This is a genomic window from Marinifilum sp. D737 (genome assembly GCF_026672275.1).
GTDB lineage: Bacteria > Bacteroidota > Bacteroidia > Bacteroidales > Marinifilaceae > Marinifilum.
Window position 1 is genome coordinate 1 of sequence record NZ_JANQCD010000013.1, and the last position, 57,671, is coordinate 57,671.

The window sequence follows — 57,671 nt, forward strand, 5'->3', positions numbered from 1 at the left end:
CGGTGTTTAATACTTCAAAATTTTTCATTGCTATTTTTATTTGGTCGTTAATAACTAGGAAAATACTTTTTGGAAAATTTGGATTACTATGGGTCAAGGTTGATTATACAAGAATGTCTTCGTTGATCATTTTGTCTTGATATCCACCTTTAATGTTTTTTAAATCTTCAGTGTTTAATACTTCGAAATTTTTCATTGCTACAGTTTCTTTTTTAAGTTTTTTAGGAAACAATTACACCCCTTTATTCCGGTTTTTAGAAAAAGGTAACCCTGAGTTTGAAAGTTTTTTTAAAAAAAAGTGAAAAAAACTGTATATATTTAAATCCTTTTAAGAAAGATTGCGTACATAATGCATTGTTTCTAAGAAGATTAAGAAAAACCACTTGAGCGTGAAAAAAAATCTAAAAAAAATTCTGCTTTTCTCTCTTTTACTTGTTTTGCTGGCAGGCGAAAACAAGAATTTAGCATTTACATCAATATTTTCTGAAGATCAGAAAACTGAAAATTTATCTCCAGATTCTATTCTTGTTAAGCAGGTGAATAGAGCTATGGAGTTTTATAGATCTCGCGATTTCAATTATGCGGTACAATCCTTTGAAAATGCGATACAAACAATTGAAAATACTGTAGTTACTGATCAGAATATGATTTACCGCACCTATGTAAATTTTGGTGTGATTAAAAAAAGATTGGGGAAAATAACAGATGCACTTAAATATTTTAAACTTGCCGAGGATTTTACACTTAAAAATTATGGGATAGAATCAGCAAAATTGGTTCCTATTTATGTAAATACAGGTAATATTTATAATGAACTATTGGATTTATTTAAGGCTCAGACTTATTATGAGAAAGCATTGTCATTGATAGATAATAGTGATTCAAGATATCTTTCACAAATCAACAATAATCTTGGAAATATCCATTATAAGAGGAATGAATATGAAATAGCATTGGAATTTTTAAAAAAGTCTTTGTTAATAAAGCAAAAAAATGACGATAAAAATATTTCACCAACTCTTAATGGTATTGCTAATTGTTATAGAAGTTTAAAAGAATATGATTTTGCGGATTCTTATTATCAGCAGAGTATAGATAAATTAAAATCAAATGGAGATTCAGATCATTATTATTTAGGTGATTTATATTTGAATTATGGAATCTTCCAAAATGAAATAAAGAATCATCAGAATGTACTCAAATATTTAGAATTGGCTTATGGTATTTACCTAAGTAATTTTGGTCCTAAACATCCCGATGTGGCCAATTGCCTGATGAATATGGGTGAATTTTATGGGGAGCAAAAGCAAAATATTACTTCTCTAAACTATTACCAAAAAGCGATTATTTCTGAATTGGATAACTTTTCGGATAGTACAATTTATACTAATCCCGATTTAAATGAAATTGAACCGCAAATATCAATACTAAGTATTTTAAAAGGTAAGGCAAAGGGATTTTCAAATTTATACAGGGAAAATGGGAAAGTTAGTGAGCTTGATTTTAGCTTGGATACCTATGATTTATGTCTAAATATTATTGATAAGATAAGAATTGGTTACCAGGATGAACAAAGTAAGTTTGCTTTATCGCAGAACGAAAAAGATACCTATACCTTAGCCATTGAAATTGCAGTAAAATTATATGAACTTACCAAAGATATTAGCTATAAAGAAAAAGCTTTTAAATATGCAGAGCGATCGAAAGCAGCAAGTTTGATGTCTTCTTTGAATGATGTGAATGCCAAAAATGTAGGAGGAATCCCTGTTGAATTGCAGGAAGAGGAACAACAATTGAGAAAAGATATTGCAAGCTTTCGAGAAAAAATATATGAGGAACGTAAAAAGTTAAATTCTGATCGAAAAAAGATTTCGGAATGGCAAGGAAAATTGTTCGAATTGAATGAAAGTTATAATCAAATGGTACTTCGTTTCGAAGAAGATTATCCGAAGTACTATGATCTGAAATATAAGAATAATACTATTGAAATATCAGAGCTTCAGTCCAGACTATCTTCGGATGAAATACTAATTGAATATTCTATTTCAGACTCTTCACTTTTTACTTTTATTGTCACTTCTGATTCATTTGAAATAAAAAAACAAAAAATCAATTCAGATAGTTTAAGTTACCATATCGAGGAGGTTAGGAATGCTTTAAAAACGAATGATTTTGCAGAAAATAGTTCTGATTTTTATCAACGTTATACAAAGTCAGCTTTTAATTTATATCAAACTTTTATTGGTCCACATAGTAAAGTAATTCAAAATAAGAAACTTGTTATTATACCAGATGGCAAGATGGCTTATGTACCTTTTGGGGTTTTGATTAAGCAAGAAGCTAATCCTGATCGTATGAATTATAGGGATTTAGATTATCTAATTAAATCTAATACCATAACATATCAGAATTCTGCAACGATTGGTTTTTCTATAGAACCTGCTGGATTTAGTTTTACAACTAGTAAATCAGTATTGGCGTTTGCACCATCATACAATGGAATTGATGATTCAATTTTATACACCGAACGAGCATATAGAGACAAGTTGTATCCTTTGCCATATACCAAAGAAGAGGTTAATAATATTTCGAACGTAATGGAAGGTGATTTGTACTTGGATGATTTTGCAACCGAACAAAATTTTAAAGATCATGCAAGTGATTATGATGTTCTTCACCTGGCCATGCATACAATTATAGATGATGAGAATCCAATGTATTCGAAACTGGTTTTTACTCAAACAAGTGATACGGTTCAGGACGGATTATTGAATACGCATGAAATTTATAACATGAATTTTAATGCCAGAATGGTAGTCTTAAGTGCTTGTAATACAGGTGATGGTAAGCTTTTAAAGGGTGAGGGTGTTATGAGTTTGGCCAGAGGATTCTTTTATGCTGGATGTCCTAGTATTATTATGACCTTATGGACGGTTGAAGACCAAACCGGTTCTAATTTAATGACCAACTTTTATGGCTATCTTTCGCAAGGATTCGAGAAAGATGAAGCTCTTCGCCAGGCTAAGTTAAAATATCTGGAAACTGCCGATCCTCTCAAGTCACATCCTTATTTTTGGTCAGGATATGTTACCATGGGTGATGTTGAACCATTATATGATTTCGATATTATGAATAACTTGGTTTATATTGGATTTGGTGGGGTTGTCTTGTTGTTTTTAATCGTTTTTAGGAGAAGAATTAGAAGAAGAGTAGCATAAGTATTAAAAGATATAGATTGAAAGCCTGAAACATTGTTTTAGGCTTTTTTTGGTGTAACAACTAGGTTTAATCTTGCTAAAAACTATTCGTGATTTGTAATTTCACATCAAAGTGGATGGGTATTAAAATTGGTCTTCATTGATGAAGACACTTCTGTAATACATCAATTTTTGTGTGAGAATACAAGTAGTAATAATTTATAATACACATGGAGGCCATTAGTTTTTAGAGCGTTAAGTTTTTAAAGTCACTGTTTTTTTAATTATTCTATCATTAATTCTTGTATTCGATTTTAGAAAAAAGGAAAGCCGCTCAATCTAATTGAACGGCTTTGTATATGTGTTAATGAATGAGTGTAATCTATTCCAGCTTACTAAGAATTTCCTGTGCTTTTGCTTTATAAAAACTATTTCCTCGAGCAATTGTATTAAACTGCTTAATGGCTTTGTCTCTTTCATTAGTCATTAAGTAGCAAAATCCTAAATACCATTCCGATTGCTCTATAAACAAGTTGTTTTTGTGCTTTATTACTCTGGTAAAATTCTTATTTGCTTTATGATATTCATTAATTTCTAAATTAGAAATACCTGAATAAAAGTTACTCGTAATATTTGTACTATCCTTGTCTAATATTTGCTTAAAAAGGGTTAAAGCCGTGTGATAATCCCTGGCTTCGTAACTCTTTAATGCTGTTACAAGCATATTATCGATATTAGCATCAGCAGAACGAGAATTATTTACTATCGCATATGGCTTGTAGTAATTGCTGTAAACTTTTTCATTCGAATAGGAGCTCTTGTTGTTTACAAGGAACATTAAACTACCTAAACCAATAAATAATGCTAATGAAGCTGCAACAATATTCCATTTGGTTAAATACTTAAATTTGCGCTTCTCTTGTTCTTTAGGAGGTATTTCTATTGCCTCTAGCTTGCTTCTTAGGTCCATAATGTCGTTTTCCATTATAGCCTCGTCAACCTCTTGATGCAAATCCAGCTCCATCTGTAGGTCTGTATCATCAAGAAGGTCCTTCTCAAATTCCTTTAGTTGGTCGTCAGATAAACCACCATCCAGGAAATCCTCAATACGGTCAAAATTCATATCACTCATCATATACTTCTTTAAATTCATTATCACTTTTAATACTCTCTATCAGCGTTTGTTTACACTGATGTTTCCTTTTCTTTGCATACTTCTCACTCTTATAGCCCATTATATCGGCAATTTCTTTTAGTGAGATTTTGTCTAAAGCAAGTTGAAGAACTTTCTTACAATCCGGACCAAGTTTTTGGAAGTGTTTCTGGTATAGTCGATACCTCTCAGTTTGGTCATAAGTGTCAGAGGCTTCGTCTAGCCTATTATCCAGGACTCCTTCCGAATTGATTTCATTACTGTTCTTTTTCTTTTCAAGTTGCTTTAACCACAAAAGTCTGCAAATGGAATAGATGTATGTTTTAAAGTTACAACTAAGAACCAATGGTTCTTTTTTCATTTTACGATAGATTACAATAATAGCTTCTTGGAAAAGATCGCGTGCATCCTCCTCGTTCCCATTATTGTTCTCGATAAAATTGCGAATACTCGGAAAGAACTTTTTGTAGATGTAATTTAATACATCATTATTGCTCATACTTATTCCCTCAAGTATCGCTTCAGTAGTGTAATCCATATTTTCTATCCCTTTATTCCTTTTATGGCAAAAAGGTAACCCTCAAAAAGTGAAAAAAATTAAAAAAAATATCAACCTTACACGTAAGTGATTGAAAGTAAAATAGATAACAGATAAAAAAAATGATTTTTTTTCATTTTTTTTTTTATTTATTATCATAAGCCAAAGCAAGATACTATTTATATTCAAATTTGCTTACTGCAAAAGCTTATTTTTTATGATGAAATAATAAAAATGTGATGTAAGCGTTCAAAAAAATAAAGTGAATGTCTAATTAAACTAGAGGCTAGTAGAACAATTATGCTTTAAATTTTATATCAAAATTAGTATATCACAGTTGTAATTGGGAGATCAATTCTAATAATTTGGATTTTAGAAATGATTAAGTAATCTATCCAACTAAAATATAAATGCACAATTAAAAAAAAGGTATAAAACAAAAAAATCGGTTTTCATTCGAAAACCGATTTTTGTGGGCGATATAAGATTCGAACTTATGACCCCTTGGGTGTAAACCAAGTGCTCTGAACCAACTGAGCTAATCGCCCCTGTTATTGGGAAATTTTGCTTTTTTGTGGGCGATATAGGATTCGAACCTATGACCCCTTGGGTGTAAACCAAGTGCTCTGAACCAACTGAGCTAATCGCCCTTGCCCTTAAAAGCGATGCAAATATAAGGTGGAATATTTTTATCTGCAAGAATAATTTTCAAAAAAATGAAAAAAATATTTCTGAATGACCTTAAAATTCGAGGAAAGCTTTAATTTTATCACTCGTAAAAAATTGATACTATGGATAATAATTTAGAGAGAGACTGGAATAGTTTGTTATATAAAATTTCTGAAGAATTTAATGTTGATGCTGATTTAAATGGAACTTTGCTTTTAATTGGCATACAAGAACGAGGTTTAGGGTTTAAGGAAACTTATTCAAAAGAGGAAAAGTGGGATCACATCGATTTGGCAACATGTACACTACTGATGAAATGGAATTACTATTCTATTGAAGGATATGATGAAGACAATTGGCCTATATTTGTAAAGAACAAAATGGTTCCATCCTTTTCAAAAGACAAAGAAAATCAATTGTTAAAATCATCGATTGTAGAATATTTTAAAGACAATGGATATTTTAACGATTAAATAACAAACCTATACACATTAAAATGAAGAAACTACTTTACCTGGCCTTACTACTTGCAATGGTATCCTGCCAACAAAAATTAGAATTAGGAAAGAAAAACAGAATTGTTGAAATTGAAACTAAGTATGGTAACATCAAAATTAAGCTATATGACGAAACTCCATTACATCGTGATAACTTCGTAAAATTAGCCCATGCCGATTATTTTGATGGTACATTATTCCACAGAGTAATCGATGGTTTTATGATACAAGGTGGAGATCCTGATTCTAAAGCAGCCAAACCTGGTGTTAGGTTAGGTGAAGGTGGTCCGGGATATCAAATAGATGCAGAATTTAATCCTGCTTTATTTCACAAAAGGGGAGTAATTGCTGCAGCAAGAGAAGGTGATGCTGTTAATCCACAAAAGAAGTCATCAGGTTCGCAATTTTATTTGGCTCAAGGTAGAGTATATACTCACGGTGGTTTGGATACCTTGTTAATGAAATTGAATGATAGAGTGAAAAATCAAATTTTTGAAAAGGCTCAAAAAGATAAGGCTACTGAGATTATGAAATATCAATCGGAGGGTGACATGGATAAGGTTTCAGATTTGATTGATAAAATTCAAGTTGAAGTAGACTCTATATTTAGTACGCATCAAGTTAAGTTTTCACAGGCTCAGGTTGATGCTTATACAACAGTAGGCGGAATTCCTCACTTGGATGGGAATTATACTGTTTTTGGTGAAGTAATCGAAGGTATTGAGTTTATTGATAGTATTGCTAAAGTGAAAAGGGATCAATTTGATCGACCATTAGAGGACGTAGCTATGAAAATAAAAATCGTTCAATAAAAGAATAGAACGAATAGGAGGGCTCCGGAAATTATTTCGGAGCTTTTTTTGTGATGAATTTTAATGATATCTATCTTACACCACTGAAACTTATTTTATCATTAAGGTGAAATGCCGATATACATCTGAACATTATTTAAATGATAATCGGTATTAGTTCAGTTTTTTTAAAAGAATAGCAATGAGAAAATTAGCCATACTTCTGATTTTATTTATATTTCAATTTTCTGTTAAGAATACTTTCGCGCAAGGAACCAATTCAATTATTCTAATTGAGACCAATTTGGGTAATATGAAGGTAATACTCTACAAGGAAACCCCTAAGCATCGTCAGAATTTTTTACAATTGGTGGAAAACGATCATTTCGATGGTACACTTTTTTATAGAGTAATTAAAGGTTTTGTGGCTCAGGGGGGATCGCAAGACTCAAGAAATGCACCAGCAGGTAAAGCCATTGGATATGGAGATGCCAATAGAACCATACAATCAGAATTTAATGAAAAGTTTTTTCATAAGAAGGGAGCGCTTGCTTCTCCACGTCAGCCCGATAAGGTGAATATTTTTAAAGAATCGGATGTGTCGCAGTTTTATATTGCACATGGAAGGGTATTTACCAATGAAGAATTAGATGCCATGGAAAAGGAGGTTAATGTTCCTTTAAGGAAAAGGATTGTCAAGAGATATTTGACGCCGAAAAAACGAGAGATTTTGGATTCCTTAAAAAAGGCCAAAAAGGTAACGGAGTTTCGTGCGATCGCAAAAAAAATAAAAGAATCAATAGAGTTTGATTACACTGCATCAGCTGAAAAGTTGGAGTTCACGCCTGAACAAAGAAAAGCATATACTACAGTTGGTGGAGTACCACATTTAGACAATAATTATACAGTTTTTGGTGAGGTAATTAGCGGATTAGAGGTTTTGGATAAAATTGTAAAGCTGCAAACAGATTCCAACGATCGACCTTATACTGATGTAAAGATGAAAGTAAAAATCTTAAAGTATTAACCTGAGTTCGATTTTAAAATATCATACACAGAAAATCAGATTTATTAAAGTAAAGATTGGATGAAGATGATTTTTTCAAAGAATTTGCCTGCTTTTGGTATAAATTTCCTCAAATTATCTTGAAATATCCCGATATTCCTTCGAAAATTTGAGAAAATTTCTACTCAAAACCAGTGTAAACTGTGACAATATTTTAAATCGAACTCAGGTTATTAAATGCTTTTGGTATTTAGCCAATTGCTTTTGGCCAATGAGAAAAAAGTTTTTGTAACTTTGCCGACTGTTGCAATAAATAAAGAAGTTATATCATGCTTGACAAAATAAAAAACCTGCTTGATGAGTTGAATGGATTTTCAGCTACAACACTGGAAGAGGTAGAACAGTTCAGAATTAAACACCTTAGTAAAAAAGGTAGCATTGCTTCGTTGTTTGCCGATTTTAAAACTGTTCCAAACGAGGAGAAAAAAGCTGTTGGACAAGCTCTAAATGAGCTTAAAACAGTAGCTATGGATAAAGTAAATGCTTTAAAGGAAAGTTTTACCGGTGCTGAATTTGGCAAGTCTGGTTTGGATTTGACTTTGTCTGGCGATCCTGTAAAGTTAGGTTCTCGTCACCCACTTTCTTTAGTAAGAAATGAAATTACAGAAATTTTCGCTCGTTTAGGATTTACCATTTCTGAAGGTCCTGAGATTGAAGATGACTGGCACAACTTCTCGGCATTGAACTTCCCAGAGGAGCATCCGGCACGAGATATGCAGGATACTTTCTTTATCGAGAAAAATCCAGATGTAATTCTAAGAACTCATACATCATCGGTACAGGTTCATGATTTGCAAGAAATGGAATTGCCAATTCGTTGTTTAACTCCAGGTAGAGTATTCCGTAACGAAGCAATTTCGGCTCGTGCACACTGTATTTTCCACCAAATTGAGGCTTTGTATGTAGATGAGAAAGTTTCTTTTGCTGATTTGAAGCAAACACTTACTTATTTTGCAAAAGAATTCTTTGGTGAGAAAACTGAAATTAGATTGCGTCCATCCTATTTTCCATTTACTGAGCCATCAGCAGAGGTAGATGTTACTTGTTCGCTTTGTGGCGGAAAAGGATGTAATGTATGTAAAGGAACTGGTTGGCTTGAAATTTTAGGTTGCGGTATGGTTGATCCAAATGTATTGGAATTAAATGGTATCGATAGCAAGAAATATTCAGGTTTTGCATTGGGAATGGGAATTGAGCGTATTACCATGTTAAAATATGGTATTAAAGATCTTCGCTTGTTCTTCGAGAACGATATCCGTTTCCTTGAGCAATTTACTGCAGCAGGATTCTAAGAAAAGCACAATAGATTTAAAATATAAATGCCTTCCATTATGGGAGGCATTTTTTTTATGAAGAGACGCAGGGCCGTGCTTCTGTACATGTTTTATTCCTCGTGGTAAATAATCTCCGATGTAACAGGAATTACTTTTTTGTACAAAGCGCTAACACCACAATATTCTTCTTCTGATAGTTTTACAGCTCGCTCAATTTTGGCATGAGGAAAATCCTTACCAAAGAATTCATAAGTGATATGCATGTTTTTATAATAACTTGGTTGTTCTTCGGTTAATTCGCCCTCAACCGAAACTTTTATATCGCGAACTTCAACGCGCATTTTTTTAAGTATCATTGCAATATCGATACCAGTACAACCAGCAAGTGCTGTTAACATTAACTTTTTAGGACTTACACCTGAGCCATCGCCACCTACTTGTGTGCTGGCATCTGTTATTATTTCGTGTCCATCCATATCGGCTTTATAAGCAAGATGACCTTGCCAATTCATTTCTACTTTGTGTTTCATTGTTTATAAAGTTATAAGCAATAAGCGACAGGTTTCAAGGAATAAAACTGCACTTATTTAACTCGGTGTATTTGATATTTTCGTTTACTAAAATTAGTAAGAATTTAATTCATATAAGTCTTGAATGGACTATTGGAGAAGTAAAACTTAAATTACTATATTTAAACCTGATTCTAAAATTGGTGAAATTAGAATTAAGAAATGATTAAAACATCAGTAAAAACTGCTGTTTTGGTGTGTTTTTAAGATGTTTGAAAAAACTATTTTATAACAAGTTTATTCAGTAAGCGTTGAAATGAAGCAAAATATTAATCTTCCAAACTGCAATCAGTTGGCTGAGAAGTTCAGTGTTAAGTTTCCTGATCTGGGTGTTGACGATCAAAATCTTTTATTTTGGGATGAAGATGTACAATTCTTTAAACGTGGAAGTGTAATCTATAAAGAAGGAGATTTTGCCAAAGGTTGCTTTTTTCTTTTTTCAGGTATTTTAAAAGTATTTAAGACCGGAATTGAAGGAAAAGAACAAATTATACGATTTGCAAAAGAAGGCGATTTAATTGGATTTAGATCGGTATTAAGTCACGAACGATTTTGCACTTCCGCAAAGGTTATCGAAGATGCCGTTGTGTGTTTTATCCCATCAAATGTTCTTACCAAACTGATACAGGAGAACTCAAACTTTGCCTTACAGTTAATGAAAGTTACTTGTGCCGAGTTGGGAGAGGCAAATAGTTATATTACCGATATAGCTCAAAAAACCGTTCGAGAGCGTTTGGCAGAGGTTTTGGTACAATTAGAGGATACCTTTGGATTAAATGAAGAAGGTACCTTAAAAATATCGCTTACGCGCGAGGAATTGGCCAATATGGTTGGTACAGCTACCGAGTCGGTAATTCGATTGTTATCGGAGTTTAAATCGGATAAGCTGATAGAACTAAACGGTAGAAAGATAAAGATATTAAATAGCGAATCGTTGCGAAAAACCGGTGGTTTGATCTAGAAAATATTACATTGATGTATGGATCCCGTTCAATTTGTTGAGCGGGTTTTTTTGTTTATAAAAGTCTGGAAAGGTCAAAGAGTCACACAGTCTAACAGTCTAACAGTCTAACGGTCACACAGTAAAATGGTCTATTGTATAGGTTGGGTAATCTGTTATCCCTTCTTAGGAGTGTATTTAGTATTTCTCCCACATGCTTTTTACTGTTGTGCGAACCAGTAAAATAAAAACTATCGTGCTTATTGCGAATGCTATATAGCCATCGGTTTCGGGAATTCGAAATGATACAAATGTTGTTATTATTAGGCAAAGGATAGTTGAGAATACCAATAAATAATCTTTCATAAAATTAATTCTTCTGAATAGCCAGTTGTACCATTTAAATATCACAATGAGCGTAAGCGAAACTGTGAAATATTAAATTGAAATGCTGATATATAATTACTTAGCCATTTGGAGTTATACGAACAGAGGGTTTATTAAAATAATAAATCGGTATAAAAGTTAGGTGTTACACTTCTTAATAACAATATTTGAAATTAAGATTAACAAAGTTTAACATTTAATTTCGGTGTGATTCAATGAAATAAATTAACTTAATTCTCGTTTTTAAATATTATTATAATAAAACCACGCATTTTATAAATCCCAAATCCTAAAATGAAAACATTACTACTACCCATTTTTGTGTTATGCTGTTTCACCTTGTTATCATGTAATGCTAAAAAAACAAACACTAAAGTTAATACTAAATCATCCCCAGATACCCTAAGTTTATCTGTTACAATGGAGTCTGATGATGTATGCAATTTTAATTTTGTTGATGATTTTTATTTTGACCATCATATTCCTGTAGAGAGTGACTCTATTCTTCCTGGCGTTTGTAAAAAACACTATCCTTTAAAGTATAAGAAACAGATATTTGAATATTCGTGGATGCAGTTAAAACCTTTTAGAAGAGTTCAGCATTATTTTCTAATTGATAATCGAAATAACAATTTAGATTTCACATTTAAGAATGGTGTATTAAGCTGGTCTAAAAACAATAGATTAATTCTTTTGGATAATATTTATGAAAGCTATTTGCCGATAAAAAAGCAATTAAATTTAGGATCTTACTCAAGTAAGGAATCGTTGATTAATCAAATTGATAGTATATACACTTCATATAAGAGCAAGTATGCTGATGAACCATTAAAACAACAGGTAAATCAGCTTCATCATGTTAATTATCTGCAAAAAATAGATCCATATAATCCAATTGTGATTGATTTTATAGTGAATATGAAAGATGAACCTATTGCCTGTAAAATTACTGCAGATATTTTTATTGACTATATAAAGTATCATATCGAAAAAATCAATTATAAAAATTTGGAAAGCAGATACTCTCCGGTTTTTATTGACTTGTTTACCAAAGCCATGTATCATTATTTACGAGATGTTGAAAATAAAGGAGATAGCCAAAATATTAATGGATTAAACTGGTACAAACAAACCACCTACTATCAAAAGCACAAGGAAAAATTTGAACCGGAAATTACACCTATCGATGCTTCAGAATTTAAGAACAAGATCAAAAAAGTAAGTCTATTGGATGAAAATCAGAACATCCGAATGTTAGAAGACATTGTAAAAAATAATCCTGCCGACTTTTATCTGGTTGACTTTTGGGCTACCTGGTGTGGGCCTTGTAAATCTGGTATAAAAAAGATTAAAACACTGCCTGTTCCGAATAATGTTAAGGTTATCAACTTGAGTTTGGATAAGGTTCAAAACATTGAAAAATGGAAGCGATTTGTTAAGGAAAACGGTCAAAAATTAAGCTATCTAATCAACAAAAAAGATCTAAACAATAAAGACTTTATCAAATACATTCGTGTAAAATCCATACCTCGTTATTTAATCATCGATAAACATATGAACTTGGTTGATGAAGAATTTTACCGACCACACGAGTCTAAGTTTTTGACTGATTTGATGAAGATAAGTGCTGGTAATAATCAGATGGTTAACCAATAAATTGTGCTGCAATCTAATGAAACATTTAGTATTGATTTTATTGTGTTTGTTAGGCAATTACAGTTTGCAAAGCCAAGTTTATAACAAAAAAATCATCTATAAATACCAGGTTGAAAATTCCACGGCTAATGGAATACAGAAAAAGCAAATGATGTATTTGATCTGCAATGGTAAAGCTTGGGTTTTTGATTCCCAAAAACAATTTTCAATTGATTGGGTTGATGAAGGAAAGGATATATTCTCACCAAACAATAGTACAGGAGTTATTGATAACGTTAAAAGAATATGGCTACATCCACCCAGACATGACGTCTATTTTGTACATGAATTTACTCCTTTTCCAGAGGCAAGGCTTCCTCTAACAGTCGGTAAACAATGGACAACGGATTTTGGATATGTTTGGTCAAGTAAGGACCTAAATATACCAAATGGAGTTAAAGTGAAGCATCACTATAAGGTAGTATCGCAATTCGAGGAGTATTCTGATATTTTGCAACGCAAAATTAACTGTTTTAAGATTGAGGGATGGTTGAATCATCCTTTAAACCAATCGAAATGGATTGGTGTGTTCAATAAAGAGTTGGGATTTATAAGAATGGAGTTTTTCAATATCAACAAATCAATTACGAAAATGACCTTATCGGATTCTTTTGATTGGGATCAATGCAAGAAGAGGTTTGGCTTGTTTTCCTTGTGATTATAAATATATGATAGTATACTGTATATCTATTTAATTAACATCACAAATTAAATTTATTTGCATTTTTTAACATTTACTAGGGTTACTTTTTTATGATTTTAGGAATTAATAGGTGTACTAAAACCAATTTAACACCAAAGAATGAACATTACGGAAAATAAAGAAGTGAAGAAAAAAGTGATAAAATTAGCTGCTCATAAATCAACCGGTAGACCAAAAGAATTAGATGATATGCTGGGTTTTTGCGAACGGAATTTATACAGGATAATTGAGGCTATTAAAGATGAAGGAATAAATATTAGATATTCCCGTCCACTTAAATCATATATTATAGATTAAATATAAATAGTGAATATGGTTTAATTAAAAACGCTCACTGCCAAAAATGGCAGTGAGCGTTTTTAATTTAGTCAACTTATAATAATAATGCGCATTAAAAAGTCGTTCCGGAACAAATTAATCGATATCCGTTCTCATCCCGGAAACGACTTTGGTAGCTGTGCTACTCTGATCAAAGGCAAAGCTAGCTAAATGAGAAGAGCTGTACAAGTTTGGCTTATGCAGGGAAGGATTTCTGATAAAATTTTATAAAAATGAAAAAATTTGAAAAGTTTAAATTATCCAAAGAGGAAATTTCAGATGTATTAGGAGGAATTAGTTATTGTGATTTTATAGGTGTTGTTAATTACCTAGGTGATGGAAATAGAAATCAAATAGATCAATCTGTGATTTTGATGCAAAAATTTAATAGAGGAGAAATGCAGTTATCTGATTGGGATTATAATGGTAACCCACCTGCATGTTAAATAATATTAGGAGTAGTTTAACTACTCCTAAATTTTCTCTATTAATACAATTATATAATAATTTATGAAAAAAATACTAACTATAACTTTAATAATAATTTTTAAAGTTGGATATTCTCAATTATCAGATAATGAACTCAATAAGATTTCATTAGAAAATATTAAAAATACAATCGATACATTGACTAGTCCTAGTTTTGAAGGGAGAGGTATTACTGCAATTGATAATTTAGTTAAGTATTTTTCAAATTATTATTTGGAGTTAGGACTTCAACCAATTGCAGATAATAATTTCAATCAAGATTTTAATTTTTTTAGTTATTTAAACTATTCTAATAATTCTTACCTGAAAATAGGCAATGAAAAAATGACAATTGGAAAAGACTTTATTCATAGTCTCTCCGATTTTAAATTTCATTATAATTATACTCGGGAGCCTATTCAATCAAAATTATTTTTTGTAGGTAATTCCAACCAGACTAATGATTCTATATTAAATATTCATCAGATAAAAGGTAAAGTATTAGTTGTTTTTGATCAAAGTAGAAGTTTGGTGGAAATAGCCTATAGAAATGGAGCTACTGGTATTATTATTATAGAGCCTACTAAAAAATGGTTTAATAAAACGAAGCAAAACCTTGAGATTCTTGGTACTGCAGGAGGTGTTTTGTCTTATCTGCAAAAAGACCCGTTAAAAAGAACGTTTACAAGAATTCACGTAACTACCGAAACAGGTGCTAAAATTTTAGGCGTAACTAAATCAAAATTAAAGCAATACAGAAAGAAGTACACAGGTATTGAAGATTCAAGTATGTATAAATTAGAAAGTCAAATAGAGCTTAATATACATAGAAAAAAGAAAGTATATGAATCGGCTAATTTAATAGGTTTTATTCCAGGATATGAAAAAAATGGTGAGCATATTATCTTATCAGCTCATTATGATCATTTGGGAAAAAATGAAAGGGGATATTTTCCTGGGGCCAATGATAATGCGTCAGGTATTGCATCTTTATTGGAGATTTCAAGAATATTAAGCGAAAACTATAAAGCAGGAATTGTTCCTAAGAGGAGCATTTTATTTATTGCCTTTGGTATGGAGGAAGCACGATTAATGGGATCGAAATACTATACTGAAAATCCGATTTTACCGCTTTCAAAATTGAAAGCAAATATAAATTTGGATATGATTGGAAGGCAAGATAAATATCACTTGAAGGAAAGTAATTACATATATGCTTTAGGTCCGGATTCCATAAGTTCTGGTCTTAATACTTTAATGGATAGTATTAATAATGTATATCAATTTGTAAAATTGGAGCACCTAGATAATTTTCCTAATGCAAAGAAATTCTTTAGTAAATCTTCTGATCAAGCAAGTTTTTTAAATAAGGGTATACCTGCAATTCTTATAACTAATGGTATGCAGAGTGATTTACATCGTTTTACTGATACAAAAGAAAAAATATATTACCCAGCAGTTAAAAATATTTAAAAATTAGTTTTAAAAACGGTTTGGGAATTAGCTAACTAGTTTAGGAGAATATAAAAATTTACAGATGAATAATCTTAATGATATAATATATATTGCACTTCGATATTATAAAGTAAAAATTACTTTTAATACTCTGGATAATTTATTGAAATCAAACTATAAATTTCCTTCATTAATTGCTCTATCAGAGACATTCGAAGAGATTGGTGTTCAATCTGAAATTTATAAGCTACCATCAAGTGAATTCGAACATTTGGATCAACCATTTATTGCTCAGCTAAGTGAATCAAAATCTGAGTTTGTATTCGTGAATAAAATAGATGATATTTATTTTTATTATCAAGATCAGAATAAAATATCAAAAAAAATAAAAAAGAAAGATGTTGTAAATGAATTTTCAGGACTTATAATTTTAATAGAATCTGTTATTAATGCAAAATTAAAATTTAAAAAAGAGTTTAATCGTGAGAATATATTTAAATATAGTGGAGTAACCTTTTTTGCTTGCATTTTTTTTTACATACTTTTTTTAAACCAAATTAAGTTTGATACATTGAATTATTTGACTTTCTCTATAATAGGTTTAAATATTATTGGATTTATCGTTTCAATCATTTTGGCTTCAGATAGTTATCGAGATGATAAAACTGTTTTTGGGGAGTTTTGTTATGTTAGTAAAAGAGTAAATTGCAAATCTGTAATTACATCTAAATATTCGTCTATAGATGGATTTTTAAGTATAGCGGATTTCTCAATGATTTATTTTTTATCTCATTTAATTTTTCAAATTCTTTACCCATCATATTTAAACGTTCTAGCCTTCTATAGTTTATTAACATTAAGTGTAATTCCAATATCATTATATTATCAGTTATTCAAAATTAAAAGTTTATGCATACTATGCTGTTCAGTATTGATTATTTTGATTGCAGAGTATATTTTGTGTAGAGATTTATTAGTTTTTGAGTTCGATAGGGTTATTTTTTTTGTATGGTTTCTTGTTATTATTTTGCTAGGTATAGTAATCACCTATTTTACCAAAACGATTAATTTATTACTGTTAGAAAATAAGATAATTAAACTTCAAAATATGAAGTTTAAGCGGAATCCAATTGTTTTAAAGAGTTTAATTTCTGGAGCAGATGATTTACATCATATTGAAGATATATTTAGATTTACAATAAAAAGAGGAGATGGAGCAGATAATATACTAGTAATTTTAAGCTTAAGTTGTGATAGTTGTTATGAGGAATTTAAGAATATCATACAAATATCTAAAAGCAAAAAGAATATCAATATTAGTATAGTATTTACTATTAATGAATTGGAACCTTTAGGTGTTTTAAATTCATTATACTACATAAACGAAAATAAAAGTCTTTATAAATTAATTGATGCTATCATTAGATGGTATGAAACTAAAAATTATAAAACCTGGTTGAGAAACCATCCGGTTCCATTAGATTATAATAAAATACATAATTTATGCACAGATAAATTTAATATTATACAGCAATTACAGGTAGAGAGATTGCCAAAAGTATATTATAATAATAAATTATTACCAGTAGATTACAATGTAAGAGACTTAGAATATTTTATCGAATAATGAAATTAAAAAATCTAGATGCTTATATTAAAGCATTCCTTTTTTGTAGAGCATTAAAGTTAATGTTCAAGTTTTTTGTTATCATTTTTACAAAATTATTTAATTTTGGTATGGTTATAATCTAATTCCTACTACCTTGAAAAAACGATTTCCACACTTTCGACAGTTGGATGCCATGGATTGTGGCCCAACCTGTTTGCGCATGATTGCCAAGCATTATGGCAAGAATTACACTTTACAATCATTACGCGATAAATCGCACATTACCCGCGAAGGTGTTTCGATGCTTGGTATTGCCGATGCTGCCGAAAGTATTGGAATGCGTAGTATGGGCGTTCGTATTTCTTTCGATCAGTTGGCGAAGGAGGCTCCACTTCCTGCAGTTTGCCACTGGGGACAAAACCACTTTGTGGTGGTGCACAAGGTAGAGGAGAAGCGCAATAAAACCATTGTTCATGTTGCCGATCCAGGATCAGGTTTGCTAAAATTTACCAAGGAGGAGTTCATTAAACAATGGGCAAGTACTCAAAGCCAGGGAGAGCTGAAAGGTTTGTGCTTGTTGTTGGAACCAACACCTGATTTTTACAGCAAAAATGGGGAAGAAGTTTCTCAGAAGAAAAGCATAGGTTTTCTGCTAAAATACCTAAAACCTTATCGCAAATTCATGATTCAGCTGGTATTGGGGATGCTGTTTGGCTCTTTACTACAGCTGATTTTTCCATTTCTTACCCAATCCATTGTCGATATTGGGATCAACACCCAAAACCTGAGTTTTATTTACCTGGTATTGATTGCTCAGTTGGTATTGTTCATTTCCAGAATGTCGGTAGAGTTTATCCGCTCCTGGATTTTACTGCACATTTCAACTCGAATAAATATTTCTTTGATATCCGATTTCCTAATCAAGTTGATGAAGTTGCCTATAGGCTTTTTCGATATTAAAATGATTGGGGATTTGTTGCAAAGGATTCAAGATCATACCCGTATAGAAAACTTCCTAACGTCATCAACATTAAACGTGTTGTTCTCCATGGTCAACCTGGTAATTTTTGGTATTGTATTGGCAATTTACGATATGCAAATATTCCTGGTTTTCATGTTAGGATCTGCATTATATATACTTTGGGTGAATTTATTTTTGCGAAAACGAAGGGAATTGGATGGAAAACGATTTGCTCAAATGTCGAGCAATCAGAACTCATTGGTGCAGTTGATCACCGGAATGCAGGAGATTAAACTGAACAACTGCGAAAAACAAAAACGATGGGAGTGGGAGCAAATTCAGGCAGAATTGTTCCAGGTTCGAACCAAAGGATTGGCTTTAAATCAGTATCAAATTTCCGGTTCGGTATTCTTTAACGAAACCAAGAATATCATTATCACTTTCCTGGCAGCAAAAGCGGTTTTAGACGGAGGAATGACACTGGGTATGATGTTGGCGGTTCAATACATCATTGGTCAGTTGAACTCTCCGCTTGATAATTTAGTTCAGGTAATTCACTCATGGCAGGATGCAAAAATCTCTTTGGAGCGTTTGGGTGAAATTCACGAAATGAAGGAAGAGGAGGATGTAAAAGATCAGAAACTTACAGAAATCCCTGATGAGAAAACCATTGACATTGAAAATGTTTGTTTCCAGTACGAAGGACCGCATTCAGAAATGGTTTTGAATGATGTAAACCTAAAAGTAGAAGAAGGAAAAACTACTGCAATTGTAGGAGCATCGGGTAGTGGAAAAACGACATTAATTAAGCTCATGTTGGGATTTTATCCAACTACGAAAGGAAGAATTTCGCTTGGTGGAACAACAATAGAAAATTATAGCTCGGCAATGTGGCGTCAAAACTGTGGGGTAGTAATGCAGGATGGCTTCATTTTCTCGGATACCATTGCCAAGAACATTGCCGTTGGGGTTGAGCATATCGATAAAAAGAGATTGTTGTATGCGGTTCAGGTAGCTTGTATCGACCAGTTTATTGAAAATTTACCTTTGCGATACAATACCAATATTGGAGCCAATGGTCATGGATTAAGCCAGGGACAAAAGCAAAGAATATTGATTGCGAGAGCGGTGTATAAAAATCCTGAATTCTTGTTCTTCGATGAAGCAACCAATGCCTTGGATGCTAACAATGAATTGGCAATTATGGAAAATCTTGATGAATTTAACAAAGGCAGAACCGTTGTGGTTGTAGCGCATAGATTAAGTACCGTAAGAAATGCAGATAAAATTATAGTACTTGAGAAAGGTGAAATTGTTGAGCAAGGTACACACCAAGAACTAACAAGCTTGGAGGGTAAGTATTATCAGTTGGTTAAAAATCAGCTTGAACTGGGTAACTGATAAATCTCAAACTCCTAAATTGGCTTTAATTGGAGCTGCAAGTTTTGATCCCCTTTCGGGGATTTAGGGGTAAGAAAACTAATTTGATTCATAATAATTTGCGTCAATAAAAATGTCTAAAATGGAAAAGGATCCCAATATAGAATTAAGATCAGACGAAGTAAAAGAGATACTTGGAAGAGTTCCAAACTGGATTATTAGAAGTGGTACAACTTTGTTTTTTGTTGTGATTGCTGCCGTTGTTATTGGTAGTTATTTTTTCCGATATCCGGATATTATTGATTCAAGATTGGTATTAACTACACTAAATCCTCCTGCTGAATTGGTAGCTCGATCAAGCGGAAAAATACAGGAATTGTATGTGAAAGATAATGAAGCTGTAAAAGAGGGAAGCCTGTTGGCCATTATTGAGAACCCTGCATTTAATGAGGATATTTTTGAGCTAAAGGAAAAACTGGAAACTTTTCAAGGTCACCTAACGGGAGCCGAAAATGTGAATGCTGAAATTGTAGAGGGTACATTCAGGCTTGGTGAGGTACAAACCTATTACAATACCTTTTTAAAATCGTGCGTTGATTATCAACGGTTTTTTGAATTAGAGTACTATGACAGGAAAATTGACTCTTACAAGAAGCAGATAAGCAAATACAATATGTATTACGATCGGCAATATCAGCAAAAGAAAATATTGGAGAGTGAATTGGCAATATCTAAAAAACAATACGAGAGGGATTCTTCATTATTTCAAAGAGGCGTAATTGCACAACAAAACTTCCAGAATTCAAAGAAAAAGTTCCTTGAGAGTTCGTATTCTTTTCATGGAGCAAGATCTGCATTAGCTTCTACTCAAATCAATATATCTAACGTTGAGCAGCAGATTATCGACCTTGAATTGAAGAAGGAGAGAGAGAGAGAGGATCTTCAGAATTTAATGATTCACTCTTTTGATCAATTAAAAGCTCAAATTGATATTTGGGAGCAAAAATATCTCATTAAAACTCCAATTGATGGTAAGGTAACCTTTAATAAGTTTTACAGTTCGAATCAGAATGTTAAAACAGGTGATAGAGTATTTACCGTACTTCCTAATGATTCAACAAAAATTGTTGCTAGAGTTGAATTAGGCATGCGAGATGCAGGTAAAGTAAAAGTTGGGCAAAGAGTGAATATAAAACTCGATAATTATCCTTATCTTGAATATGGGATGCTGGAAGGGACGATACAATCTATCTCAAAGGTGCCGGAAAATCAAAAATATACTCTCGATGTTAACTTGTCAAATGGTTTGGTTACGAATATCGGAACCGAATTACAGTTTGCTCAGGATAGTGAGGGTAAAGCGGAGATTATCACAGAAAATCTTCGATTACTACAACGAATTTTTAATCCAATACGAGCATTGTTAAAAGAACGTTTGTAAGTTCCTGTCCCGTAAATTAGAATTGGTGATATGAAAGAACTTGCAGTTGGAATTGATATTGGTGGTACACATACTGTTTATGGCTTGGTAGACAAGTTAGGCAATTGTCTGGCCCAGAATAGGATGTATACCAGGGATTTCGATACATTTTCCGACTTTGTTTCTACTCTTTCAAGAAGAATTAAGTCTCTGGAAATACCAAATCAAACAAATTTTAAAGTAATTGGAATTGGTGTAGGTGCGCCTAATGCTGACTATAAGAAACAAACAATCGAAAATGCATCAAACCTTTCGTGGGAAGGGATTTTGCCACTAGGTAATTTACTTCGTGAGAATTTCGGTTTGCCGGTGAAAGTTACTAATGATGCAAATGCATCGGCTATGGCTGAGATGATTTATGGTGGTGCAGTGGGTATGAAAAACTTTATGGTTTTGACCCTTGGGACTGGTTTGGGTAGTGGAATTGTTGTTAATAGCGAGATTGTATATGGTCATTCGGGTTTTGCTGGCGAATTGGGGCACATTATAGCTTGTCCAGAAGGCAGGCAGTGCGGATGTGGAAGATATGGTTGTTTGGAAACGTATGTTTCCGCTACAGGTATCAAAAGAACTGTAAGTAAGTTACTAGCCAAGTATTCTTTTAAAAGCGAGTTAAGAGGAATTCCTTTTAATCGTATGAGTGCAAAAAAACTTGCCGACGCAGCTTATAGAGGTGATGAAATTGCATTGGAATCATTTGAATATACCGGAAAAATACTTGGAATAGCATTGGCTAATGTTGTGGCAATTAATAATCCTGAGGCAATTTTTTTAGCTGGAGGATTATCAAAAGCCGGAGAATTGTTATTAAAGCCTACTCAACATCATATGGAAGAAAACTTACTATCCGTTTATAAAGGAAAAACCATTCTGAAAATAACTTCGGTTAATGGAAATTCTGGGATTTTAGGTTCAGCTGCTTTGATATGGAATCTTGTTTAATTATTTGTAGCTTTGGTTTACACTCTATTAAAGCCAGTCAATTATAAATGAGCCTTCGATTCATTAGCATTATTCTTATTTTATTAACGAGCAAATCTTATGCTCAAAAAAATGTAGATCCGTTTCCAACCCATAATCAAAGTCCATTAATTCATTTTTTTGGATTACCGCATCATCATGGAGGGAAGGTTTTGTCTAAAAATGATTTTACATTTGGTAATTATCTTAATGTAGCAAACAATGCGACGTCTTCCCAACTACTCACGGAAGCCATATATCTGGATGGTGAGATGTACCGTAATGATTTAGTTTTGAGGTATGGTTTATTAAATTACCTACAAATAGAGTTGAATATTCCTCTTATACGCCATTCAACAGGAGTGATGGATCCAATAATTAGCGGATGGCATCAAACATTTGGCCTACCAGGTAAAGCAAGAGAAATAATGACTAATTTTAACCTTACCTATTTGTATAGCGAGAATGAAGAGACTCATATTTTAATGAATGAGAGCAAATTGAAATTTGGTGATATTGCTTTGAAATTGGATGTGCCTTTGATAAAAAATAAAAAGAACTTATTATCCCTTAGTGCTTTTTACAAGTTTTCTACAGGGGATAAAAAGCAACTAATAGGAAGTGGTACCAATGATATTGGAATTCAATTCTCAGGTAGAATTTTACCCAGGTTTGAAAAAAAAACATTTAACTGGTTTTATTCAGCAGGATATATGCATATTGGTTCAGGAGCTCTTTTATCTGATATTGTCACCAGGAATATTGTGTTTGGAAGTGTTGGAAGTGCTTTTGATTTAAGCAAAAGTTGGGTTCCAAAGCTTCAGTTTGATTTTCATTCAGGATTTTATAAAAAATCAGCTACCAGACAGTTGGGTAGAGAATCCATTCAATTCGTATTAGGAACTGATTATTTTATTTCGGATAATTTAAATATATCACTCTCTTTTTCAGAGGATTTAATCGTAAATACTGCACCGGATTTTGTATTGCAATTTGGTGTTTCATATAAACTTTAACCCATTACAATTATGAGTATTATTGGAAATATTATTTGGATCATTTTTGGAGGCCTTTTTATCTTCTTTGAATATTTAATTGCTGGCCTTTTAATGTGCTTCACCATTGTTGGAATTCCTTTTGGAATTAAAATTATGCAATTATCCATTTTGGGATTGGCACCTTTTGGTCAGAAAGTTGAGTACAACGATCATGCTGGAGGATGCCTGAGCATTATTTTGAATGTGATTTGGATTTTTATTGGAGGCTTGTGGATCGCATTAACGCATTTGGTATTTGCTTTGATTTTTGCAATAACCATTATTGGAATTCCTTTCGCTGTTCAGCATGTAAAATTAGCTGGTTTTGCTCTTACACCTTTCGGAAAAAGTATTCGATAGTTTAAAAACACAAAGTTTTATAAAAAGAAATATCCCGGCCGGAGAGGCACGGGATAATCACAAAATACTTAAACAACAAACACTAACATAAACGTTCCTTAACGCGTATGGAGAGCAAATGTGAGAAAAATTTTTTGGATATGAAAATGATTCGGTCTTTATAATGTCAAAAATATCAAATACTTACACCGAAAACGTTTGTATGAACCTTATTTATTTTCAATTTAAATACTGACAAGTCTTTTTTTCGATAAAAAATATGAAATTGCTCCACGTGGAACATTCTTTAAATCTTTTCTGATTCATTTTCAGTTGGTTTACAATAATGCTATAAATCGTATTTTCTAATATCTTTGCATTTTTAATCAAAATATTGCACAAAATTGAATCCTCTTAAGAAACTTGCTGGCGAAACAGCCATTTATGGCGTAAGCTCCATTGTTGGTCGATTTTTAAATTGGTTATTATTTCCAGTCTACACCTATATTTTTGCACCTGATGAGTATGGGATTGTGGCTAATTTAATGTCGTATGTGGCTTTATTTTTAGTGCTTCTTACCTACGGGATGGAAACCGGCTATTTCCGTTTTGCAAACAAGGAAGGCAAGGCAGAAATCACATTTACAACCGGATTCTTAAGTTTAAGTTCATCCACACTTGTTTTTTGGCTACTGATTTTTGTTTTTTTAAATCCATTGGCCGATTATTTACAAATATCAGAACACAAAGAGTATATAGTATTGTTGTCAGCTACATTGGGTTTAGATGCCATAACAGCCTTGCCGTTTGCTAAACTAAGACTACAGAATAGAGCTTTCCGCTATGCGGGACTTAAGCTCATAAATATATTCGTTAATGTAGGTATTAACTTGTTTTTCTTGGTTTTATGTCCTTGGATTCATGAAAAATTCCCGAATATTCCAATCGAATCCATATGGAATCCTAATATTGGTGTAGGCTATATATTTATCGCATACTGTGTAGCTTCTGTGATCAACTTTTTATTGTTATTGCCAGATCTTAAATCTGTAAAATTTAAAATGGACTCTAGCTTACTTAAGGAGATTTTATCTTATTCCTGGCCAATATTAATCGTAAGTGTTTGTGGTCAGATCAATTTAAATTTGGATAAGATGTTAATGCCGAACCTGATTCCGGAAGCCATGGATCCAATGTATCAAACGGGGATTTATGGTGCGAATTACAAGTTGGCAGTTATCATGACCTTATTTATACAAGCATTCAGATATGCATTTGAACCTTTCTTTTTTGCACAAGCAAAGCAGGAAAATTCAAAGCAGGTTTATGCTGACGTGTTGAAGTATTTTACCCTATTCTGTTTATTGATTTTCTTAGGTGTAATGTTTTACATAGACATTGTAAAACTACTGATTAAATCGAATTATCATGAGGGCTTAAGCATTGTTCCTTATGTGCTTCTTGGGAATTTGTTCTTTGGTGTTTTCTTTTCTTTATCTCTTTGGTACAAGTTAAGCGATAAAACAAAATATGGAGCAATTATGGCTATTATTGGATCGGTAATTACCATCGTTCTAAATATTATTCTGGTTCCTAAAATTGGTTATCAGGGAGCTGCTTATGCAGTGTTTATTTGCTTCGGTATAATGATGGTTGTTTCCTATTTATTGGGACAAAAACATTATCCAGTTCCATACGATATTAAAAGAATCCTTTTCTATTTCATTTTTGCAATGGTTCTTTTTGCATTGGGTTCTCAAATAACAATTGAAAATCAATGGCTTAAAATGCTTGCGAAGACACCGCTATTATTGGTTTTTATTGCCCTTGTAATTCAAAAAGAACAATTATGGCAAATGCTGAAAAAGCGCTCAAAATAAATAAAAACCACACTTTCTTAATCGCTAATTTATCTTTCATAAGAGAGATGAATAATGTATCTTAGCCAATCGATAAAATAGAGTGTAAAAACTTCAAAATAAAAGCACATGAAAGTAAAAATCGTTAATAAATCGAAACACGATTTACCTAAATACAGCACTGAATTATCAGCTGGAATGGATTTAAGAGCAAATCTTAATGAGCCGGTTTTTCTTAAATCATTGGAAAGAAAATTGATTCCTACTGGTTTATTTATTGAATTACCAGCCGGTTATGAAGCTCAAATTCGTCCAAGAAGTGGAATGGCATTAAAAGAGGGGATTTCAGTTTTGAATACACCAGGAACGATCGATGCGGATTACCGTGGCGAAATAGGTGTGATCCTGGTAAATCTATCCAATCAGGTTGTAGAAATTAACGATGGTGATAGAATTTGTCAAATGGTTATTGCAGCGCACGAAACGGTGCAATGGGAGCCAGTTGAAGATTTAGAAGTATCGGAGCGCGGTGCTGGCGGATTTGGTCACACAGGAAAAGCTTAATCGTTAAAAAACATTAATTCGGATTGATTCTTAAGCCGAAATCTTAAATTTGATCCGAATTTTAGCTAATTTAAACATTACTACTACAAAGCAATGAAAATTATTGTACCTATGGCAGGAATGGGGAAGCGTATGCGCCCTCATACTTTAACAGTGCCAAAACCATTAATTCCTATTGCAGGAAAACCTATTGTTCAACGATTAGTTGAAGAAATTGCAAAAGTTTCGAATGAAAGCATCGAAGAAATTGCTTTCATTATTGGAGATTTTGGCAAGGAAGTTGAGAATCAGTTATGCGAGATTGCGGAAAATATTGGCGCAAAGTCGAGCATTTATTACCAAAATGAAGCTTTGGGAACTGCACATGCAATTCATTGTGCCGCAGAGTCTCTTTCAGGAAAAGTTGTTGTTGCTTTTGCGGATACGTTATTCAAAGCCGATTTTGTACTCGATGCCGAGGCAGACAGCGTGATTTGGGTACAGAAAGTTGAAGATCCATCGGCATTTGGAGTAGTTAAAATTGATGGTGAAAATAGAATTACTGATTTTGTTGAAAAACCTCAGGAGTTTGTTTCTGATTTAGCGATTATCGGAATCTATTACTTTAAAGATGGTGAAAACCTAAGAAGTGAATTACAGTACTTGTTGGATAACAAAGTGGTTGTGAATGGTGAATACCAGTTAACCGATGCGTTAGAAAACATGAAAAATAAAGGTTTGGTATTCAAGCCAGGTCAAGTTATTGAGTGGATGGATTGTGGAAACAAGGATGCTACAGTTCATACTAATCAAAGAATTTTGGAATATCATAAAGATGATGAATTGGTATGTGATTCATCGAATATTGAGAATTCAATTGTTATTCCTCCATGTTACATTGGAGAAAATGTGGTAATAAAAAACTCTATTGTTGGGCCACACGTATCTGTGGGAGCAGGAACAGTAGTTAGTAATACAATGGTTCGCAATACAATTGTTCAACGCCATTCGAACTTGGAACATTTAAATCTGGAAAATTCTATGATTGGAAATCATGTAGATATTCAGGGTGATGTTGCTGAGTTAAATGTTGGCGACTTTGCGAGCTTTACAAAATAGATAAAGGATGAAGGCGGGAAGAAAATTGTTATTATCAATCTTGGTTGGAGGCTGTGTTTTATGCAGCGTTCCTTCTCATGCAAAGAGTGTAAAATCTACCAAAAAAGATAAGCTTCAAAAAGAAGTAAAACTTACAGAACAGCAAAAGTTGGAGTTCGATTACGCTTTTGCCGAGGCCACCAAAGCCATTTTACTTGGTGAGGTAGAAAAAGGGATTTCTTTGTATGTTTCCTGCCTTAAAATAGATCCTTCGAGTGCTGTTGTACGATACGAATTAGCGAACATCTATCTAAGTAAAGAAAACTACAACAGTGCTCTTGAATTGGCTCGTGGAGCAGTAGAACAACAACCTCGTAACCTTTGGTATCAGATTCAGTTGGCAAATATTTACCAAAAGAAAGGCATGATCGATCATGCTTGTAAGGTTTACGATGAATTGATTGAAATGTATCCGGAAAGAAATGATTTCTTTTACCTTCAAGCTGCTTTGTATGCTTCGGTTGAAAAGTTTGAGGAAGCAATAAAGGTTTACGATCGCTTAGAAAAAAAAGAAGGAATTCAGGAAGGTGTTTCTCTTGAAAAAGAAAGACTTTACATTAAAATGGGAGATAAGAAATCGGCCTATGCAGAAGTGCAAAAGTTGATTAAAAAATATCCGTATCGTGCCGATTTTTATGGAATGTTAGCTGATTTATATTTGGGCGATAACGAAGAGGAAAAAGCCTTTAAACAGTATCAGGAAATTTTGAAAATTGATCCGAATAATGGTTTGGTTCATTTTTACCTGGCTGATTTTTACAGAAAAAAAGGTGAAATCGACAAGGCAAATGCTTCATTAGTAAAGGCTTTCGAGCAAGAAGAGGTACAGGCCGATCAGAAAATACAGTATTTAATTGCCATGCTAATGGCCCCTGATCAACCTGAATTGTCCGACGATTATTTGAAATCTTTACTTGACACTTTAGTAAAAGTGCACCCTGGACATGTTCGTGTTCATGCATTATATGCCGACTTTTTAAGAAAAAGAAAAGACAATGAAGGTGCTAAATACCATCTGGAAAAAGTATTGGAAGAGGAAAAATCCAATTATGTAGTTTGGGAAGAGTTATTGCTCATTTATAATGAACTATTGGATTTTGATGGGATGTTAAAAGTAAGTACTGAAGCATTAACATATTTTCCAAGTCAACCTCTGTTGTATGTATTTAAAGGAGTAGCAGCAGCTCAAAAGAACGATTATCATACTGCTATTAGTGCATTCGAAAATGGGATGCTATATGTTGGCGATAATATAAGGTTGCGCATTCAGTTTAGAACTTATATGGGTGATGCTTATTACCAAAATGGTGATGCTAAAAAGGCATTTAAAGCTTACGATGAAGTTCTCTTGTATGAACCTGATAACGTGATCGTATTGAATAATTACAGTTATTACCTTTCGGTTCGTGGAGAACAGCTTGAAAAGGCAAAGAAGATGAGTTCAAAATGTATTGAATTGGAAGCAGAAAATGCGACTTATTTAGATACTCATGCATGGGTTTTATACCGATTGGGAGAATACAGTGAGGCAAAGGAAATCATGGAAAAGGCCTTGCAATTTGGAGGCAATGATTCAGCAGTGCAAGTAGAACATTACGGCGATATTCTTTTCAGACTGGGCGAAGGTGAGAAAGCCATGGAAGAGTGGAAGAAAGCAATGGATTTGGGCGAAGGTTCGGAATACTTAGCAGAAAAAGTAAAAACAGGAACTATTCCTGAAGAAAAAGAAGATGAAGAATAAATTACATTCAAAAATATACCTGGGAGCCATGGTTTTAATCATGGCTTTTATTCAGTTTTCCTGTAAAACAACTTACGATCTTGGTGTAATAAAAGCTAAACCAATGTCGGATGCAAAGTTGTATAGAAATTTAATTGACAGTAGTTTACATTATAATACCTTATTCGTAAAGAAATACTCGGCCAATTATACTGTTGATGGTGTAAAAAAGAGCTTTAAAGGAGCAATTAAAATTCAGAAAGACAGTTTGATTTGGATTTCAATTACTGCTCCGGTTGGAGGTCTGGAAGTTGCTCGCTTAATGATTACTCAGGATTCTGTTAAGATGATTGACAGGATGAAAAAGAAATACTTTATAGATGACTATGATTTCTTTAGAGAAAAACTGAATGTAGACTTAAATTTTAAATCGCTTCAGGCAATTCTTACCAACTCAGTTTTTCAGGCAACAAATGGGGAAAAAGAAAAATCTTTTATTCGTAGTTTTAATGGACGAATTGTTGATAATATGTACGTTTTCACCTCTGAAAAATCACGAAAAGTTGATCGTAAACTTCGTAAAGATAAGTTGAAAAGACTGTCTCGATTTGGTTACCAAAGAGTTGATATTGACCCATCTTTAATGAGAATTACAGATGTTTTGGTTAAGGATTTTGTTGATTTACGAGATGTAAGCGTAAAATACCGGGATTTTAAAATGTATGAAGATCGTAAATTTCCACAGCGATTAAGTTTCGAGGTTGTTGATCCGAAACATTTATTATCTTGTAGTATTAAATTTAATAAGATTACTTTCGATGATGAATTGAAATTTTCATTTAAAATTTCAAGTAAGTACGAAAGAATATATCCTTAAAATAGATTATGGGCGTTTCAAGAAAAAGATTCTTTAAATTTCCGCTGTGCATAATTATTCTACTGATAACTTTATCTGTAGAAGGATTTTCGCAGACAAGTATGTCGACATTAAAAAAGCGAAAAGAACAGAACGAAAAAGACATTGCATATACAAATACGCTCATCAAAAGCACAGTAAAAAACAAGAAAGTAAGCTTGGGGCGATTGAATTTATTGAACCAAAGAATTCGATCACGACAATCATTAATAAGTTCTATCGAGAATGAAATAAGCTACATCGGCAAACAGATTCTCCAAAAGAATAGAGAAATCTCGAAATTGGAAGATGAATTAGAGAAGCTAAAAAAACAATATGCCAAGGTTATTGTTTACGCTCACAAGCAAAAAAATTCCTACGAAAAATTAATGTTTTTACTCTCTTCCAAGGATTTTAATCAAGCCTACAAACGATACAAATACCTGCAACAATTTTCGGAGTACAGCAGAAAACAAGGAAAAACGATTGGAGTTAAAAAAGATTCCTTATCGGCAAAAATTGTGGAATTAAATAAGGTTAAGGCCGAAAAAGTTAGTCTTTTGGCACAAAAAACTGAAGAAAACAACAAGTTATCTGCCGAAAAATCGCAACAATCAGCCCTGGTTCAGAAGTTAAAAAAGCGCGAAAAACAACTTCGTGATGATTTGAGAAAACAAAAAAGATACGCCCAAAAACTACAAAAGGAAATTCAAAGAATTATAGAACGACAGGCTCGATTGGCCAAAAAATCGAGTAAATCTTCAGGAAAATATGCGATTACTCCAGAGGACAAAACACTTTCCATATCCTTTGATAAGAATAAAGGAAAATTGCCTTGGCCAACCAAAACCGGTTTTATTTCCGAAAAGTTTGGAGAGCATCCACACCCGGTTTTAAAGCATGTTACTGTTCGAAACGATGGTGTTAATATTACTACAGATGCTAAATCGGATTGTAGGTCGGTGTTTAAAGGTGAGGTTACTCACATTCTTTCCATGCCTGGTTTAAATAATGTTGTGATTATCCGCCATGGTGAGTTCTTCTCGGTATATTCAAATTTGGCGAGTGTAAATGTAAAAAAGGGAGATGTAGTTCAATCAAAAGAAAAAATAGGTGTAGTTTACACTGATAATACACAAGACCAAACAGTATTAAAATTCCAATTGTGGAAGGGAAGTAGCAAATTAAATCCTGCACAGTGGTTGTATCGTAACTGATTGTATTGCGTAGAAGATAAGTAATGGAAAATAATCGGGATATTTTTATTGCGAAACTGGATCGTTTTATTCGCAAATACTACCAAAATTTACTATTACGTGGATTTCTGCTATGTACTGTATTGCTTTTAAGTTACTGTTTCCTAATCTCTTTTTCCGAATATTTTTTATACCTATCGGTAGCTGTTAGAACGACATTAATCTTTTTATTTTTTGTATTAATTATTGTTTTAGGATATCAGTTTCTAATTCGTCCAATTGTTGGATTATTTAAAATTGGAAAACGAATTTCGTATCGACAAGCAATTGATATTATTTCAACACATTTTCCAAATCTTCAGGATAAACTAATCAATACCCTTGAATTAACGGAGCAAGCCGAACAATTGAATCAAAATGAGAATTCTTTGCTCTTGGCCAGTATCCATCAAAGAATCGAATCGGTTAAAATTATTCCTTTCCGAAAAGCAGTTTCGTTTAAGGCAAATTATAAATATTTAAAGTACCTTTTTGCCATTGCAACTGTAATTGCTTTAGTACATTTTTTAATCCCTGATATGTATTCAAACAGTACGGAAAGACTTGTTAATTACCGTACAAAATACACGCCTCCTGCCGATTTTTCATTTGAGTTGGATCATTGGACTGGTAGAGCAGTTAAAGGCTCAAATTTTAGCTTAAAAGCTCACACCAAAGGGAAGTACATTCCAAGTGAAGTGTACTTGCTTACAGACAATTCGAGGTTTTTGATGAAAAAAGAAAATTCGATAGAATTTTCCTATTTATTTCGAAATATCAACACAGATATCAAATTTCGACTACAATCAGGAAAGGTAATTTCTGAAGAATTTAAAATTGAAGTGATTTCGAAGCCAGGCATTAAAAATTTTTCTATTTCAATAAAATCTCCAGCCTATACAAAATTGCCTTTACGGATTGAAAAAAACATCGGAGATGTCAGTGTACCAGAGGGTTCGGAATTGGAGTGGATGTTTGAAACTGACTTTTCAAGTGCAGGAGAATTAATTTTTTCTGATTCACTGAATCCTAGCCCGGTAATTTTAGATGGAAATAGACTTAAATTTTCACGAAAAATCAGGAAACCAAACTCATATAGAATTTATCTAAGTAATAATGAATTTAATAGAGAATCCTATGCAAAATACAATGTCGATGTAATTCCTGATTTGTATCCACAAATTAAAATTGCAAGTATGCAAGATTCTTTGATCGAATCGGGATATTATTTTCGTGGTCAGATAAAAGATGATTATGGATTTTCAAAATTGAGATTTGTATACGAAGCAGATAATTTATCTCCGGTTTACATTCCAATATCTTTGAATCGAAAATTAAGTGCACAGGAGTTTTTCTTCTCTTTCGATTTTGCATCTGAAAATTTTCAAGAGGGAAGCAACGTAAAATATTATTTCGAAGTTTTCGATAATGATGGTATTAATGGAGCAAAGAAAGTAAGTTCACAACAATTCAATTATTACATTCCTGATTCGAAACAACTTTATGATTTGAACTCTGCTGTCCAGGATAGTATTGGAAGTAAAATTAACCAGAGTATTCAATTAAGTGAATCCATTCAACAGGATATTTTACGCATGCAAAAAAACACATTGGATGGGACGGCAGAGAAATGGCAGCAGGAACAATTGCTTAATGAGATAGGAAATAAGAAAAAGCAGTTAGATAATTTGTTGCAAGAGGTGATCCAGGAAAATCAGCGTAAAAATCGTTTGATGAACTCAGCCGGAATGGATGATCCACTTTTAATGGAAAAGCAAAAGCAAATAGAAGATTTGCTTGAAAAAATAATGGATCCCGAACTACAGAACTTGTTTGATGAGTTCAATAAATTAGCCGAAGATCTTAATTCTGAAAACATCAATAAGTTAGGAAATCAGCTAAAAATGTCGGTTGATGATTTTCAAAAACAATTGGATAGGAATCTGCAATTGCTTGAAAGATATGAGATTGAAGTTCGCGTTCAGCAATTGACAGATCGAATTAATACATTGGCTGAACAGCAAGATATATCTGCGGATAAGAATCGACGAGATGCTGAAAAAATAAGGCAAGATCAGAAGTTGGGAGAGGAAAAGTGGAATGAATTAAAAGAAGATTTAAAAGATGTTCTTGATAAAAATTCCTCTATTCAGAAACCATATGATTTCGATGGAGATTTAAATGATCTTCAGGATGAAATTGATGAAATGATACGAGAATCAAATCAATTTTTTGAGAACAATAAATTTGGTAAAGGGGCAAAGAATATGAAAAACACCTCTTCCAAACAGAGGAGTTTTGCTCAAAAACTGAATGATAATATTGCCAATAGTACTTCAGCGCAAATGACTGCTGATATTGGAAATTTAATTCGATTGATGAATAATTTGATTGAATTTTCTTTTCAGCAAGAAGAGGTTTTAAAGAGCTTTAAAAGAATTGGATATTTAAATCCAAAGTATGTTGAAATGATTGAAAAACAAGGTGATCTGAAAGAAGAATATGCTCTTATACAAGATTCTTTAATCACCTTATCAACCAGGTCACCTCAGGTTGCCTCATTAATTGGTAATCGAATATTCAATATCGAAAACGAGCTTGAAAAAGTCATTACTGAAGCAAGTGAGAGAAGAAAAATACAAGCAGCTACAGCGCAACAAAAAGTTTTAACTGACGTTAATGAGTTAAGTGTATTTTTGTCGGAAGCCTTGAAACAGATGATGGAGCAAATGGCAAATGCTATGCCTGGAGATCAAATGGGAGATAAGAAAGGTGGACAACCATCTTTCTTAAATTTGAAATCTGATCAAAAATCGCTAAAAAAAATGCTGGAGGAATTAATTTCTGATATGAAAAAAGGAAAGTCGGGAAAAGAGTCCAAAGAGAAATTAGGAAAATTTCTACAGCAACAAGAAATGTATCGTCAAAATTTGCAAGAAATGCTTCAAAATGGAGGTCTTGGAAACGAAAGTGAGAAAATCTTACGTGAAGTAACCAAAATGCTTGACCAAATGGAGTCGGACATTTCTAATTTTTCGATAAATTCGAATATGATTTTACGCCAAAATCGTATTTTTTCAAAATTATTAGAAGCTGAAAATGCCCATAGAGAAAAAGATTTTGATAAAAAACGAGAAAGTAATTCAGGAAATATTTTAAAATTGAGTAACCCTAGAGAAATATTTGAGTATAAAAGAGTACGAACGGATTTTGAAGGAGTATTCTATGACTCAAACGTAAAATTGTTCGACTATTATAATAAGTTGTACTTGGATTATATGATAAAACTTAATAATGACTAAATCTGATAACTTGTTGGTATTTCCATCTGAACTAGAAAACATAAGTAGGGTTGAAAGATTAATAGATGATATTTCATCTTCCTACAATTTAAGCTCTGAAATTTACGGTAAGATTTCAGTTGCCATTATTGAAGCTGTTAATAATGCCATTCTTCATGGTAATAGATTAGATGTCTCAAAAAACGTAAAAGTTGAGTACAACATCAATGAAGAAGCCATTCAGTTTATTGTTGAAGATGAAGGATCTGGCTTTGATTTTGAAAATATTCCTGATCCAACTTTACCTGAAAATATTGAAAAAACTCATGGTAGAGGTATTTTTCTTATGAATCATTTAGCTGATGATATTGAATTTTGCGAAAATGGCGCATTAGTTGATATGAAATTTAGATTTGCATAGATGTTGATTACATATAATTCGTGTGAAACAGAAATTCCCGCGATTGATCAAAAACGCATTAGCGATTGGGTCAGTCGCGTTGTCGTTAATAATGGCGGCGAAATAGGAGAGGTAAATTATTACTTTTGCTCCGATGATTACCTGTTGGAAATGAATCGTGAACACCTTAATCACGATTATTATACAGATATAATAACCTTCGATTACACCGTAGCTAATATTATCTCGGGAGATCTTTTTATAAGTGTTGATACAGTACGTGATAATGCGGAAGAGTACAAGTGCGAGTATTTAGAGGAACTCCATCGTGTTATTATTCATGGTATACTGCATTTGTTAGGTATTGATGATAAAACTGATGAAGATCAGGCGATCATGACACAAAAGGAGGATGAATCATTAGCATTACTTTCCAAGATTATTTAAATTTGTGAAATTTTTTAATTTATTTTGCTGGATTACAAGATGTTAGAAAGCGCTGTTGTTTTCTAGTATTTTGATATTCAGTGGATTAGTTTAATTTATTTATCTTTGTAGGTAGATAAGGAATAAAGAATACAAATATCTTATAATAGTATGTTGCCTAAATATGATGTAATAGTAGTAGGGGCTGGACATGCCGGATGTGAAGCAGCAACAGCTGCAGCTAATCTTGGTTCATCTGTTCTTTTAATAACAATGGACATGAACAAGATTGCCCAAATGTCTTGTAATCCGGCAATAGGTGGAATTGCGAAAGGTCAAATTGTTCGAGAACTTGACGCATTAGGCGGATATACCGGTATTGTTACAGATCGTTCTTCGATTCAATTTAGAATGTTGAATCGATCGAAAGGACCAGCAATGTGGAGTCCAAGAGCACAATGTGATAGAATGATTTTTTCAGCAGAATGGCGCAAAATTGTTGAAAATACTGACAATTTAGACATGTGGCAGGATGCTGTAGTTGGAATTATTGTTGAAGATGGTGTTGTAAAGGGTGTAAAAACCAAACTAGGAATTGATATACTTTCTGAAACTGTTGTATTGACCAATGGAACTTTTCTGAACGGATTAATGCATATTGGACGAAAGCAAGAAACAGGAGGCCGATCTGCAGAACCAGCATCATTTGGTATTAGTGAACAATTAAAGTCTTTTGGATTTGAAGTAGGAAGAATGAAAACTGGTACTCCAGCTCGATTAGACGGAAGAAGCATTGATTTTTCTGTAATGAGAGAGCAGGGTGGTGAAGAAGGTTTTTATCAATTTTCTTACCTTAATAATCATGTAGAGAAAACACTTCGCCAGAGACCTTGTTATATTACTTATACAAATCCCGAAGTTCATGATAATTTAAGAGAAGGGTTCGAAGATTCGCCAATGTATAATGGTACCATTCAAAGTACAGGACCAAGATATTGTCCAAGTATTGAATCTAAACTTTCAACCTTTGCTGAAAAGAATGAACATTTGTTATTCTTGGAACCGGAAGGGGAGCATACGCATGAATATTATATTAATGGATTTTCATCAAGTTTACCTTGGGATGTTCAATTAAAAGCACTTCAAAAAGTTCCGGGATTGGAGAATGTAAAGATGTATCGTCCTGGATATGCAATCGAGTATGATTACTTTGCTCCAACTCAATTGTTCCATACTTTAGAAACCAAGATTATTTCGAAACTGTATTTTGCAGGTCAAATTAATGGAACTACAGGATATGAAGAAGCCGGTGCTCAAGGAATGATGGCAGGTATTAATGCAGCTTTATCGGTTCAAGCTAAACCTGCATTTACCCTTAAAAGAGATGAAGCTTACATTGGAGTTTTAATTGACGATTTGGTTACAAAAGGGGTAGATGAACCATATCGCATGTTTACATCTCGAGCAGAATATAGAATATTACTTCGCCAAGATGATGCTGATGTTCGCTTAACTCCAAAAGCATTCGATTTGGGTTTGGCTGATCAGGAAAGAATGGATTTACTTGAGGAGAAAATTTTATACCGAGACAAACTGTTTCAATTTTGCAAAGAGTTTAGTTGTAAGCCAAAATTTTTAAATCCTGTATTGGAAAAATTAGGAACGAGTCCTCTGAAACAAGGAGTCAAATTATATGATATTATTTTGCGTCCTCAAGTAAGTATTCAGGATCTTATTGAAGATGTAACACCATTAAAAGAAATGGTAGATGAAATTCCAAATCGTAAAGATGAAATTATCGAAGCGGCTGAAGTTTTAATTAAATATAGCGGCTATATTGATAGGGAAAAACTAATTGCCGACAAGCTTACGCGTTTGGAAAATATCGATATAAAAGGTAGATTTGATTATATGACATTACAATCTTTATCTACCGAAGCCAGACAAAAGTTGGATAAGATTCAGCCGCAAACAATAGGGCAGGCATCACGTATTTCTGGTGTCTCTCCAAGTGATATAAACGTTCTTTTGGTGCTTATGGGACGATAATGTTCCACGTGGAACCAAGGAGTATTTTTAAAAAGTTTACTCCTTAAAACGCCCGAAATCGATCTCCTTGTTGTAAACAAAGGGAAAGTTTCGGGCCTTTTTGTAAGTGTATTTATGCTCTTAAAATCTCTATCATGAAAGATCAAAATTTTAAAATATCGGGTAAAATTGCAGATGTAATTTCACGAGAAATAATTCAAGGTGAAATTGAAGTAGTTGATGGATACATTAAATCCATTGTTCCAAAACAAGATGTTCCCAATCGATATATTCTACCAGGATTGGTAGATTCTCATATGCACATCGAAAGCTCTTTGTTAATTCCAAGCCGATTTGCAGCCGAAGCGGTAAAGTGTGGAACCTTAGGCTTGGTTACCGATCCTCACGAAATTGCAAATGTATTGGGCGAAATAGGTGTAGACTTCATGATTAATGATGCAAAGAAGGTTCCACTTGAAATTAAATTCGGAGTTCCTTCTTGTGTTCCGGCCACAAAACATGAAACCTCGGGTTTTGTTTTAGATAGTAATATTGTGGAAAGTTTGCTCAAAAGAGAAGAGGTAGTTTGCCTGGCAGAGGTGATGGATTTTGTAGGAGTTGTAGAGGAAGATCTTGAAGTGCTCAAAAAAATAGTAGCCTGTAAGAAGTTAGGAAAAAAGATAGATGGTCATGCACCAGGTTTAAAAGGTACAGATCTGAAAAAATATGTTGCTGCAGGAATTTCAGCGGATCATGAATGTTCAACCATTGAGGAAGCATTAGAGAAAATTGCTTTAGGTATGATGATTCAAATTAGAGAGGGGAGTGCTGCAAGAGATTTTGATTCTTTATGCTCTTTACTCGAATCGCATCCTGATAAGGTGATGTTGTGTACAGATGATCTTCATCCGGATGATATGGCAGAAAATGGTCATATCGATTACTTAATTAAGAAAGGGCTGAATAAGGGATATGATATTTTTAATTTACTTCGAGCTGCAAGTTACAATCCAATCCACCACTATGGTTTGGATTTAGGATTACTTCAAATTGGGGATTCTGCAGATTTTATTCTAGTGAATAATCTTGAACAATTTTCAGTAATGGAAGCATATCGAAAAGGGGAGTGCATATTAAAAAATGGCAATCCTTCTTTTGAGGTTCACAACGAAATTCTATTGAATAATTTTAGTCGAAAACCTATTCATCTATCTGAAATTTCTGTCGCGCCTAAGAATGGTAAAATAAAAGTAATGGTTGCTAAGGATGGAGATTTGATCACAGATTCTATCTTATGTGATCCTAAAATAGAGAATTCAAATCTTGTTGCTGACGTAGAAAATGATCTTTTAAAAATGGTTGTCATGAGTAGGTATGACAATGGGAAACCAGTTGTAGGTTTCGTTAAAGGTTTTGGTTTTAAAAAAGGAGCCATTGCGGAAAGTATAGCACATGACAGTCATAACATCATTGCCATTGGAACTAGTGATGAAGAGCTAATGCATGCCATAAATACCTTAATTGATTTAAAGGGGGGTATTGTTGCAGTTAATAACAGTAAGAGTAAATTTGTGAAGCTAGAAGTGGCAGGATTGATGTCAAATAAAACTGGGAGTAAACTTTTAGAAGAATACTCAGGTTTGTCTGAATTTGCATCAGAATTGGGTTCCGAATTTGAATCGCCATTTATGACACTTGCTTTTATGTCGCTTCTGGTTATTCCAAAATTGAAGTTATCCGATAAAGGTTTGTTTGATGTAGATCAATTTAAAGTGGTAGATTTATTTACCAACGAATAGTAATTCTCTCTTTCTGATTCGATGATTAAAAACAAAAACATTGACCATTTAAAGTCGCTGATTTCAGCTTTACCTGAAGAACCAGGCGTGTATCAATTCTTCGATGAGAATAGTACCATTATATATGTAGGAAAAGCCAAGAGGTTAAAACGAAGAGTAGCCTCTTACTTTAACAAGCTTCATGATAATGCTAAAACCAATATCATGGTCCGAAAGATTTCTGAGATACGACATATTGTTGTGAACTCGGAAGAGGATGCATTGCTATTGGAGAATAACCTTATTAAAAAGCATCAACCAAGGTATAATGTATTATTGAAAGATGATAAATCTTTTCCCTGGATTTGTATTAAGAAGGAGAATTTTCCACGTGTGTTTGTAACAAGAAACCTTGTAAAAGATGGATCGGAGTACTTTGGTCCATATACAAGTGTAAAGATGGTTAGAACGCTTATGGATATGATTCGATCTTTGTACAAGCTTCGAACATGTAATTTAAGTTTGAATTCAGAAGGGATTTTAAATGGAAAATTTAAGCTTTGTTTAGAATATCATATTGGTAATTGTAAGGCACCATGTGAAGGTAAAATCAACCAGGAAGAATACAATGAGACAATTCAAGCAATAAGGAATATACTCAAAGGAAATATTAGAATGGTTACGTCTCACCTTAAAGAAAAGATGACAGACTTAGCAGTGGAGTATAGGTTTGAAGAAGCTCATGCTATTAAAGAAAAACTTGAACTCTTAGATAAATATCAAAGCAAATCTACTATAGTAAATCCATCAATTAATAATGTTGATGTCTATTCTATTTTAGAGGATGAAGAATCGGCCTACGTTAACTTCTTAAAAGTGGTAAATGGAGCGATTATTCAGGCACACACAATTGAGTTAAAAAAGAAAATAGAGGAGAGTAAAGAGGATTTATTACTTATTGCGATTACTGAAATTCGACAAAAGATATATAGCACAGCCAAGGAGATCTTGGTGCCTTTCGAAATAGATTTGCCTTATACTGGAGTAAAATGCTTGATTCCACAACGCGGTGACAAACGAAAATTACTGGACTTATCTTTACGAAATGTCAAATATTACCGTCTCGAGAAGTTAAAACAGGGTGAGAAATCAAGAAAGCAATCCAATTCGGATCGAATTATGGAAAGAATGAAAACCGATTTGAGATTGAAAGATCAACCAATTCACATTGAATGTTTCGATAATTCAAATATACAAGGAACAAACCCGGTTGCTTCCTGTGTTGTATTTCGAAATGGCAGACCGTATAAAAAGGATTATCGACACTTTAATATTAAAACCGTGGTCGGTGCAAATGATTTTGCCTCCATGGAAGAAATCATTTACCGTAGGTATAAGAGATTGTTAGACGAAAATCAGACATTACCTCAGCTAATAGTTATCGATGGAGGTAAAGGACAGTTGGGCGCAGCTCTAAATAGTTTGGGTAAATTAGATTTAAGAGGTAAAATATCTGTCATTGGTATCGCGAAGAAATTAGAAGAGATTTATTTTCCCGGTGATCCTTATCCATTATACTTAGATAAGAATTCTGAAACATTAAAAATCATTCAACATTTAAGAAATGAATCGCATCGATTTGCAATAACATTCCATAGACAAAAACGCTCTAAAGCATTTATTGGTTCCGAATTGGATAAAATTGATGGAATCGGTCCAAAGACTGTTCAAAAGTTAATTCAAAGGTTTAAGTCTGTTGATAATGTGAAGAAGGCTACCTTAAGTGAAATATCAGAAGAAATAGGCAGTTCAAAAGCCTTAAGTGTTTGGAAATATTTCAATTAGAATAATTCATTTAAATAGAATTATTGGCTGTAATTTGCTCCTTTTCAGACATTTACAAGAATAAAAGTATTTAGAAAAACAATTGATATAACTCTTTAGAGCTTATTTTATTAAAGTATAAGTCTAAATCTATATCGTTAAGTTTTTTGTAAATCAATGAATTAGTGTGATTAGATCCTTTGATTTTTTCAAGAAATAGATTAAAATCTTCGTTTTTAATGCAATTGCCCGAAATATCGATCTCGGTAATGACACCTTTTTCGATCTGCATTTCGATTTCTAAAATTTTACCTGAATGGTAATTGCAAATTTTCTCGAACCTGTAATTTGGAGAATATCCAAAATTCCATTCCCAACTTTCGAATTTATCTGTTTTTAAATTTTCAATGGCATTTATGTCTTCATCTGAAAAAGTAAATTTATTTGAATTGGGATAAGTAAGGCCAAATTCATGAATGACTTTAGCTGCAAAATCTGATATAGAAATTGGAGAGGATAGATAGTCAGAGATATTCGTTACACGACTTCTAATGGACCTAACGCCTCTATCTTTAAACTTCAATGGATTTACCTTTAATAGATGGTTTAAACGCTTTAAATCGCTTGAAAAAAGCATTGTGCCATGTTGTAAAACTTTGTTCTTGTACACATGGGATGCATTTCCCGAAAATTTTTTTCCGTCAATGGTTAAATCACTTTTTCCTTCGAATTTTGCATTTACACCAAGTTTTTGCAATACTTGAATAATAGGGGAACTGTAGCCTTTAAAATCGACTAACTTTCCTTTTTCTCCTTTTTTGATCAGGCAATAGTTTAGATTACCAAAATCATGATAAACGGTTCCTCCTCCTGATAAACGACGAACAACAGGAATATTTTCTTCATTTACACGATCAAGATTAATTTCTGCAAGTGTGTTCTGATGTTTTCCAACCACCAGAGAATCTTGATTAATGTATAGGAAAAAGAAATCTTCATCGTAGTTTTTAAGAAGATATTCTTCACAGGCAAGATTGTAATATGGATTGTTTGAATTGCTAATGAAATAATTCATGATTTTGATTTTGTTTTTCTAACACAAATATGATTAATATTTGTGAAATGTCTTAATTTAGACTCAGTTTTAATAAGTTGTTTTTTTTGAACATGTCATCGATTTCATCAATGAATCTTAATTGGAGTAACTTATCTTTAAAAACGATTATAGTTTAAAATATCTTAATAAAAATTTAGTTATGCGTGTTGTAATACAACGAGTAAGTAAAGCCTCTGTAACAGTTGAAAACGAAGTTGTTGGTAAAATTAATGAAGGTCTGATGATTTTGGTTGGAATTGAGAATGAAGACAAGAAGGAAGATGCTGATTGGTTGAGTAAAAAGATATGTAATCTCAGAATTTTTGATGATGAAGAGGGGGTAATGAACAAATCTTTACTTGATGTAAAAGGCAACATATTAACGGTTAGTCAATTTACATTGCATGCCAAGACCAAAAAAGGGAATAGGCCATCATACATAGCAGCTGCAAAACCTGATATTTCAGTTCCTTTATATGAGTACTTTGTGGAAAAATTAAAAAATGAATCTGGGACAAATGTAGCGACAGGAAAATTTGGTGCTCATATGGAAGTTGCTTTGGTGAACGATGGACCAGTTACGATATTAATAGATACCAAAAACAAAGAATAGATGGATAATTTAACGATTAAAGAAGCCCAACAAAGAGTGGATGACTGGATTAAGGAATATGGTGTTCGCTATTTTAATGAGCTTACCAATATGGCTATTCTTACCGAAGAAGTAGGCGAAGTTGCCAGAATCATATCGAGGAAATATGGAGAGCAATCGTTCAAAGAAAAGGACAAGGAAATAGATTTGGCTGATGAAATGGCAGATGTACTTTGGGTTTTGATCTGCTTAGCCAATCAAACTGGTGTTGATTTGAATAAAGCATTAATTAAAAACCTCGAGAAGAAAACCAATCGAGATGCGAATCGGCACAAGGAAAATACGAAACTTTCTACTGATTAATGAAATAAGATCAAAATCAGGCACAAAGAACTGTTTTTTTATTTAGTTTTGTAGCTTCACGAAGAGTACTGAAAAGTACGAAATGGAAAAATCAGCGAAAATATTCGCAACCGGTTAAAATTTAATTAATTACATTTTTGAAACGTCAAAAAATGAAGAAAAACATTTTAGAGATCTTGAAAACGTACAATTTAGAATTGAACGATCAAGAAGTAGCAAATCAAGTTAAAGAGATTATTGCTTCTGATTATGATTCATTGTACAGTGTAGAGAATTTAAAGAAGAACTTTTCGTTAATCGATCTTACAACTTTAAATTCTACCGATACACACGAAAGAGCCAAAAGTTTTGCTGATAATGTAAATAACTTCCGGAATGATTTTGACATGCCAAATGTTGCTGCCATCTGTGTATATCCATACCAGGTTCCAACATTAAATGAAAACTTAAAAGCAGAAGGAGTAAATATTGCTTCTGTGGCCGGTGTTTTCCCATCTTCTCAATCATACATTGAAGTTAAGGCATTAGAATGCAAAATGGCTGTTGAAAAAGGAGCAGACGAAATTGATATCGTTATTTCGATTGGAGCATTCCTTGCTGGTGATTATCAAACAGTATTCGATGAGATTGTAGCTCAAAAAGAAGCTTGTGGAAAAGGACACTTGAAAGTGATTCTAGAAACTGGCGAGTTAAAAACAGCAACGAATATTAGAACAGCTTCAATTTTAGCAATGGAAGCTGGTGCAGATTTCATTAAAACATCAACAGGTAAAGTTCCTGTTAATGCAACTTTAGAAGCTGCTCATATCATGACTCAGGCAATTGCGGAATATCATGAGAAAACTGGCAGAATGGTTGGATTTAAACCTGCAGGTGGAATTTCAACAGCAAAAGATGCCATTGAATTTTACTCAATTTCTAATAGAAATTTGGGAGAGAAGTGGTTGAACAATGAGTACTTAAGAATTGGTGCCTCAAGTTTAGCAAATAATCTTCTTACCGAGATTCATAAAATAGAAACAGGAGAAGAAAAGACAATCACATATTTTTAATATTGTGAATATAATTTTAAGAAAGGGTCGGAAAAATTTTCCGACTTTTTTCGTTAAATGCAAAAAAAATATTTAACTTCAGAAAAAATATTGATAATATAAATCCCCCTGCTGTTAATTTTTAACTCGATGTACAAAGAATCCACAGAACATCTGTTATTAAGAATAAAAGAACTAGAAGCTGAGTTAAAAGCTGTAAAGCAATCGTTTGGAGCAAAATCAGGTTTGGTAAAACATTTATTAAGAAATGCAAAAAGCCAAACGCAAGAGTATTTGTCTGTAATTGATTCTGACTTTACCCTTATAGAAGTAAACAAAAATCGTTTAAGTCAACTAGGAAAAAAAAGGAATGAAATTATAGGAGATAAGTGCTACAAAGCATTTTACGATTTAGATAAAGAGTGTAAGGAATGCATTGTTAAAGAGGTTGTTAGTTCAAGAAGCGCAAATCGATTTTTAAAATCATACGAATTTAATAATGCCATTAAGTTTGAGGAGAAAACGGTTAGCCCAATTCTAAATGAAGAGGGCTTTGTTGAGCGTTTGGTTATCGAAAGTAAGGATATTAGTGGTTATTATCAACTTGTAGATAAAGTAGGGCAAAGAGAAGAGTTTTTTAAAAACATTTTTGAATCAGCTGGAGATGCATTTTTAATTCATGATTCACATGGTAATATTTTAGATTTTGGCTCCAAATTGCCAATTTTATTGGGGTATAACCAGGAGGAGTTTAAAAAACTATCCTTAATTGATATTGATGATCCACGTTATTCTATGAAGATTGACAGCCGTCAGGAGCATATGAAGGATAAGGATCACTTGTTATTTGAAACCGAATTGATTTGCAAATCAGGTGAAAGAATACCTGTTGAGGTAAGTGCAACACTTATTCCTTTGCATGGACAGAAGTTATTTTTCGTTTCCCTGCGTAATTTAGAAAAACGCAAAAAAGCAGAAGAAGATTTAAAAATAAGCGAAAAGCGATTTAGGACTTTGGTGGAGAATGCGCCGGATCTGATTATGCGATTCGATAAAAACTACAAACATTTGTTTGTTAATTCTGCAACAAAGACACTTTTGAATATTGATCCGGAAGAATTTATAGGAAAAACACACGAAGAACTTGGTTTTCCGGAACACATGTGTAAGTTTTGGGAAGAAGAGATGAACAAGGTTTTTCAAAGCTCGAAATTAAAAGTTGTTGAGTTTTCAATTCAGATAAATGGAGAACACAAATATTTTGATTGGCAGTTAATTCCTGAATTTGATGAAAAAGGTCAAACAGAAACCATTTTGGCCGTTGCCAGAGACATCACCGCTCGTAAATTGAATGAAAAGGCACTTGAAGAGGCCGTGAAAACAAAAGATAAGTTCTTTTCAATTATCGCCCATGATTTAAAAAATCCTTTTAATGCGATGTTACCTATCGTACATATTTTAAAGGAGAATCATATTGATATGCAAAGGGAACAGCTTTCTGAAATGATTGAATTAATTGATTCTTCGGTAAAGCAGGAGTACAATCTTTTGAAAAATCTTTTGGAATGGTCGAGAGCACAAACTGGTGCAATCAAATTAAAACCAGAGAGTATTCAACTGCGAGATCTTATTGATTCAAATTTACTTCTTCACAGGGCAGTAGCAGAGAGTAAAAATATTTCCATTGAATTGGATGGTATTCAAGCTAATGTTTTGTCAGATAAGTATATGCTAGAAACCGTTATCCGCAATTTGATATCGAATGCGTTAAAGTTTACCGAAACAGATGGTAATGTAAAGATTCACATTACGGAAAATAAAGAAGAGGTAATTTGTAGTGTTCAGGATAGTGGAATCGGTATTAGTCCTGAAAATCAGCAAAAAATATTCAGAATTGATACCAATTATACCAGATTGGGAACAAAGGATGAGTCGGGAACAGGATTAGGATTAATACTATGTAAAGAATTTATAGAAAAAAATGGAGGTAGTATTGCTGTGCAAAGTGAGCTGGCTGTAGGCAGTACCTTTACTTTCAGTTTGCCTAAAGCTACTTAATTATTTAGTTCTTGAAATGGTGTATTCAACCAGTTCTTGCAATGATGTATTGGCTTCCGATTCTGAAAATTCAGATAGAATTTCTAAAGATTTCTGTTTGTATTCCAGCATTTTACTTCGAGTATAGTCTATACCACCTTGCTCCTTCACAAACTGAATTAACTCATTTACTTTTTCAGTGTCTTTGTTGTACTTTCTAATGATTTTAAGAGCCCATTTGCGCTCCTTTTCAGAAACATTTCTAAGTACATATATCAATGGGAGAGTGAGCTTCTTTTCTTTGATATCATTACCTGTAGGTTTTCCAATATTGCCTTGCTTTTCGTAATCGAACAAATCATCCTTCATTTGGAAGGCAACTCCCAGGTATTCACCAAATTTCTTTAGTTTTTCTTGCTGATCTATTGATGCACCAACCGATAAAGCACCCAATTGAGTACACGAGGCGATTAAGCTTGCAGTTTTCTTGTAAATGATATCAAAGTAAACATCTTCAGTAATGTCTAGCTTACGCGATTTTTCAAGCTGTAAAAGTTCACCTTCACTCATTTCTCTAACAGCATCCGAAACAACTTGTAACTGATCGTATTCCTTATTTTCCAGTGCGACTAGCAATCCTTTTGAAAGCAAGAAATCACCAACCAAAACCGCAGCTTTTGATTTCCAAAGTGCATTAATAGAGAAAAAACCTCTTCTTTCGTAAGCTTCGTCAACAACATCATCATGAATAAGTGTTGCAGTATGCAGTAATTGAGTTAATGCAGCAGCAATGTATGTGGACTCTTGAATATCACCTATTAATTTAGCACTAAGAAAGGTAAGAATGGGTCGTACTTCTTTACCTTTACGTTTAATAATATAATTATTGATAATATCCAGTAAGCGAACCTTACTCTTCATCGACTCTTTAAAGTAAGAATCGAACTGTTTCATTTCCTTCTCAATAGGAGCTTTTATAATACTAATACTGCTTTTTTTCAAACTCATAGAAACCAAAGTTAATAATTTAAACTTCTCATGGAAGCCTTGCTGGATCTAAATCTTAAGATACAAATATCTCGTTTTTATTAAGACTACAAATAAATTATATACAAAACGAGAAATTTAAATATTTCGATATGATTATGGCTTTCATTCACGAATATATTTATATATTTGCATTTGATAATTTACGTGAATAATCTTAGTGTATGAAAATTAAAGAATTAGAACCTGAAAAACTAGAGATGGCGGCTAATATGCTAAAAGCAATCGCCCATCCAATGAGAATTGCAATTTTGGGTTATCTGGAAGATGGTAAGAAGCTGACGGTGACTGAAATTCATGAATTACTAAAAATAGAACAATCTACAACTTCTCATCATTTGGGAATTTTAAAGGATAAAGGTGTTCTTTCATCAAAACGTGAGGGAAAAAACACTTATTATTTCTTAAAGCACTGTAGTTTGAGTAATATTGTTGATTGTATCAGCAATTGCACACATGGATAAGACTTAAAACCGGATAAAACCGGTTTTTTTATTATATAAACAATGACAAAGATTAGATTAACAAAAGAGTTCCGATTTGAAATGGCACATGCCTTATGGAACTACGATGGATTGTGTAAAAACATTCATGGTCATTCTTACATTTTATTTGTTACGGTAATTGGAGAGCCCATTACCGATAAGACAAATCCAAAATTGGGGATGGTAATGGATTTTGGAGAATTGAAGGGAATAGTATCAGAGGAAGTTGTTGATCAGTTGGATCATGCATTGGTTCTTAGTAAGGATACTCCAAATATCGATCAATTAAATATCCCACAGATGTTCGATCGGTTTTTTGTAATGGATTATCAACCAACCTGTGAAAATATGATTGCAGATTTTGCAGATAGAATTAAAGCAAGACTACCAAAGGGAGTTGATCTCCATTCTTTGAAACTGCACGAAACAGCAACTTCATTTGCAGAGTGGTATGCTTCCGACAATGAATAAAACCGTAAAAATATAGGATGAGCCCGAAATATATATTCGGGCTTTTTTATTGCAAATCTATCGCTAATATAACTTTCTGTGGATAGAATTTTACGTCGAACTTAACTTATTAATTTGCAATCCATCTTGTAATTATTCATTAATAATTACTCATTGATAATTGCGATAGCAGTATTATCTTGTATTTTTGTTTGGATACATTAAATACATACAATTTTTATGCACTCATCAGCTAGCAATTCTGGCAAAAAGCTATTTTTATTAGATGCTTTTGCCTTGATATACAGATCGTATTACGCATTTATAAAAAACCCAAGATTTACTTCAACAGGAATTAATTCTTCTGCCATGCTTGGATTTACCAATACCTTACTCGAAGTATTGGAAAAAGAGAAACCATCGCATATTGCGGTTGTTTTTGATCCTGTGGGACCAACTTTCCGTCACGAGATGTTCAAAGAGTACAAAGCGCAGCGTCCGCCAATGCCTGAGGATCTTCGTAAATCCATTCCTTACATCAAAAGCATTATTCAAGGATTTAACATTCCTGAATTGGATGTGGAAGGTTTTGAAGCAGACGATGTTATAGGAACTCTCGCAAAGAAAGCTGAAAAGCAAGGCTATACGGTTTACATGATGACTCCAGATAAGGATTACGCACAATTGGTAAGTGACAATATTTTCATGTACAAACCAAAACGATCAGGAAAAGAAGTAGAAGTTTGGGGATTGCCGGAAGTTCGTGAAAACTTTGGAGTAGAAACAGCAGATCAGATTATCGACTATTTGGGATTAATGGGAGATTCGGCCGACAACATTCCAGGTTGTCCGGGTATTGGACCGAAGACTGCACAAAAATTGATTGGATTGTATAAATCCATAGATGGACTCTATGAGAATACCGATCAGTTAAAAGGAAAGCAGAAAGAAAAAATTATAGCTTCAGAAGAGCAGGTTCGATTTTCGAGAGAACTGGCAACAATTGCATTGAATGCACCTATAGATTTCGATGAAGAGAAATTTAAGTTGATAGATTTCGACGAATCAAAGTTGAGAGCTATTTTTAAGGAATTGGAATTTTTTACACTTGCTGAAAGAGTGTTTAAAAATCAAACCGAACTTTTCGACGCTCAGAATGAGAAATCTACGGACAGTGATTCGACAGAAGAAAAAGAAATCATTCTCAGAGATATAAATACTTTAAATTCGAAATTTTTTATACTTGATAATGAGCAAGTAAGGGGTGACTTAAAGGCGGAATTATGCATTCAAAAAGAGTTTGCATTCAGAACAATTTTGTCTGATTCCGATCCAAACACTTCAAAATTGAGAGGCATGTGCTTCTCTTTTAAGAGCGACAAGTCTTTTTTTGTTCCATTTCCGGAAAATTTAGAAGAAGCAAAAAAAATTGCTCAGGAATTCAAATATATTTTTGAAGATGAGAAAATCATCAAAATTGGTCACGATTGCAAAAAAGACATTTTAGCACTTCGTTGGTTGGGCTGTGAAGTAAAAGCTCCAATTTTCGATACCATGATTGCACATTACCTGATTCAACCAGAATTGAAGCATGAATTCTCTTTTGTGGCCAATTCTGTTTTGAACTACAATGTAATTCAGGAAGAGGTGAAGGGGAAAGGCAAAAAAGCTCAACTGAGTTTGATGATGGAACCTGAACCAGTCAAACATGATCGGTATTGCGAAGAAGTTGTACTGGGTTTAGAGCTTAAATCGGAGCTTGAAAAGCAGATGGAGGACAATGGCCTAACCAAGTTGTTTAACGAGGTAGAAATGCCTCTAATGAGCATTTTGGCCGATATGGAGTTCAATGGAGTATCGCTTGATGTTCCAACTTTAAATGATTACGCTAAAGTACTAAACGAAGAGGTAAATGGCATAGAGGCTGAAATCAAAGAAATGGCAGGTGTCGAATTCAATGTAGCATCGCCAAAACAGTTGGGAGAGGTCTTGTTCGAAAAAATGGAATTGGACAGCAAAGCCAAGAAAACCAAATCTGGACAGTACTCAACTTCGGAAGCTGTACTGGCCAAACTTAAGGGCAAACACGAGATCATTCAAAAGATTCTGGATTTCAGATCGCTGAAAAAGTTGATTTCGACTTATGTGGAGGCTTTGCCAACCTATATTAACCAGGCATCAGGAAAAATTCATACATCATTCAATCAGGCAGAAGCCGCAACGGGGCGATTGAGTTCTACCAATCCAAACCTGCAGAACATTCCTATTCGAACAGAGCAGGGAAGGTATATCCGTAAGGCATTTGTTCCTTCAACGGATGAGCACATATTCCTTTCTGCCGATTACTCGCAGGTAGAATTGCGTTTGATGGCACATATGAGCAAGGATCAGAATATGATTGATGCCTTTAATCATGCAGCAGATTTCCACCAGGCAACAGCTGCAAAAATCTACAAACTGCCAATTGAAGAGGTTAGCAAAGACATGCGATCTCGTGCGAAAACCGCCAATTTTGGTATCATATACGGTATTTCAGCATGGGGATTGGCAGAACGATTGGACATCTCGAGAAAAGAGGGAAAAGAGCTTAAAGATGGCTATTTTGAATCTTATCCTGAGGTAAAAGCTTTTATGGATGCCAGTATTGAGAAAGCCCGCGAGGATGAATATGTGGAGACTTTGATGGGGCGACGCAGATATTTAAAGGATATCAATTCGAGCAATGCGATTGTACGCGGAGTGGCCGAAAGAAATGCCATTAATGCGCCAATTCAAGGTTCTGCAGCCGATGTTATCAAAATTGCAATGATCAACATCGACAAAAGAATGAAAAAGGAGGGAATGCAGTCGAAAATGATCATTCAGGTGCATGATGAATTGAACTTTGATTGCTTGAAATCTGAATTGGAACAAATGAAGGTAATCCTTCGTGAAGAAATGGAAAATGCCGTACAGCTTTCCGTACCACTTACTGTTGATATGGGAGTAGGAGAGAACTGGTTGCAGGCACATTAATCATCACCAATAAAATATTTAAAATGCCGAATAGAGATTTGTTCTTTATTCGGCATTGTTTTTTATCGTATTGTAAAATAAATCTTCTGTAGCAATTTAAATAACTCAATTACCGAATTTTCTTACTCAATAGAGTAGTTTAAGAATTTATATACTCATTTTGATTACAAATGAATACCGATATCGATTATTAAAGAAAAAGCTCATTCTTTCGATGAAAGAATGAGCTTTTAAATATCAATTTTATTTAAGCTTCAGGCAAATTACGTAATCCTTTTGCCTTATTCCTTTTTACTTGTTTATCGCATGTAATCCGATGCTACCATCTAAAATACCTGCGTATTCATTATTGTTTTTAAGAACTTCGATAGCGCGAAGTAAAGTCTTATCATCGCGCAAGCTAAATTCTATGCCTCCTTTTTGGTAGTGATATCTCTTCACGATTTCGTGAGCCAGAAGCTCTTTTAATTCACCTTTGAAGCGTTGCATGTCGCGATCCAAATTAGGCGCTAATTTGGCCTCTAAAGCAGCAAATTCATCAGCCGAAATATCAAAGTTTTTCTCTTCTTCAGCCGATTTCTTTAATGCTTTTAAAATCTCAGTACTTTCCGATTTGTAAGTGAAATCTTTACTTTCTTTCACAAACTTTACAAATTCATTAAAAAGTTCATCGCTAACTTCAAATTCTTTGGCAGAAGCAATGCTTTCTGTTTTGTTTGCATAAAGGGTAGCAAAATCAAAGAACATAAAATCACGTATCATATTTATACTTAAAATGCTATAAGTTTCAGGATCTATTTTTACATCAGGAAGAATCCCTCCGCCATCGTAAACCTTGCGACCATTTTTAGTATGATATTCAGTTATCAAGGAATCAGCAACTTTACCAACACTACCATCTTCGTTTCTGTTGCTGTAATCCAAAGCCTGAATACATCTTCCACTAGGGATGTAATACTTGGCTGTAGTTACCTTTAATTTGGTGTTGTATGTAAGGTTTCGGGTAGTTTGAACCAATCCTTTACCAAATGTTCTATTACCTAATACAACGCCTCTGTCAAGGTCCTGAATTGCCCCGGAAACAATTTCCGATGCTGAAGCCGATCCTCTGTTTACCAGCACAGCAATAGGAATCTCAGAATCAACTGGTGACTTTGTAGCTTTGTAGCTTTTGTCCCATTTCGAAACTTTCCCTTTGGTACTAACAATATCTTCACCTTTATTCACAAAAAGATTGGTAATTTCAATTGCCTGATCCAACAATCCACCTGGGTTTCCTCTTAGGTCCAATACAATCGATTTGGCATTTTGTTCTTTTAATTCCTTCAATGCATTTTTCACTTCACCTGCCGATTTGTTAGTGAATTGGTTAAGGTGAATGTATCCTATTGAGTCGGTAATCATGCCATAGTAAGGAACCGATTTAAGCTGAATTTTTTCACGAACCAACTTTTTATCCATGGTTTTCTTTACACCAGGGCGTTTGATTTTAATGGTAAGCGGCACGTTAGGTTGTCCTTTTAAAAGATTGCTAACATCATCAGTACTTTTATCTTTAACAGAAGTTCCATTGATCTCAAGCATTACATCACCAGCACGTAAACCAGCTTTATAAGCAGGAAATCCTTCGTAAGGTTCTGCAATAATAACTTCATCTTTGTGTTTACTGATTAAAGCTCCAATTCCGGCATACTCACCAGTTGTCATCAATTTAAAATCTTCAATATCTGATTCTGAGATGTATGTGGTATATGGATCGAGAGTTTTTAGCATGGCATCCATACTCTTTTTTACCAAGTCACCCGGATCAATTTCATCTACGTAAAACAAGTTCAATTCTCTGAACATGGTGTAGTAGATATTCAGGTTTTTACTGATTTCAAAATTTCTCTCGTCCCTGCTGAACCCGAAAAATGCTGCACTACAAAACAGTAGAATAGCCAGCATCCAAATGGCTCCTCTTTTTCCTCGAAGCTTCATATATTTCTTTTTTTATTGATATTTTTAATTAACCCTTGCGGAGATTTCCCTATCAAACACTAATCACTTAGCAGTATAATTTTATTAGTAGGTAATAACAAATATAGGCAATCCCGATGGAAATATAACACCTTTAACATTTCTTAACCCTATTGTATTGAATTACAATGAATGTGCCAGAATAAACTCTAACAAGCTTACGATAAATTTACTAAATTGTTTTTTAGAACTTAAATAACCATTAATCTGGTATCTATTGCCTTTTCTTAAGGCACAGGATCATGACCATGTCCACCCCAGGGATGACAGGATAAAATTCTCTTGATAGCAAGATAAGATCCTTTAAAAGGCCCGTGTTTTTTTAAAGCTTGAATGGCGTAGGAAGAACAGGTAGGAGTGTACCTACAAGCAGAAGGAGTAAGGGGAGAAATAAAATACTGATAAAACTTAATCGGCAGAATCATGATGAACAGAGCTGCCTGTTTCAGTAGGTTTAGAATGTTTTTCATATTCTCTTGGAATTCGTTGCATTGCCTTTTTTAATTGCTCTTCCATATCCTTTGTTTCCATGATTTTTTTAGGAAGATATACAACCATAAAAGCAATTTGAACTTCTTTTTTCTCTAGCTCTTCGTAAAGCTTGTGCTTATTTAAACGGTAAATTTCCCGAATTCGTCTCTTTAAAAGATTTCTCTTAGGTGCTTGCTTAAAGTTTCTTTTCGAGACAGTTATGGCAACTTGTGCCGGATATTCGGAGTGAAGATCAGCAGCTTTCCAAACCACTCGAAAAGGATAACAGGTAAATCCGTTCCCTTCGGAAAATAGTTTGCCTATAAGAATCTTGTGAGTGAGTCTTTCAGCTTTTTCAAAAGTAAAACGTGTTTTACGTGTCATTCTATTCAGGATTATACTACAAAAATCGACAAAAAAAGGGGAAAACAAATTCCCCTTCTTTTTTTTATGTTGCTATAGACTATTTGTCTTTATTGTCTTTGTTATATTTCTTGATGAATTGATCCAAAGCCATAGTCATAGATGGAGCTTGTGGCATTGGAGCCTGAATATCAAGTCTTAACTTCGCATCGTTAACTGCTTTTGAAGTAGCAGGTCCGAATGCAGCAATAATTGTATTGTTCTGCTCAAACTCCGGGAAGTTTTGTAACAAAGAAGCAATACCTGATGGGCTATAGAAAGCCAAGATGTCGTAATTTACATCCGCTAAATCAGATAAATCGCTACTTACAGTACGATACAAAATTGCTTTCGTATACTTGATTTTGTTTTTATCAAGTAAAGCAGGGATTGATTGTTTATGAATATCTGAAAGTGGAATCAGGAATTTTTCTGATTTGTGCTTCACGATAATATCCATTAACTCTTCAAAACGTTTTTCTCCAAAGAAGATTTTTCGTTTTCTGTAAACGATGTACTTCTGAAGATAGAATGCAGTTGATTCAGAAATACAGAAGTATTTCATATCATCAGGAACTGTAATTCTTAATTCCTCACAAACTCTGAAAAAATGGTCAATAGCTGTTCTACTAGTAAAAATAACAGCTGTGTGATCCAAAATATTGATTCGTTCCTGTCTAAATTCCTTGGTTGAAACACCTTCTACTTGGATGAAAGGACGAAAATCAATTTTCAAATTGTATTTTTCTGCCAAATCAAAATACGGTGACTTTTCGGTTTGGGGTTTGGGTTGCGATACCAGTATAGTCTTGATTCTCAAAACACTAGAGTTTAGTTCAACAATTCATTACACCGCCTTATACCAATGATTTTAACAGTTTGTAAATCACAAGTAAGGGCAAAATTTCCAAGGCACAAAGGTACAAAATCATATAAAATATTGAAACATGTTTGCGAAATAATATTTTAATCCCTCGAAATAGTCTGAATAAATAAAATATTAAAGCAATAACTAAACCTGCGTTTAGTAGTAAATATGCTGCAAAATCTGCTATGAAAGGTACACTTAGTGTAACAGGTAAAAGAAAAATTCCAAGATTTTTATTGTAGATAAAAACGTTGTGCAAGTATTCTTTTCCTTCTTTTACACCATCAAAAATGTATGCCAATGTTCTTATTACAACAAATTTTCCGAAGTAAATTATCAAAAAAGCAACTAAAGTATAAAGGAAGGTAAGCAAGTTTGTTTTGATGTCAGCATCTGTATACCAATAGTTGTAATAGAGAACAGCAAAAAATGAGGCATTAATAAAAAACAATCCATTCAAGAAAATACTTCCTCGAAGGTTTCTCATATTTTTCTCCAGAAATAAATTGCTTGAAACCTGGTAATTGATAATTGCATCAATCAGACGCTGAAGATATTTACCGAATGAAAACCGAATAATCGCCATCAGAATCACCACAAAAAGGCTAACACCTACCATCCAATCACTTTGAGAGCTTTCAATAGGTTTTCCTTCTTTGATTAAAGGTCTTTCAATGCTATCGGTAAGAATTGAATCTCGAAAAGGGATTTGATTAATGTGAATTGAGTCTGTTATGGTACTATCAGCAATAATTTTGGCTGTCAGATCAGTTGTATCTTTCCCATTATTTAAGCTATCCAGCTTAAAATTGACTTGAAAAGAAGAATCTTGAAATGCCGTTTTATGAACGGGAGAGACTGATGAGTTGATGAAAGCCATTATAATTCGTGTACCATTACCACTAATTAATTACAAAGATAATTTTATTTTATTGAGCGCTTGCATGAAGCAAAAGAAAGCCCGTAAATTTCTTACGGGCTTGTGGTTTTAAATTTCTTCGTACCCTATTAATCGTTTAATTCTAAGCTTTTCTTTTTCACCGGCATTGAGTTTTCTATCGCTCTTAAGAACATGTTTTTCCCATGAACCATACATCGGATTAGGCAGTACAATAAATTTTGCTCCAAAAAGAGCTTTCATGCTATCAACTTTTCCAAAACCATAATTTTCTGACCTGTCTTCAAAAAATTCATCAAAATCTCCAATGTTATCGCCAGCAAGAATCAGAATATCATGAGTTTCGCTCACTTTATTTCGTCTTTCAGTTTTCACGCTAGTATTGGTTTTAAGCAGAATGTGTGCTTCATCTGCAAAAGGAAAACCTAGTTCTTTAAGGTTTTGTAATGTTTTCTTTGTAGCAGACGTATCTCTGTTTGAGATGTAAAAAGTTTCAACTCCTTTCGATTCCGCATATTTTAAAAACTCTAACGATCCTGGCGTAGCTTTAGCTTTAGCCATATCGGTCCATTCTTTCCATGCTGCTGATGAGTATGACTTTCCTGTTCTAATCGAGTTGGTTTCGAAAGGGCTATTGTCCAAAACTGTTTCATCAATATCAACCACAACGGCTTTGGCTTTTTTTCCAGAATAAGTAGCCAATTGTTTGTCTAAAGATAGTTTTGCAGCGTTAAATGCCTGATAGTATAGTGCTCTACATTCTGATGTTCTTTGATACCATAGAGTAGCCATTACCAAATGTTCATTTGGATTTTGTGTATTCTTGTTGTTTACAGGATTTTGCTGACAAGCAAACAGGCCTGTAGCGATTAGAATCGCAAAAAATATTTTTCTCATGTGAGTTTGTGTTATAATTTTAAACTTTCACCTTCTTTTGGGTGATCGGATTTACACGGAAAGGAAAAATAAATGGTTTAAATTCGAAGATAATAAAAAATAGCTGTAACATTTCAAATATCTTGTGCGTCCTAGATATGAAACTGGCCTAAATGAACACTGTAGAGTACAATAAAAGCGTAGACAAGTATGCCGATGGCATGTTTCGCTTTATCCTCAAAAATATTAAAGATGAGGATAAAGCACGTGATATCGTACAGGACAGTTTCGAGAAATTGTGGCGTAATATTGAGAATGTAAATTATCAGAAAGTAAAGTCATATCTTTTCACAACAGCTTATCATACCATGATCGATTTGATAAGAAAAGAGAAAAGAAAAGAAGATTTTGAGAATGTTGATGTAAAAGAATATTCACATTCGGAACAGTATAGCGATTTAAAAGAGGTTTTAAATATTGCATTGGAGAAGCTTTCAGATATTCAAAGATCTGTAATACTATTGCGGGATTATGAAGGATATTCATATGCAGAAATTGCAGAGATTACCGATTTAAGTGAATCGCAGGTGAAAGTTTACATTTACAGGGCCAGGAAAAATTTGAAAAGTTTCATTGGTAGTATAGAAACATTGGTGTAGAAAGATTGATGATGAGAAGAATAGACAGACACAATTACGAAGAATTCTTTCTTGATTATTTGGAAGGAAATTTGAACGATTCAGAGAAGAAAAATCTGGAAAGTTTCCTTGCGCTTAATCCTGATTTAAAGGAGGAGTTGGACGAAATGTGCCTGCTTGAGTTGGAGGAAGAGGACATTATTTTTGACAAATCATCATTGAAACAGATTCCTTTTGAAACAGATTTTGAGGATTTTTGTGTAGCCAAACTGGAAGGTGATTTAGAACAAGAAGAAGAGCTCGCTTTCACGAAATATCTGAATGAGAATCTTATTGGCAAAGCGCAATACCAATTGTTTGAGAGAACAAAGCTTAAAACTGATAATGATATCATTTATCCCGATAAGGAAGAACTGAAGAGAAAGGAACGTAAGATTATTCCTTACTGGATGATTTCCGGAGTAGGTATTGCTGCATCGATATTGCTTCTTTTTTCGGTTTGGAATACTTCTATTTCTGATAAAAACGCAGATCAGGATTCAGCTAAAAAAGTTGCTTATAATGATTCTGTAAAAAAGGTAGTGGTTACACCAACCAAAAATTCAAATAGATTGGAAAAATTGGTTGAAATTAAGGCAGAATCGCAAACAACAAAGCAAGAGGCTGATGACATAGGCAATCAAGAAGTTGAAACAGTAATTGCAAAGAGCCAACCAATAGAAAATAAAACAGATAGGATTTTTACTAAAC

At 33.4% G+C, this 57,671-nt stretch carries 50 protein-coding genes and 2 tRNA genes (1 of these 52 running past the window's edge); 38 read left to right on the forward strand and 14 right to left on the reverse strand.

Annotation, left to right across the window (positions count from 1 at the left end; all coding sequences use genetic code 11):
* Positions 1–103 precede the first annotated feature (103 nt).
* Positions 104–196, reverse strand: a complete 93-nt coding sequence (locus NQ163_RS09435) for a bacteriocin class II family protein (RefSeq protein ID WP_268190097.1) — start codon at positions 194–196, stop codon at positions 104–106.
* Positions 197–389: 193 nt separating this feature from the next.
* Here NQ163_RS09435 and NQ163_RS09440 point away from each other — a divergent pair, with 193 nt between their 5' ends.
* Positions 390–3,218, forward strand: coding sequence for a CHAT domain-containing protein (locus NQ163_RS09440; protein ID WP_268190098.1), 2,829 nt, complete (start codon positions 390–392; stop codon positions 3,216–3,218).
* 361 nt (positions 3,219–3,579) lie between these two features.
* On the opposite strand, the gene NQ163_RS09445 is transcribed toward NQ163_RS09440, so the two are convergent.
* The 4 genes from NQ163_RS09445 to NQ163_RS09460 form a co-directional block, all read right to left on the reverse strand.
* Positions 3,580–4,350, reverse strand: coding sequence for a hypothetical protein (locus NQ163_RS09445; RefSeq protein WP_268190099.1), 771 nt, complete (start codon positions 4,348–4,350; stop codon positions 3,580–3,582).
* Positions 4,322–4,888, reverse strand: coding sequence for an RNA polymerase sigma factor (locus NQ163_RS09450; RefSeq protein ID WP_268190100.1), 567 nt, complete (start codon positions 4,886–4,888; stop codon positions 4,322–4,324). Before NQ163_RS09450 ends, NQ163_RS09445 begins: the two co-directional genes overlap by 29 nt.
* A gap of 473 nt (positions 4,889–5,361) precedes the next feature.
* Positions 5,362–5,436: transfer RNA gene (locus NQ163_RS09455), tRNA-Val, on the reverse strand.
* Positions 5,437–5,463: 27 nt separating this feature from the next.
* Positions 5,464–5,538: transfer RNA gene (locus NQ163_RS09460), tRNA-Val, on the reverse strand.
* 141 nt (positions 5,539–5,679) lie between these two features.
* Between NQ163_RS09460 and NQ163_RS09465 the strand changes: the two genes are divergently transcribed.
* The 4 genes from NQ163_RS09465 (at position 5,680) to pheS (ending at position 9,203) form a co-directional block, all read left to right on the forward strand.
* On the forward strand, positions 5,680–6,030 hold the full coding sequence (locus NQ163_RS09465; RefSeq protein ID WP_268190101.1) for a hypothetical protein: 351 nt from the start codon (positions 5,680–5,682) through the stop codon (positions 6,028–6,030).
* Positions 6,031–6,053: 23 nt separating this feature from the next.
* The gene (locus tag NQ163_RS09470) at positions 6,054–6,866 is read left to right on the forward strand and encodes a peptidylprolyl isomerase (RefSeq protein ID WP_268190102.1); all 813 of its coding nucleotides are present in this window, start codon (positions 6,054–6,056) and stop codon (positions 6,864–6,866) included.
* Between the two features lie 181 nt (positions 6,867–7,047).
* Entirely contained in the window at positions 7,048–7,872 is an 825-nt protein-coding gene (locus NQ163_RS09475) for a peptidylprolyl isomerase (protein WP_268190103.1), read from the forward strand.
* Between the two features lie 308 nt (positions 7,873–8,180).
* On the forward strand, positions 8,181–9,203 hold the full coding sequence (pheS, locus tag NQ163_RS09480; RefSeq protein WP_054714956.1) for a phenylalanine--tRNA ligase subunit alpha: 1,023 nt from the start codon (positions 8,181–8,183) through the stop codon (positions 9,201–9,203).
* A 92-nt stretch (positions 9,204–9,295) separates the two neighbouring features.
* On the opposite strand, the gene NQ163_RS09485 is transcribed toward pheS, so the two are convergent.
* On the reverse strand, positions 9,296–9,715 hold the full coding sequence (locus tag NQ163_RS09485; protein ID WP_268190104.1) for an OsmC family protein: 420 nt from the start codon (positions 9,713–9,715) through the stop codon (positions 9,296–9,298).
* 295 nt (positions 9,716–10,010) lie between these two features.
* Between NQ163_RS09485 and NQ163_RS09490 the strand changes: the two genes are divergently transcribed.
* The 24 genes from NQ163_RS09490 (at position 10,011) to uvrC (ending at position 40,654) form a co-directional block, all read left to right on the forward strand.
* The gene (locus NQ163_RS09490) at positions 10,011–10,715 is read left to right on the forward strand and encodes a Crp/Fnr family transcriptional regulator (RefSeq protein WP_268190105.1); all 705 of its coding nucleotides are present in this window, start codon (positions 10,011–10,013) and stop codon (positions 10,713–10,715) included.
* 660 nt (positions 10,716–11,375) lie between these two features.
* On the forward strand, positions 11,376–12,737 hold the full coding sequence (locus tag NQ163_RS09495) for a TlpA family protein disulfide reductase (protein WP_268190106.1): 1,362 nt from the start codon (positions 11,376–11,378) through the stop codon (positions 12,735–12,737).
* A gap of 16 nt (positions 12,738–12,753) precedes the next feature.
* On the forward strand, positions 12,754–13,434 hold the full coding sequence (locus NQ163_RS09500; RefSeq protein WP_268190107.1) for a hypothetical protein: 681 nt from the start codon (positions 12,754–12,756) through the stop codon (positions 13,432–13,434).
* A 144-nt stretch (positions 13,435–13,578) separates the two neighbouring features.
* Entirely contained in the window at positions 13,579–13,776 is a 198-nt protein-coding gene (locus NQ163_RS09505) for a hypothetical protein (protein ID WP_268190108.1), read from the forward strand.
* Positions 13,777–14,030: 254 nt separating this feature from the next.
* The gene (locus NQ163_RS09510; protein ID WP_268190109.1) at positions 14,031–14,243 is read left to right on the forward strand and encodes a hypothetical protein; all 213 of its coding nucleotides are present in this window, start codon (positions 14,031–14,033) and stop codon (positions 14,241–14,243) included.
* 64 nt (positions 14,244–14,307) lie between these two features.
* Positions 14,308–15,738, forward strand: a complete 1,431-nt coding sequence (locus NQ163_RS09515; protein ID WP_268190110.1) for a M28 family metallopeptidase — start codon at positions 14,308–14,310, stop codon at positions 15,736–15,738.
* Positions 15,739–15,802: 64 nt separating this feature from the next.
* Positions 15,803–17,347, forward strand: coding sequence for a vitamin K epoxide reductase family protein (locus NQ163_RS09520; RefSeq protein ID WP_268190111.1), 1,545 nt, complete (start codon positions 15,803–15,805; stop codon positions 17,345–17,347).
* Between the two features lie 136 nt (positions 17,348–17,483).
* Positions 17,484–19,691 carry a peptidase domain-containing ABC transporter gene (locus tag NQ163_RS09525; RefSeq protein ID WP_268190112.1) on the forward strand — a complete coding sequence of 736 codons (2,208 nt, stop codon included), beginning with the start codon at positions 17,484–17,486 and terminating at the stop codon, positions 19,689–19,691.
* 121 nt (positions 19,692–19,812) lie between these two features.
* Entirely contained in the window at positions 19,813–21,111 is a 1,299-nt protein-coding gene (locus NQ163_RS09530) for an HlyD family secretion protein (RefSeq protein WP_268190113.1), read from the forward strand.
* 30 nt (positions 21,112–21,141) lie between these two features.
* Positions 21,142–22,092 carry an ROK family protein gene (locus NQ163_RS09535; RefSeq protein WP_268190114.1) on the forward strand — a complete coding sequence of 317 codons (951 nt, stop codon included), beginning with the start codon at positions 21,142–21,144 and terminating at the stop codon, positions 22,090–22,092.
* Between the two features lie 47 nt (positions 22,093–22,139).
* Positions 22,140–23,126 carry a DUF3187 family protein gene (locus NQ163_RS09540; RefSeq protein ID WP_268190115.1) on the forward strand — a complete coding sequence of 329 codons (987 nt, stop codon included), beginning with the start codon at positions 22,140–22,142 and terminating at the stop codon, positions 23,124–23,126.
* A 12-nt stretch (positions 23,127–23,138) separates the two neighbouring features.
* The gene (locus NQ163_RS09545; protein WP_268190116.1) at positions 23,139–23,507 is read left to right on the forward strand and encodes a YccF domain-containing protein; all 369 of its coding nucleotides are present in this window, start codon (positions 23,139–23,141) and stop codon (positions 23,505–23,507) included.
* 383 nt (positions 23,508–23,890) lie between these two features.
* A complete protein-coding gene (locus NQ163_RS09550) occupies positions 23,891–25,366 on the forward strand; it encodes an oligosaccharide flippase family protein (protein ID WP_268190117.1) in 1,476 nt (491 codons plus the stop codon).
* A gap of 108 nt (positions 25,367–25,474) precedes the next feature.
* Positions 25,475–25,909, forward strand: coding sequence for a dUTP diphosphatase (gene dut / locus NQ163_RS09555; protein ID WP_268190118.1), 435 nt, complete (start codon positions 25,475–25,477; stop codon positions 25,907–25,909).
* A 93-nt stretch (positions 25,910–26,002) separates the two neighbouring features.
* On the forward strand, positions 26,003–27,007 hold the full coding sequence (locus NQ163_RS09560; RefSeq protein WP_268190119.1) for a sugar phosphate nucleotidyltransferase: 1,005 nt from the start codon (positions 26,003–26,005) through the stop codon (positions 27,005–27,007).
* Between the two features lie 7 nt (positions 27,008–27,014).
* Positions 27,015–28,787: a tetratricopeptide repeat protein gene (locus tag NQ163_RS09565; protein ID WP_268190120.1), complete on the forward strand. Its 1,773-nt coding sequence runs from the start codon at positions 27,015–27,017 to the stop codon at positions 28,785–28,787.
* Positions 28,777–29,643, forward strand: coding sequence for a DUF4292 domain-containing protein (locus NQ163_RS09570; RefSeq protein WP_268190121.1), 867 nt, complete (start codon positions 28,777–28,779; stop codon positions 29,641–29,643). The genes NQ163_RS09565 and NQ163_RS09570 overlap by 11 nt, the downstream gene beginning before the upstream one ends.
* 101 nt (positions 29,644–29,744) lie before the next feature.
* On the forward strand, positions 29,745–30,878 hold the full coding sequence (locus NQ163_RS09575; protein ID WP_268190122.1) for a murein hydrolase activator EnvC family protein: 1,134 nt from the start codon (positions 29,745–29,747) through the stop codon (positions 30,876–30,878).
* 23 nt (positions 30,879–30,901) lie between these two features.
* On the forward strand, positions 30,902–34,198 hold the full coding sequence (locus NQ163_RS09580) for a DUF4175 family protein (RefSeq protein ID WP_268190123.1): 3,297 nt from the start codon (positions 30,902–30,904) through the stop codon (positions 34,196–34,198).
* Positions 34,191–34,598, forward strand: a complete 408-nt coding sequence (locus tag NQ163_RS09585) for an ATP-binding protein (RefSeq protein WP_245996561.1) — start codon at positions 34,191–34,193, stop codon at positions 34,596–34,598. Before NQ163_RS09580 ends, NQ163_RS09585 begins: the two co-directional genes overlap by 8 nt.
* On the forward strand, positions 34,599–35,024 hold the full coding sequence (gene ybeY / locus NQ163_RS09590) for an rRNA maturation RNase YbeY (RefSeq protein ID WP_268190124.1): 426 nt from the start codon (positions 34,599–34,601) through the stop codon (positions 35,022–35,024).
* A gap of 150 nt (positions 35,025–35,174) precedes the next feature.
* The gene (gene mnmG, locus NQ163_RS09595) at positions 35,175–37,052 is read left to right on the forward strand and encodes a tRNA uridine-5-carboxymethylaminomethyl(34) synthesis enzyme MnmG (protein WP_268190125.1); all 1,878 of its coding nucleotides are present in this window, start codon (positions 35,175–35,177) and stop codon (positions 37,050–37,052) included.
* A gap of 134 nt (positions 37,053–37,186) precedes the next feature.
* Positions 37,187–38,830, forward strand: a complete 1,644-nt coding sequence (gene ade / locus NQ163_RS09600) for an adenine deaminase (protein WP_268190126.1) — start codon at positions 37,187–37,189, stop codon at positions 38,828–38,830.
* Positions 38,831–38,851: 21 nt separating this feature from the next.
* The gene (gene uvrC / locus NQ163_RS09605) at positions 38,852–40,654 is read left to right on the forward strand and encodes an excinuclease ABC subunit UvrC (protein ID WP_268190127.1); all 1,803 of its coding nucleotides are present in this window, start codon (positions 38,852–38,854) and stop codon (positions 40,652–40,654) included.
* 70 nt (positions 40,655–40,724) lie between these two features.
* Here the strand turns inward: uvrC and NQ163_RS09610 are convergent, their stop codons facing one another.
* Positions 40,725–41,708, reverse strand: coding sequence for a lipoate--protein ligase (locus NQ163_RS09610; RefSeq protein ID WP_268190128.1), 984 nt, complete (start codon positions 41,706–41,708; stop codon positions 40,725–40,727).
* Positions 41,709–41,889: 181 nt separating this feature from the next.
* Here NQ163_RS09610 and dtd point away from each other — a divergent pair, with 181 nt between their 5' ends.
* The 4 genes from dtd to NQ163_RS09630 all read left to right on the forward strand — a co-directional run bounded on the left by dtd (position 41,890) and on the right by NQ163_RS09630 (position 45,773).
* The gene (gene dtd, locus NQ163_RS09615; protein WP_268190129.1) at positions 41,890–42,342 is read left to right on the forward strand and encodes a D-aminoacyl-tRNA deacylase; all 453 of its coding nucleotides are present in this window, start codon (positions 41,890–41,892) and stop codon (positions 42,340–42,342) included.
* Positions 42,343–42,684 carry a nucleotide pyrophosphohydrolase gene (locus tag NQ163_RS09620; protein WP_268190130.1) on the forward strand — a complete coding sequence of 114 codons (342 nt, stop codon included), beginning with the start codon at positions 42,343–42,345 and terminating at the stop codon, positions 42,682–42,684. It begins immediately after the preceding gene.
* A 152-nt stretch (positions 42,685–42,836) separates the two neighbouring features.
* On the forward strand, positions 42,837–43,736 hold the full coding sequence (deoC, locus tag NQ163_RS09625) for a deoxyribose-phosphate aldolase (protein ID WP_268190131.1): 900 nt from the start codon (positions 42,837–42,839) through the stop codon (positions 43,734–43,736).
* A gap of 129 nt (positions 43,737–43,865) precedes the next feature.
* Positions 43,866–45,773 carry a PAS domain-containing protein gene (locus NQ163_RS09630; protein WP_268190132.1) on the forward strand — a complete coding sequence of 636 codons (1,908 nt, stop codon included), beginning with the start codon at positions 43,866–43,868 and terminating at the stop codon, positions 45,771–45,773.
* On the opposite strand, the gene NQ163_RS09635 is transcribed toward NQ163_RS09630, so the two are convergent.
* Complete coding sequence (locus NQ163_RS09635; protein ID WP_268190133.1) at positions 45,774–46,760, reverse strand: polyprenyl synthetase family protein; 987 nt, start codon at positions 46,758–46,760, stop codon at positions 45,774–45,776.
* Positions 46,761–46,963: 203 nt separating this feature from the next.
* On the opposite strand from NQ163_RS09635, the gene NQ163_RS09640 reads away from it, so the two are divergent.
* From NQ163_RS09640 to polA, 3 genes are all read left to right on the forward strand, one after another.
* Complete coding sequence (locus tag NQ163_RS09640; protein ID WP_054715022.1) at positions 46,964–47,263, forward strand: ArsR/SmtB family transcription factor; 300 nt, start codon at positions 46,964–46,966, stop codon at positions 47,261–47,263.
* Between the two features lie 42 nt (positions 47,264–47,305).
* On the forward strand, positions 47,306–47,755 hold the full coding sequence (locus tag NQ163_RS09645; protein WP_268190134.1) for a 6-pyruvoyl trahydropterin synthase family protein: 450 nt from the start codon (positions 47,306–47,308) through the stop codon (positions 47,753–47,755).
* A 219-nt stretch (positions 47,756–47,974) separates the two neighbouring features.
* Positions 47,975–50,749 (forward strand): DNA polymerase I, encoded by a 2,775-nt coding sequence (polA, locus tag NQ163_RS09650; RefSeq protein WP_268190135.1) that lies wholly within the window; start codon positions 47,975–47,977, stop codon positions 50,747–50,749.
* 291 nt (positions 50,750–51,040) lie between these two features.
* Here polA and NQ163_RS09655 read toward each other — a convergent pair whose 3' ends face one another.
* From NQ163_RS09655 to NQ163_RS09680, 6 genes are all read right to left on the reverse strand, one after another.
* The gene (locus NQ163_RS09655) at positions 51,041–52,729 is read right to left on the reverse strand and encodes a S41 family peptidase (protein ID WP_268190136.1); all 1,689 of its coding nucleotides are present in this window, start codon (positions 52,727–52,729) and stop codon (positions 51,041–51,043) included.
* A gap of 266 nt (positions 52,730–52,995) precedes the next feature.
* Positions 52,996–53,238 carry a membrane protein insertion efficiency factor YidD gene (yidD, locus tag NQ163_RS09660; RefSeq protein ID WP_120238044.1) on the reverse strand — a complete coding sequence of 81 codons (243 nt, stop codon included), beginning with the start codon at positions 53,236–53,238 and terminating at the stop codon, positions 52,996–52,998.
* Positions 53,177–53,623 carry a ribonuclease P protein component gene (gene rnpA, locus NQ163_RS09665; RefSeq protein WP_268190137.1) on the reverse strand — a complete coding sequence of 149 codons (447 nt, stop codon included), beginning with the start codon at positions 53,621–53,623 and terminating at the stop codon, positions 53,177–53,179. The genes yidD and rnpA overlap by 62 nt, the downstream gene beginning before the upstream one ends.
* A gap of 79 nt (positions 53,624–53,702) precedes the next feature.
* Positions 53,703–54,461: a uroporphyrinogen-III synthase gene (locus tag NQ163_RS09670; RefSeq protein ID WP_120238046.1), complete on the reverse strand. Its 759-nt coding sequence runs from the start codon at positions 54,459–54,461 to the stop codon at positions 53,703–53,705.
* Between the two features lie 37 nt (positions 54,462–54,498).
* Complete coding sequence (locus NQ163_RS09675) at positions 54,499–55,389, reverse strand: DUF4271 domain-containing protein (protein WP_268190138.1); 891 nt, start codon at positions 55,387–55,389, stop codon at positions 54,499–54,501.
* Positions 55,390–55,497: 108 nt separating this feature from the next.
* A complete protein-coding gene (locus NQ163_RS09680; protein ID WP_268190139.1) occupies positions 55,498–56,304 on the reverse strand; it encodes a 5'-nucleotidase, lipoprotein e(P4) family in 807 nt (268 codons plus the stop codon).
* Between the two features lie 152 nt (positions 56,305–56,456).
* Between NQ163_RS09680 and NQ163_RS09685 the strand changes: the two genes are divergently transcribed.
* Positions 56,457–56,942 carry an RNA polymerase sigma factor gene (locus NQ163_RS09685; RefSeq protein WP_268190140.1) on the forward strand — a complete coding sequence of 162 codons (486 nt, stop codon included), beginning with the start codon at positions 56,457–56,459 and terminating at the stop codon, positions 56,940–56,942.
* Between the two features lie 11 nt (positions 56,943–56,953).
* On the forward strand, positions 56,954–57,671 hold the 5' portion of the coding sequence (locus NQ163_RS09690) for a hypothetical protein (RefSeq protein WP_268190141.1). 389 nt of this gene lie beyond the right edge of the window; the window shows 718 of its 1,107 coding nt (coding positions 1–718); its start codon is at positions 56,954–56,956; its stop codon lies beyond the right edge, outside the window.

Coding starts and splice junctions, on each gene's coding strand:
- NQ163_RS09435 (WP_268190097.1), bottom strand. CDS start 196: ATGAAAAATTTCGAAGTATTAAACACTGAAGATTTAAAAAACATTAAA.
- NQ163_RS09445 (WP_268190099.1), bottom strand. CDS start 4,350: ATGAATTTAAAGAAGTATATGATGAGTGATATGAATTTTGACCGTATT.
- NQ163_RS09450 (WP_268190100.1), bottom strand. CDS start 4,888: ATGGATTACACTACTGAAGCGATACTTGAGGGAATAAGTATGAGCAAT.
- NQ163_RS09465 (WP_268190101.1), top strand. CDS start 5,680: ATGGATAATAATTTAGAGAGAGACTGGAATAGTTTGTTATATAAAATT.
- NQ163_RS09470 (WP_268190102.1), top strand. CDS start 6,054: ATGAAGAAACTACTTTACCTGGCCTTACTACTTGCAATGGTATCCTGC.
- NQ163_RS09475 (WP_268190103.1), top strand. CDS start 7,048: ATGAGAAAATTAGCCATACTTCTGATTTTATTTATATTTCAATTTTCT.
- pheS (WP_054714956.1), top strand. CDS start 8,181: ATGCTTGACAAAATAAAAAACCTGCTTGATGAGTTGAATGGATTTTCA.
- NQ163_RS09485 (WP_268190104.1), bottom strand. CDS start 9,715: ATGAAACACAAAGTAGAAATGAATTGGCAAGGTCATCTTGCTTATAAA.
- NQ163_RS09490 (WP_268190105.1), top strand. CDS start 10,011: ATGAAGCAAAATATTAATCTTCCAAACTGCAATCAGTTGGCTGAGAAG.
- NQ163_RS09495 (WP_268190106.1), top strand. CDS start 11,376: ATGAAAACATTACTACTACCCATTTTTGTGTTATGCTGTTTCACCTTG.
- NQ163_RS09500 (WP_268190107.1), top strand. CDS start 12,754: ATGAAACATTTAGTATTGATTTTATTGTGTTTGTTAGGCAATTACAGT.
- NQ163_RS09505 (WP_268190108.1), top strand. CDS start 13,579: ATGAACATTACGGAAAATAAAGAAGTGAAGAAAAAAGTGATAAAATTA.
- NQ163_RS09510 (WP_268190109.1), top strand. CDS start 14,031: ATGAAAAAATTTGAAAAGTTTAAATTATCCAAAGAGGAAATTTCAGAT.
- NQ163_RS09515 (WP_268190110.1), top strand. CDS start 14,308: ATGAAAAAAATACTAACTATAACTTTAATAATAATTTTTAAAGTTGGA.
- NQ163_RS09520 (WP_268190111.1), top strand. CDS start 15,803: ATGAATAATCTTAATGATATAATATATATTGCACTTCGATATTATAAA.
- NQ163_RS09530 (WP_268190113.1), top strand. CDS start 19,813: ATGGAAAAGGATCCCAATATAGAATTAAGATCAGACGAAGTAAAAGAG.
- NQ163_RS09535 (WP_268190114.1), top strand. CDS start 21,142: ATGAAAGAACTTGCAGTTGGAATTGATATTGGTGGTACACATACTGTT.
- NQ163_RS09540 (WP_268190115.1), top strand. CDS start 22,140: ATGAGCCTTCGATTCATTAGCATTATTCTTATTTTATTAACGAGCAAA.
- NQ163_RS09545 (WP_268190116.1), top strand. CDS start 23,139: ATGAGTATTATTGGAAATATTATTTGGATCATTTTTGGAGGCCTTTTT.
- dut (WP_268190118.1), top strand. CDS start 25,475: ATGAAAGTAAAAATCGTTAATAAATCGAAACACGATTTACCTAAATAC.
- NQ163_RS09560 (WP_268190119.1), top strand. CDS start 26,003: ATGAAAATTATTGTACCTATGGCAGGAATGGGGAAGCGTATGCGCCCT.
- NQ163_RS09565 (WP_268190120.1), top strand. CDS start 27,015: ATGAAGGCGGGAAGAAAATTGTTATTATCAATCTTGGTTGGAGGCTGT.
- NQ163_RS09570 (WP_268190121.1), top strand. CDS start 28,777: ATGAAGAATAAATTACATTCAAAAATATACCTGGGAGCCATGGTTTTA.
- NQ163_RS09575 (WP_268190122.1), top strand. CDS start 29,745: ATGTCGACATTAAAAAAGCGAAAAGAACAGAACGAAAAAGACATTGCA.
- NQ163_RS09580 (WP_268190123.1), top strand. CDS start 30,902: ATGGAAAATAATCGGGATATTTTTATTGCGAAACTGGATCGTTTTATT.
- NQ163_RS09585 (WP_245996561.1), top strand. CDS start 34,191: ATGACTAAATCTGATAACTTGTTGGTATTTCCATCTGAACTAGAAAAC.
- ybeY (WP_268190124.1), top strand. CDS start 34,599: ATGTTGATTACATATAATTCGTGTGAAACAGAAATTCCCGCGATTGAT.
- mnmG (WP_268190125.1), top strand. CDS start 35,175: ATGTTGCCTAAATATGATGTAATAGTAGTAGGGGCTGGACATGCCGGA.
- ade (WP_268190126.1), top strand. CDS start 37,187: ATGAAAGATCAAAATTTTAAAATATCGGGTAAAATTGCAGATGTAATT.
- uvrC (WP_268190127.1), top strand. CDS start 38,852: ATGATTAAAAACAAAAACATTGACCATTTAAAGTCGCTGATTTCAGCT.
- NQ163_RS09610 (WP_268190128.1), bottom strand. CDS start 41,708: ATGAATTATTTCATTAGCAATTCAAACAATCCATATTACAATCTTGCC.
- dtd (WP_268190129.1), top strand. CDS start 41,890: ATGCGTGTTGTAATACAACGAGTAAGTAAAGCCTCTGTAACAGTTGAA.
- NQ163_RS09620 (WP_268190130.1), top strand. CDS start 42,343: ATGGATAATTTAACGATTAAAGAAGCCCAACAAAGAGTGGATGACTGG.
- deoC (WP_268190131.1), top strand. CDS start 42,837: ATGAAGAAAAACATTTTAGAGATCTTGAAAACGTACAATTTAGAATTG.
- NQ163_RS09630 (WP_268190132.1), top strand. CDS start 43,866: ATGTACAAAGAATCCACAGAACATCTGTTATTAAGAATAAAAGAACTA.
- NQ163_RS09635 (WP_268190133.1), bottom strand. CDS start 46,760: ATGAGTTTGAAAAAAAGCAGTATTAGTATTATAAAAGCTCCTATTGAG.
- NQ163_RS09640 (WP_054715022.1), top strand. CDS start 46,964: ATGAAAATTAAAGAATTAGAACCTGAAAAACTAGAGATGGCGGCTAAT.
- NQ163_RS09645 (WP_268190134.1), top strand. CDS start 47,306: ATGACAAAGATTAGATTAACAAAAGAGTTCCGATTTGAAATGGCACAT.
- polA (WP_268190135.1), top strand. CDS start 47,975: ATGCACTCATCAGCTAGCAATTCTGGCAAAAAGCTATTTTTATTAGAT.
- NQ163_RS09655 (WP_268190136.1), bottom strand. CDS start 52,729: ATGAAGCTTCGAGGAAAAAGAGGAGCCATTTGGATGCTGGCTATTCTA.
- yidD (WP_120238044.1), bottom strand. CDS start 53,238: ATGAAAAACATTCTAAACCTACTGAAACAGGCAGCTCTGTTCATCATG.
- rnpA (WP_268190137.1), bottom strand. CDS start 53,623: ATGACACGTAAAACACGTTTTACTTTTGAAAAAGCTGAAAGACTCACT.
- NQ163_RS09675 (WP_268190138.1), bottom strand. CDS start 55,389: ATGGCTTTCATCAACTCATCAGTCTCTCCCGTTCATAAAACGGCATTT.
- NQ163_RS09680 (WP_268190139.1), bottom strand. CDS start 56,304: ATGAGAAAAATATTTTTTGCGATTCTAATCGCTACAGGCCTGTTTGCT.
- NQ163_RS09685 (WP_268190140.1), top strand. CDS start 56,457: ATGAACACTGTAGAGTACAATAAAAGCGTAGACAAGTATGCCGATGGC.